The 53,946-nt window shown below is 67.2% G+C and carries 48 protein-coding genes, 1 other RNA gene and 2 pseudogenes (1 of these 51 running past the window's edge); 22 read left to right on the top strand and 29 right to left on the bottom strand.

Annotation, left to right across the window (positions count from 1 at the left end; all coding sequences use genetic code 11):
• Positions 1-119: 119 nt before the first annotated feature.
• Positions 120-767 (bottom strand): TetR/AcrR family transcriptional regulator, encoded by a 648-nt coding sequence (locus DIE08_RS17620; RefSeq protein ID WP_059608240.1) that lies wholly within the window; start codon positions 765-767, stop codon positions 120-122.
• Between the two features lie 265 nt (positions 768-1,032).
• Here DIE08_RS17620 and DIE08_RS17615 point away from each other — a divergent pair, with 265 nt between their 5' ends.
• Complete coding sequence (locus DIE08_RS17615) at positions 1,033-2,454, top strand: FAD-binding oxidoreductase (RefSeq protein ID WP_059608241.1); 1,422 nt, start codon at positions 1,033-1,035, stop codon at positions 2,452-2,454.
• Positions 2,455-2,530: 76 nt separating this feature from the next.
• Here the strand turns inward: DIE08_RS17615 and purB are convergent, their stop codons facing one another.
• Complete coding sequence (gene purB, locus DIE08_RS17610; protein ID WP_059608242.1) at positions 2,531-3,919, bottom strand: adenylosuccinate lyase; 1,389 nt, start codon at positions 3,917-3,919, stop codon at positions 2,531-2,533.
• Between the two features lie 265 nt (positions 3,920-4,184).
• On the opposite strand from purB, the gene DIE08_RS17605 reads away from it, so the two are divergent.
• The 6 genes from DIE08_RS17605 (at position 4,185) to DIE08_RS17580 (ending at position 10,014) form a co-directional block, all read left to right on the top strand.
• Positions 4,185-5,138, top strand: coding sequence for a LysR substrate-binding domain-containing protein (locus DIE08_RS17605; RefSeq protein ID WP_124902720.1), 954 nt, complete (start codon positions 4,185-4,187; stop codon positions 5,136-5,138).
• 220 nt (positions 5,139-5,358) lie between these two features.
• The gene (locus tag DIE08_RS17600) at positions 5,359-6,645 is read left to right on the top strand and encodes a Glu/Leu/Phe/Val dehydrogenase (RefSeq protein WP_124624846.1); all 1,287 of its coding nucleotides are present in this window, start codon (positions 5,359-5,361) and stop codon (positions 6,643-6,645) included.
• 251 nt (positions 6,646-6,896) lie between these two features.
• Entirely contained in the window at positions 6,897-7,790 is an 894-nt protein-coding gene (locus DIE08_RS17595) for a glutamate/aspartate ABC transporter substrate-binding protein (protein WP_174910524.1), read from the top strand.
• An 84-nt stretch (positions 7,791-7,874) separates the two neighbouring features.
• Positions 7,875-8,615: an amino acid ABC transporter permease gene (locus tag DIE08_RS17590; protein WP_124624852.1), complete on the top strand. Its 741-nt coding sequence runs from the start codon at positions 7,875-7,877 to the stop codon at positions 8,613-8,615.
• Complete coding sequence (gene gltK / locus DIE08_RS17585) at positions 8,615-9,292, top strand: glutamate/aspartate ABC transporter permease GltK (protein WP_059684027.1); 678 nt, start codon at positions 8,615-8,617, stop codon at positions 9,290-9,292. The genes DIE08_RS17590 and gltK overlap by 1 nt, the downstream gene beginning before the upstream one ends.
• A complete protein-coding gene (locus DIE08_RS17580; protein ID WP_124902718.1) occupies positions 9,289-10,014 on the top strand; it encodes an amino acid ABC transporter ATP-binding protein in 726 nt (241 codons plus the stop codon). The genes gltK and DIE08_RS17580 overlap by 4 nt, the downstream gene beginning before the upstream one ends.
• Before the next feature lie 111 nt (positions 10,015-10,125).
• On the opposite strand, the gene DIE08_RS17575 is transcribed toward DIE08_RS17580, so the two are convergent.
• The gene (locus tag DIE08_RS17575; protein ID WP_124902716.1) at positions 10,126-15,360 is read right to left on the bottom strand and encodes an autotransporter outer membrane beta-barrel domain-containing protein; all 5,235 of its coding nucleotides are present in this window, start codon (positions 15,358-15,360) and stop codon (positions 10,126-10,128) included.
• Positions 15,361-15,956: 596 nt separating this feature from the next.
• Positions 15,957-16,874: a class II glutamine amidotransferase gene (locus DIE08_RS17570; protein ID WP_124902714.1), complete on the bottom strand. Its 918-nt coding sequence runs from the start codon at positions 16,872-16,874 to the stop codon at positions 15,957-15,959.
• Positions 16,875-17,078: 204 nt separating this feature from the next.
• Between DIE08_RS17570 and pyrC the strand changes: the two genes are divergently transcribed.
• From pyrC to rnpB, 3 genes are all read left to right on the top strand, one after another.
• Positions 17,079-18,143, top strand: coding sequence for a dihydroorotase (gene pyrC / locus DIE08_RS17565; RefSeq protein ID WP_059608249.1), 1,065 nt, complete (start codon positions 17,079-17,081; stop codon positions 18,141-18,143).
• Positions 18,140-19,018 (top strand): DUF3025 domain-containing protein, encoded by an 879-nt coding sequence (locus DIE08_RS17560; RefSeq protein ID WP_124902712.1) that lies wholly within the window; start codon positions 18,140-18,142, stop codon positions 19,016-19,018. Before pyrC ends, DIE08_RS17560 begins: the two co-directional genes overlap by 4 nt.
• A 12-nt stretch (positions 19,019-19,030) precedes the next feature.
• Positions 19,031-19,442, top strand: an RNA gene (gene rnpB, locus DIE08_RS17555) — RNase P RNA component class A.
• A gap of 70 nt (positions 19,443-19,512) precedes the next feature.
• Here the strand turns inward: rnpB and DIE08_RS17550 are convergent.
• Both DIE08_RS17550 and DIE08_RS36235 read right to left on the bottom strand, forming a co-directional pair.
• The gene (locus tag DIE08_RS17550; protein ID WP_124902710.1) at positions 19,513-19,977 is read right to left on the bottom strand and encodes an OsmC family protein; all 465 of its coding nucleotides are present in this window, start codon (positions 19,975-19,977) and stop codon (positions 19,513-19,515) included.
• A 432-nt stretch (positions 19,978-20,409) separates the two neighbouring features.
• Positions 20,410-20,715: a DUF1090 family protein gene (locus DIE08_RS36235; protein ID WP_124902706.1), complete on the bottom strand. Its 306-nt coding sequence runs from the start codon at positions 20,713-20,715 to the stop codon at positions 20,410-20,412.
• 312 nt (positions 20,716-21,027) lie between these two features.
• On the opposite strand from DIE08_RS36235, the gene rplM reads away from it, so the two are divergent.
• The 3 genes from rplM (at position 21,028) to erpA (ending at position 22,438) form a co-directional block, all read left to right on the top strand.
• The gene (rplM, locus tag DIE08_RS17535; protein ID WP_009687896.1) at positions 21,028-21,456 is read left to right on the top strand and encodes a 50S ribosomal protein L13; all 429 of its coding nucleotides are present in this window, start codon (positions 21,028-21,030) and stop codon (positions 21,454-21,456) included.
• 11 nt (positions 21,457-21,467) lie between these two features.
• A complete protein-coding gene (gene rpsI, locus DIE08_RS17530; protein ID WP_011883283.1) occupies positions 21,468-21,860 on the top strand; it encodes a 30S ribosomal protein S9 in 393 nt (130 codons plus the stop codon).
• 206 nt (positions 21,861-22,066) lie between these two features.
• A complete protein-coding gene (gene erpA, locus DIE08_RS17525) occupies positions 22,067-22,438 on the top strand; it encodes an iron-sulfur cluster insertion protein ErpA (protein ID WP_006751888.1) in 372 nt (123 codons plus the stop codon).
• A gap of 128 nt (positions 22,439-22,566) precedes the next feature.
• On the opposite strand, the gene DIE08_RS17520 is transcribed toward erpA, so the two are convergent.
• The gene (locus tag DIE08_RS17520) at positions 22,567-23,715 is read right to left on the bottom strand and encodes an anhydro-N-acetylmuramic acid kinase (RefSeq protein WP_124902704.1); all 1,149 of its coding nucleotides are present in this window, start codon (positions 23,713-23,715) and stop codon (positions 22,567-22,569) included.
• Positions 23,716-23,857: 142 nt separating this feature from the next.
• Here DIE08_RS17520 and tyrS point away from each other — a divergent pair, with 142 nt between their 5' ends.
• From tyrS to DIE08_RS17505, 3 genes are read left to right on the top strand one after another with little or no spacing between them, the layout of a single operon-like run.
• Positions 23,858-25,099 carry a tyrosine--tRNA ligase gene (gene tyrS, locus DIE08_RS17515; protein ID WP_059608253.1) on the top strand — a complete coding sequence of 414 codons (1,242 nt, stop codon included), beginning with the start codon at positions 23,858-23,860 and terminating at the stop codon, positions 25,097-25,099.
• On the top strand, positions 25,096-25,554 hold the full coding sequence (gene dtd, locus DIE08_RS17510; protein ID WP_124902702.1) for a D-aminoacyl-tRNA deacylase: 459 nt from the start codon (positions 25,096-25,098) through the stop codon (positions 25,552-25,554). The genes tyrS and dtd overlap by 4 nt, the downstream gene beginning before the upstream one ends.
• Before the next feature lie 23 nt (positions 25,555-25,577).
• A complete protein-coding gene (locus DIE08_RS17505) occupies positions 25,578-26,240 on the top strand; it encodes a histidine phosphatase family protein (RefSeq protein WP_124902700.1) in 663 nt (220 codons plus the stop codon).
• 51 nt (positions 26,241-26,291) lie between these two features.
• Here the strand turns inward: DIE08_RS17505 and DIE08_RS17500 are convergent.
• The 10 genes and pseudogenes from DIE08_RS17500 to DIE08_RS17450 form a co-directional block, all read right to left on the bottom strand.
• Positions 26,292-26,435: pseudogene (locus tag DIE08_RS17500) on the bottom strand (chromosome partitioning protein ParB); the annotation flags it as partial.
• A 51-nt stretch (positions 26,436-26,486) separates the two neighbouring features.
• Positions 26,487-27,440, bottom strand: a complete 954-nt coding sequence (locus tag DIE08_RS17495; protein ID WP_124902698.1) for an oxygenase MpaB family protein — start codon at positions 27,438-27,440, stop codon at positions 26,487-26,489.
• Positions 27,441-27,464: 24 nt separating this feature from the next.
• Positions 27,465-28,532: a Holliday junction branch migration DNA helicase RuvB gene (gene ruvB, locus DIE08_RS17490; RefSeq protein ID WP_059608256.1), complete on the bottom strand. Its 1,068-nt coding sequence runs from the start codon at positions 28,530-28,532 to the stop codon at positions 27,465-27,467.
• Between the two features lie 108 nt (positions 28,533-28,640).
• Entirely contained in the window at positions 28,641-29,222 is a 582-nt protein-coding gene (gene ruvA, locus DIE08_RS17485; protein WP_059451998.1) for a Holliday junction branch migration protein RuvA, read from the bottom strand.
• Between the two features lie 167 nt (positions 29,223-29,389).
• The gene (gene ruvC, locus DIE08_RS17480; RefSeq protein ID WP_059465409.1) at positions 29,390-29,932 is read right to left on the bottom strand and encodes a crossover junction endodeoxyribonuclease RuvC; all 543 of its coding nucleotides are present in this window, start codon (positions 29,930-29,932) and stop codon (positions 29,390-29,392) included.
• A gap of 151 nt (positions 29,933-30,083) precedes the next feature.
• Positions 30,084-31,649, bottom strand: coding sequence for a bifunctional phosphoribosylaminoimidazolecarboxamide formyltransferase/IMP cyclohydrolase (purH, locus tag DIE08_RS17475; RefSeq protein WP_059608257.1), 1,566 nt, complete (start codon positions 31,647-31,649; stop codon positions 30,084-30,086).
• 44 nt (positions 31,650-31,693) lie between these two features.
• Positions 31,694-31,927 carry a Fis family transcriptional regulator gene (locus DIE08_RS17470; RefSeq protein WP_006476892.1) on the bottom strand — a complete coding sequence of 78 codons (234 nt, stop codon included), beginning with the start codon at positions 31,925-31,927 and terminating at the stop codon, positions 31,694-31,696.
• Positions 31,924-32,991, bottom strand: a complete 1,068-nt coding sequence (gene dusB / locus DIE08_RS17465) for a tRNA dihydrouridine synthase DusB (RefSeq protein WP_006497523.1) — start codon at positions 32,989-32,991, stop codon at positions 31,924-31,926. Before dusB ends, DIE08_RS17470 begins: the two co-directional genes overlap by 4 nt.
• Positions 32,992-33,138: 147 nt before the next feature.
• Positions 33,139-34,326: a UbiH/UbiF/VisC/COQ6 family ubiquinone biosynthesis hydroxylase gene (locus DIE08_RS17455; protein WP_124902696.1), complete on the bottom strand. Its 1,188-nt coding sequence runs from the start codon at positions 34,324-34,326 to the stop codon at positions 33,139-33,141.
• 113 nt (positions 34,327-34,439) lie between these two features.
• Positions 34,440-35,837, bottom strand: a complete 1,398-nt coding sequence (locus tag DIE08_RS17450; protein ID WP_124902694.1) for an aminopeptidase P N-terminal domain-containing protein — start codon at positions 35,835-35,837, stop codon at positions 34,440-34,442.
• 187 nt (positions 35,838-36,024) lie between these two features.
• On the opposite strand from DIE08_RS17450, the gene DIE08_RS17445 reads away from it, so the two are divergent.
• Positions 36,025-36,636, top strand: a complete 612-nt coding sequence (locus tag DIE08_RS17445; protein ID WP_059608346.1) for a glutathione S-transferase family protein — start codon at positions 36,025-36,027, stop codon at positions 36,634-36,636.
• A gap of 94 nt (positions 36,637-36,730) precedes the next feature.
• Here DIE08_RS17445 and DIE08_RS17440 read toward each other — a convergent pair whose 3' ends face one another.
• From DIE08_RS17440 to DIE08_RS17425, 4 genes are all read right to left on the bottom strand, one after another.
• Entirely contained in the window at positions 36,731-38,350 is a 1,620-nt protein-coding gene (locus tag DIE08_RS17440; RefSeq protein WP_124902692.1) for an FMN-binding glutamate synthase family protein, read from the bottom strand.
• A 121-nt stretch (positions 38,351-38,471) separates the two neighbouring features.
• Positions 38,472-39,665 (bottom strand): tRNA 2-thiouridine(34) synthase MnmA, encoded by a 1,194-nt coding sequence (mnmA, locus tag DIE08_RS17435; RefSeq protein WP_124902690.1) that lies wholly within the window; start codon positions 39,663-39,665, stop codon positions 38,472-38,474.
• Entirely contained in the window at positions 39,662-40,171 is a 510-nt protein-coding gene (locus DIE08_RS17430) for an NUDIX hydrolase (RefSeq protein WP_124624878.1), read from the bottom strand. Before DIE08_RS17430 ends, mnmA begins: the two co-directional genes overlap by 4 nt.
• 195 nt (positions 40,172-40,366) lie before the next feature.
• Positions 40,367-41,287 carry a LysR family transcriptional regulator gene (locus DIE08_RS17425; RefSeq protein ID WP_124902688.1) on the bottom strand — a complete coding sequence of 307 codons (921 nt, stop codon included), beginning with the start codon at positions 41,285-41,287 and terminating at the stop codon, positions 40,367-40,369.
• Positions 41,288-41,366: 79 nt separating this feature from the next.
• Between DIE08_RS17425 and DIE08_RS17420 the strand changes: the two are divergent.
• A pseudogene (locus DIE08_RS17420) lies at positions 41,367-42,289 on the top strand (carbon-nitrogen hydrolase family protein).
• Positions 42,290-42,341: 52 nt separating this feature from the next.
• Here DIE08_RS17420 and DIE08_RS17415 read toward each other — a convergent pair.
• The 8 genes from DIE08_RS17415 to DIE08_RS17375 form a co-directional block, all read right to left on the bottom strand.
• A complete protein-coding gene (locus DIE08_RS17415; protein WP_059535356.1) occupies positions 42,342-43,028 on the bottom strand; it encodes a YafY family protein in 687 nt (228 codons plus the stop codon).
• Positions 43,029-43,101: 73 nt separating this feature from the next.
• The gene (locus DIE08_RS17410) at positions 43,102-43,518 is read right to left on the bottom strand and encodes a VOC family protein (protein WP_124624883.1); all 417 of its coding nucleotides are present in this window, start codon (positions 43,516-43,518) and stop codon (positions 43,102-43,104) included.
• A gap of 291 nt (positions 43,519-43,809) precedes the next feature.
• The gene (locus DIE08_RS17405; RefSeq protein ID WP_124902686.1) at positions 43,810-45,108 is read right to left on the bottom strand and encodes a class I SAM-dependent RNA methyltransferase; all 1,299 of its coding nucleotides are present in this window, start codon (positions 45,106-45,108) and stop codon (positions 43,810-43,812) included.
• Between the two features lie 166 nt (positions 45,109-45,274).
• On the bottom strand, positions 45,275-47,398 hold the full coding sequence (locus DIE08_RS17400; protein WP_124902684.1) for a site-specific recombinase: 2,124 nt from the start codon (positions 47,396-47,398) through the stop codon (positions 45,275-45,277).
• A 505-nt stretch (positions 47,399-47,903) separates the two neighbouring features.
• Positions 47,904-48,641, bottom strand: a complete 738-nt coding sequence (locus DIE08_RS17390; RefSeq protein WP_124624893.1) for a membrane integrity-associated transporter subunit PqiC — start codon at positions 48,639-48,641, stop codon at positions 47,904-47,906.
• Positions 48,638-50,257: an intermembrane transport protein PqiB gene (locus DIE08_RS17385; protein ID WP_124902680.1), complete on the bottom strand. Its 1,620-nt coding sequence runs from the start codon at positions 50,255-50,257 to the stop codon at positions 48,638-48,640. Before DIE08_RS17385 ends, DIE08_RS17390 begins: the two co-directional genes overlap by 4 nt.
• On the bottom strand, positions 50,250-50,879 hold the full coding sequence (locus DIE08_RS17380) for a paraquat-inducible protein A (protein ID WP_059608272.1): 630 nt from the start codon (positions 50,877-50,879) through the stop codon (positions 50,250-50,252). Before DIE08_RS17380 ends, DIE08_RS17385 begins: the two co-directional genes overlap by 8 nt.
• Positions 50,876-51,541, bottom strand: a complete 666-nt coding sequence (locus DIE08_RS17375) for a paraquat-inducible protein A (RefSeq protein WP_059608273.1) — start codon at positions 51,539-51,541, stop codon at positions 50,876-50,878. Before DIE08_RS17375 ends, DIE08_RS17380 begins: the two co-directional genes overlap by 4 nt.
• A gap of 258 nt (positions 51,542-51,799) precedes the next feature.
• On the opposite strand from DIE08_RS17375, the gene DIE08_RS17370 reads away from it, so the two are divergent.
• From DIE08_RS17370 to DIE08_RS17350, 4 genes are all read left to right on the top strand, one after another.
• Complete coding sequence (locus DIE08_RS17370; RefSeq protein WP_124902678.1) at positions 51,800-52,360, top strand: cytochrome b; 561 nt, start codon at positions 51,800-51,802, stop codon at positions 52,358-52,360.
• Positions 52,361-52,368: 8 nt separating this feature from the next.
• Positions 52,369-52,929, top strand: coding sequence for a YceI family protein (locus tag DIE08_RS17365; RefSeq protein ID WP_124624904.1), 561 nt, complete (start codon positions 52,369-52,371; stop codon positions 52,927-52,929).
• A 66-nt stretch (positions 52,930-52,995) separates the two neighbouring features.
• Positions 52,996-53,577, top strand: a complete 582-nt coding sequence (locus DIE08_RS17360) for a YceI family protein (protein ID WP_059535372.1) — start codon at positions 52,996-52,998, stop codon at positions 53,575-53,577.
• Positions 53,578-53,752: 175 nt separating this feature from the next.
• Positions 53,753-53,946 carry the beginning of an MFS transporter gene (locus DIE08_RS17350; RefSeq protein WP_059608275.1) on the top strand. Its footprint extends 1,084 nt past the window's final position, so the window shows 194 of its 1,278 coding nt (coding positions 1-194); it begins with the start codon at positions 53,753-53,755; its stop codon lies off the right edge, out of view.

The raw sequence follows: 53,946 nt of genomic DNA, 5'->3' as shown, positions 1-53,946 counted from the left end.
GCGATCGGGCCGTCAAGTCCCGTCCTGCTCGTTATGCTGTCCGGTTCCTCAGAAAGAATCTTAACTGAACGGCATTAGCCCCTCGGGGCGCCTTTTTTCGTTGGCGGTGCGTGAGCCGCTCAGGTCGCACGGACGTGCTGCGCGATGCCGTCGAGCAGCACGTCCAGCATCGTGTCGTGCACGGCGGCCGGATCGAGTTGCGCATAGAGCGGGGCGGCCGATTTGACGAGCGGATGCGCGGTATCGGACAGCGCATGCATTTCCGCGAGCTCGACGTCGTTCGCGGGCCGCGTGAGGCCGCCGGCCTCGGCGGCGGCGAGGCCGATCACGCTCGCATACCAGCCGACGCACACGGTCGGCAGTGCGCTGCGCGGGATGCCGGCATCGGCCAGCGCACGATGCACGGTCTCGATGTGCGCGAGATCGGCCGGCCCGGTGCTCATATGACGCTGCAGCAGCGCGAACGCGGCGGGGTGGCGCAGCGCGAGCGCGCGGTACTGGCGGGCGAGATCGAGCAGCCGCTCGCGCCACGGCAGTGAAGGGTCGACCGGCGCGAGCGAGCGCGACAGCGCGTTCGCGATCGCACGGCTCAGGCCCTCTTTCGACTTGAAGTGATAGAGCACGCTCATCGGGTCGCAGCCGACCGACTGCGCGAGCTTGCGCACGCTGAACGCGGCTTCGCCGACCTCTTCGAGCAGCGCGAGCGCGGCCGCGACGATCGCATCCTTGTCGAGGCCGCGCGGGCCTTGGGCGGGTTTGTCTTTCATGGAAGCGGGATGGCTGCGGCTGTAATCTTGACGAAAGCATATTCTACGCTGTAGAATTATTTCTGCGGTGTAGAAATTGGGTGTCCCGGCACCTTTCAATGCGTGCTTTCGCACGGTCCGGGATCCTGGCAGGCACGAGCGTGCCTGCCGTCAACACGGGCCATCGCGCCCTTTATCTCGTTGACACCCAAGTGGAACCGGCTGCCCCACCCGCGAAGCCTGAACGGCACTTCGACAGGCGGCCCAAGACCATGCAAGTGCAATCATGACTTCCAATCACAAGCCCCTGATCCAGGGCGAATCGCGTTTCGACCAGACGCAACTGAACATCGAAAAGGACAACTGGAACTGGTGCGCGCCGTCCCGCTACGACGGCGAGCGCCCGGCCAACTGGTACGAGGCGTCGTTGTCGCGCCATGAAAACAGCGCGCCGCTCGCGCACGACATGGTGTGCGACGTGCTGGTGATCGGCGCGGGGCTGCTCGGTGCATCGGCCGCGCTGCATCTGGCGGAAGCGGGCGTCGACACGATTCTCGTCGACAAGCATCACGTCGGCTCCGCGGCGTCGGGCCGCAACGGCGGCCAGCTCACGCCGGGCCTCGCGCGCTGGGAAGCAGCCGACATGATCGACCATCTGTCGCACGACGACGCGAAGCGGCTGTGGCGCTTCGCGTCGGCCGAATCGATGGACCTGATCGACGCGATCGGCGCGCGTTACGCACTCGACCTCGACCGCAAGCGGGGCCACATCACGGCGGCGGTCCACCCGGGCCACATGAGCGCGCTGCTCGACGGCGCCGACGCACGCCGCCATCTCGGTGACGCCGGCGTGACGCTCGTCGGCCGCCATCAGCTGCACGACGAATACGTGCGCTCGGGGCTGTATCACGGCGCGGCGATCGACGCGACCGGTGGCCAGCTTCATCCGCTCGCGCTGGTGCGCGGTCTCGTGCACGGCTTCCGGCTGAACGGCGGTGCGTTGTACGAGGGCACCGAGGTGCTGGAGCTCGACGAAACGCCGGCGGGCGTCGTCGCGACGACGCCGGGCGGCACGATCACCGCGCGCCGTGGGGTCGTGCTCGCGCTGCACAACACGACGTTCCGTCTGCTGGACGACGGCACCGCCACCACCGTGCCGTTCTTCACGTATGTCAGCGTGACGGCGCCGCTCGACGTCGACGTCGCGACACTGATGCCGGCCGGCATGCCGGTGTACGACACGCAGTTCCAGATCGACTACTACCGGCCGGTGCGCGGCAACCGCCTGCTGTTCGGCGGGCAGGGCACCGGCACGTGCTGGGCACAGCCCGACGTCAACGCGTATCTGCTGACGCGGCTGAACACGGTGTTCCCGCAGGCCGATGGCCAGTTCGCACTGGACTACTGCTGGAGCGGCGTCAGCGACTTCACGCTGAACGGCGCGACCGACAGCCGCAAGACCGACGGCCGCGTGCCGATGTACATGGTGCAGGGCTGGAGCGGTCATGGCGTCGCGCAGACGGTGCGGATCGGCAAGGCGATCTGCGACGATTTCGTCGGTCGCAACGACGATTTCTCGATGCTGACCGGCATCGATCACCGCGCGATTCCGCTCGGCCGCCAGTTGTCGCCGATTGCGATTCCCGCTGCGAAGGCCGCGATGAGCGTGATGAGCGCACTCAACCCGGGGCGGATGATCTCGTTCTGATCGGCCGCGGCAGGCAATGAAAAAGCCCGATGCGATTGCTCGCATCGGGCTTTTTTACGTGCGGAGACGGCGACGCTTACGCGATCCGCTTCGCGAGTTCGACGGCCTTGCCGATGTACGACGCAGGCGTCATCGCGAGCAGGCGGTCCTTCGCATCTTGCGGGATCGCCAGCGTGCCGACGAATTCCTGCAGCGCTTCGCGCGTGATGCCCTTGCCGCGCGTCAGTTCCTTCAGCTGCTCGTACGGGTTCTCGATGCCGTAGCGGCGCATCACCGTCTGCACCGGCTCCGCGAGCACTTCCCAGCAGTTGTCGAGGTCTTCGTTCAGGCGCTGCGGGTTCACTTCGAGCTTGTCGAGGCCGCGGATCAGCGAGTCGTACGCGAGCAGCGAGTAGCCGAGTGCGACGCCCATGTTGCGCAGCACCGTCGAGTCGGTCAGGTCGCGCTGCCAGCGCGACACCGGCAGCTTGTCGGCGAGGTGGCGCAGCGTCGCGTTCGCGAGGCCGAGATTGCCTTCCGAGTTCTCGAAGTCGATCGGATTGACCTTGTGCGGCATCGTCGACGAGCCGATTTCGCCGGCCTTCGTCTTCTGCTTGAAGTAGCCGACCGAGATGTAGCCCCACACGTCGCGGTCGAGGTCGAGCAGGATCGTGTTCGCGCGCGCGACCGCATCGAACAGCTCCGCCATGTAGTCGTGCGGCTCGATCTGGATCGTGTACGGGTTGAAGGTGAGCTTCAGGCGGTTCTCGATCACGTCGCGCGAGAACGCTTCCCAGTCGAATTCCGGATACGCCGACAGGTGCGCGTTGAAGTTGCCGACCGCGCCGTTCATCTTGCCGAGGATCTCGACCTTCTCGATGCGCGTGATCGCGCGAGAGAGGCGGGCCGCGACGTTCGCGAGTTCCTTGCCGAGCGTCGTCGGGCTGGCCGGCTGGCCGTGCGTGCGCGACAGCATCGGCTGCTCGGCAAGCGCGTGCGACAGCGCGACGAGGCGCTGGTGGACCGTGCGCAGCGCCGGCACGATCACGTGCTCGCGCGCGCCGGCGAGCATCATCCCGTGCGACGTGTTGTTGATGTCTTCGGACGTACACGCGAAGTGGATGAATTCGCTGGCCTTTTCGAGTTCGGCCTGGCCCTTCACCGATTCCTTCAGCCAGTATTCGACGGCCTTCACGTCGTGGTTCGTCACGCGCTCGATGTCCTTGATGCGGGCGGCGTCGTGCGCGGTGAAGCGCTCGGCGAGTTGCAGCAGGAATTGTTCGGACGCGTCCGAGAAGCGCGGGACTTCCGCGAAGCCGGCGCGCGACAGCGCGATCAGCCAGTGCACCTCGACGGTGACGCGGTGGCGCATGAAGGCGGCTTCGGAGAGCCAGTCGCGCAGCGCTTCGGTCTTGCTGGCGTAGCGGCCGTCGATGGGCGAGAGCGCGGTGAGGGCGAAAAGCGTATCGGGACGAGTGTCGGACATGATCGGGCGTGGCCTTGGCGGCCGGTGCGAACGAGGGGAGGAGAATCCGGCATTTTACCATTGGCGCGGGGCGATCCCGGCCGAACCGGTCAGGTCGCCGCCGCCGTGGGCGATCGGCACGCATGCGGCGCCCGGGCGGCGCGCAAGCAGTCCGCCGGCTGGCGCCCGGGCCGGCTCGCTGGGCTGCCCGCCGCGCCGCCGGGCGGGCCCGCCCGCCGGTAGAATGCAGGCTTCTTCCCGACCGCCGCCCGCCGCGCCCGCCTGCATGGAACTGAAATGGCTCGAAGACTTCGTCTCGCTCGCGGAAACGCGCAGCTTTAGCCGGTCCGCCGAACTGCGGCACGTGTCGCAGCCCGCGTTCTCGCGGCGCATCCAGGCGCTCGAGGCATGGCTCGCGACCGAACTGATCGATCGTTCGGTTTATCCGACGCGGCTCACGCAGGCCGGCCAGATCTTCTACGAGCAGGCATTGACGATGCTGTCGCAGGCGCACGAGGCGCGCACGCTGCTGCGCGGCCATGTCGGCGCGCCGGTGCCGACCATCGAGTTCGCGGTGCCGCATACGCTGTCGCTCACGTATTTTCCGCGCTGGCTGCAGCGGATCGAGGCGAAGATGGGGCAGGTCCACACACGGTTGCGCGCGCTGAACGTGCACGACGCCGTGCTGTCGCTGGTCGAGGGCGGCTGCGATCTCGTGATGGGCTACCACCACCCGAGCCACCCCGTCGCGCTCGATCCGGCCCGCTACGACATGCTGGTCCTAGGCAGCGAGCCGATCAGCGCATTTTCGGCGCCGGGCCGCGCGGGCCGGCCGCGCTATACGTTGCCGGGCACGGCCGAGGCGCGCGTGCCGTACCTGTCTTATACGCCGAATGCGTATCTCGGCCGGATGACCGAAGTCATCGTTGCGAACGCCCCGACGCCGCTGTTCCTCGATCGCGTGTACGAAACCGACATGGCCGAAGGGCTGAAGGCAATGGCGCTCGCGGGCCACGGCGTCGCGTTTCTGCCGCACAGCGCCGTCGAGGATGCGGTGGCCAGCGGCCGCCTGATCCGGCTCGACCGGTCCGCGCGCGGCGGCACGCACCCGTTCACGCTGACGATGGAGATCCGCCTGTACTGCGACAAGCTCGCGCTGCAGGGCGACGACCCGCACCAGAAGCTCGTGCGCGCATTGTGGGAAGTCGTGCGCGACGAGCTGCGCGAAACCGCAGATTAACCATGAGCGGTTAACCGCGCCGGTCGAGCGCGCGCCGCTGCCGACGCGCTTGCCGCGCCTTTCGGACCGATGTCCGGCGGGCGTTCTTGCGCAAATCGACCGCGGATTTGCAAAAAATCACGATCATGCAAGAAACGCATAATCGAATAAGCAAACGGCATTGGATAAAAAAAACGGGTTTTTCGACAATGTGCGCAATCCGTTGAACGTTGGAGCGTCCATGTCTTCGCAACTGCAGTCCATCCCGTCCTACCTTCACGCCGACGATCTCGGCCCGTGGGGCAACTACCTTCAGCAGGTCGATCGCGTCGCGCCGTACCTCGGTTCGCTGTCGCGCTGGCTCGAAACGCTGAAGCGTCCGAAGCGCATCCTGATCGTCGATGTGCCCATCGAGCTCGACAACGGCACCGTCGCGCACTTCGAAGGCTATCGCGTGCAGCACAACGTGTCGCGTGGCCCGGGCAAGGGCGGCGTGCGCTACCACCAGGACGTGACGCTGTCGGAAGTGATGGCACTGTCGGCATGGATGTCGGTGAAGAACGCGGCCGTGAACGTGCCGTACGGCGGTGCGAAGGGCGGCATCCGCGTCGACCCGCGCAAGCTGTCGCGCGGTGAGCTCGAACGCGTGACGCGTCGCTACACCAGCGAAATCGGCATCATCATCGGCCCGAACACCGATATTCCGGCACCGGACGTCAACACCAACGAACAGGTGATGGCGTGGATGATGGACACGTTCTCGATGAACCAGGGCCAGACGTCGACCGGCGTCGTGACCGGCAAGCCGATCTCGCTTGGCGGTTCGCTCGGCCGCAAGGAAGCGACGGGCCGCGGCGTGTTCGTCGTCGGTTGCGAGGCGGCGAAGAAGAAGGGCCTCGAGATCGAAGGCGCGCGCATCGCGGTGCAGGGCTTCGGCAACGTCGGCGGCATCGCGGCGAAGCTGTTCCAGGAAGCGGGCGCGAAGGTGATCGCGGTGCAGGATCACACTGGCACGATCTACCGGCCGGCCGGCCTCGATTCGAACAAGCTGCTCGACCACGTCGCACGCACGGGCGGCGTCGCGGGCTTCGAAGGCGCCGAACCGATGCCGAACGACGAGTTCTGGACGGTCGAGACCGACATCCTGATCCCGGCGGCACTGGAAAACCAGATCACCGAGAAGAACGCATCGAAGATCCGCACGAAGATCATCGTCGAAGGCGCGAACGGCCCGACGACGACGGCGGCCGACGACATCCTGAGCGCGAACGGCGTGCTCGTGATCCCCGACGTGATCGCGAATGCGGGCGGCGTGACCGTGTCGTACTTCGAGTGGGTGCAGGACTTCTCGAGCTTCTTCTGGACGGAAGACGAGATCAACCACCGTCTCGAGCGCGTGATGCGCGAAGCGTTCGCCGGTGTGTGGGCGGTCGCGGAAGAGCACAAGGTGTCGGTGCGTACGGCGGCGTTCATCGTCGCGTGCAAGCGCATCCTGATGGCGCGCGAAATGCGCGGCCTGTATCCCTGATCGGTCATCGCCGATTCGATCGGACGACGATGACAAAAGCATGACGCAATCCACCCGATTGTGTGCATGAACCCTCGCGGGCGGTGCCGAATCCGGCACCGCCCGCGTTGTGCATTCAGGCGCCGCCAGGGGCGCCGGAAGCCGGGAGGACGGCTTCGTACAGGACGATTCGTAGTTCGGTAAACAACCAGTACTTTCAAAAATATTACTTTGATACACTGGCGCGGGTTTCAGCCAAGGAGATGACCAAAATGAAATACCAGAAGGCAGTCCTGATGGTCGCGGCGCTGTGCGCGTTCGCGAGCGGCGCGCATGCACAGGAGACCGGCACGCTGAAGAAGATCAAGGACACGGGCGTGATCGCGCTGGGCCACCGCGAATCGTCGATTCCGTTCTCCTACTATGACCAGAGCCAGCAGGTCGTCGGTTATTCGCGCGAATTCCAGATGAAAGTCGTGGACGCCGTGAAGAAGAAGCTGAACCTGCCGAACCTGCAGGTCAAGAACATCCCGGTGACGTCGCAGAACCGCATCCCGCTCGTGCAGAACGGCACGGTGGACATCGAGTGCGGCTCGACGACCAACAACACGGAGCGTCAGCAGCAGGCCGCATTCTCCGACACGATCTTCGTGATCGGCACGCGCCTGATGACGAAGAAGGATTCGGGCGTGAAGGACTTCGCGGACCTGAAGGGCAAGACGGTCGTGACCACCGCCGGCACGACGTCCGAGCGCCTGCTGCGCAAGATGAACAACGACAAGCAGCTGGGCATGAACATCATCAGCGCGAAGGACCACGGCGACTCGTTCAACACGCTCGAGTCGGGCCGCGCCGTCGCGTTCATGATGGACGACGCGCTGCTCGCGGGCGAACGCGCGAAGGCGAAGCAGCCGGGCGAGTGGGTGATCGTCGGCACGCCGCAGTCGGAAGAGGCGTACGGCTGCATGATGCGCAAGGGCGATGCGGACTTCAAGAAGGTCGTCGACGACGCGATCTCGCAAGTCGAGAAATCGGGCGAAGCCGCGAAGATCTACGCGAAGTGGTTCGAGAACCCGATTCCGCCGAAGGGGCTGAACCTGAACTTCCCGCTGTCCGATTCGATGAAGAAGCTGTACGCGAACCCGAACGACAAGGCGCTCGACTGACCACGCAGCCGTTGACGCAGAAATGACGCTACTGAAACGGAAGAGGCCTCGCTTCTTCCGTTTCTTTTTGCTGGAGTCTTGCCCATGTCTTACCACTGGAACTGGGGCATCTTCCTGAGCCCCGTCTCGACCGGCGAGCCGACGACTTACTTCGGATGGCTGATGTCCGGATTCTGGGTGACGATCGAGGTGTCGCTCGTCGCCTGGGTCGTCGCGCTGATCGTCGGTTCGCTGTTCGGCGTGCTGCGCACGGTGCCGAACAAATGGCTGTCCGCGATCGGCACCGTGTACGTGTCGATCTTCCGGAACATCCCGCTGATCGTGCAGTTCTTCGTCTGGTACCTCGTCGTGCCCGAACTGCTGCCCGCGTCGATCGGCACCTGGATCAAGCAGTTGCCGCCCGGCACGCAGTTCTTCACCGCGTCGATCGTCTGTCTGGGCCTGTTCACGGGCGCGCGCGTGTGCGAACAGGTGCGCTCGGGGATCAACGCGCTGCCGAAGGGCCAGCGCGCCGCCGGCCTCGCGATGGGCTTCACGCAATGGCAGACGTACCGCTACGTGCTGCTGCCCGTTGCGTACCGGATCATCGTGCCGCCGCTCACGTCCGAGTTCCTGAACATCTTCAAGAACTCCGCGGTCGCGTCGACGATCGGCCTGCTCGACTTGTCCGCGCAGGCCCGCCAGCTCGTCGACTACACCGCGCAGACCTACGAGTCGTTCATCGCGGTGACGCTTGCGTATGTGCTCATCAACCTCGTCGTGATGGCGTTCATGCGCTGGATCGAAGGCCGCACGCGGCTGCCCGGCTACATCGGAGGCAAGTGATGCATCAGTTCGACTGGAGTAGTATTCCCGGCGCGATACCGACGCTGTGGACGGGGGCGATCGTCACGTTCAAGATCACGCTGATCGCGATCGTCATCGGCATCGTCTGGGGCACGCTGCTGGCGCTGATGCGGCTGTCCGGCGTGAAGCCGCTTGAGTGGTTCGCAAAGGCATACGTGACGGTGTTCCGCTCCATCCCGCTCGTGATGGTGCTGCTGTGGTTCTTCCTGATCGTGCCGCAGGTGCTGCAGGGCGTGCTCGGGCTGTCGCCGACGATCGACATCCGGCTCGCGTCGGCGATGGTCGCGTTCTCGCTGTTCGAAGCCGCGTATTATTCCGAGATCATCCGCGCCGGCATCCAGTCGGTGCCGCGCGGGCAGGTGAACGCCGCGTTCGCGCTCGGCATGAACTACGCGCAGGCCATGCGCCTCGTGATCCTGCCGCAGGCGTTCCGCGCGATGGTGCCGCTGCTGCTCACGCAGGCGATCGTCCTGTTCCAGGATACGTCGCTCGTGTACGTGATCAGTCTCGCGGACTTCTTCCGCACGGCCGCCAACATCGGCGACCGCGACGGCACGACCGTCGAGATGGTCCTGTTCGCCGGCGCATGCTATTTCGTGATTTGCTCGTTGGCGTCTGTTCTCGTCAAGGGTCTCCAGAAAAAGGTCACACGATGATTTCCATCAAGAACGTTTCCAAGTGGTACGGCCAGTTTCAGGTTCTCACCGACTGCACGACCGAGGTCAAGAAAGGCGAAGTGGTCGTCGTGTGCGGCCCGTCGGGCTCCGGCAAGTCGACGCTGATCAAGACCGTCAACGGCCTCGAGCCGTTCCAGCAGGGCGAGATCCTCGTGAACGGCCAGTCGGTCGGCGACAAGAAGACGAACCTGTCGAAGCTGCGCTCGAAGGTCGGGATGGTGTTCCAGCATTTCGAGCTGTTCCCGCACCTGTCGATCACCGAGAACCTGACGCTCGCGCAGGTCAAGGTGCTCGGCCGCGGCAAGGACGAAGCGGCCGACAAGGGCATGAAGCTGCTCGATCGCGTCGGCCTGAAGGCGCATGCGCACAAGTTTCCGGGCCAGCTGTCCGGTGGCCAGCAGCAGCGGGTCGCGATCGCGCGCGCGCTGTCGATGGACCCGATCGCGATGCTGTTCGACGAGCCGACGTCCGCGCTCGATCCCGAGATGATCAACGAGGTGCTCGACGTGATGGTCGAGCTCGCGCAGGAAGGGATGACGATGATGGTCGTGACGCACGAGATGGGCTTCGCGAAGAAGGTCGCCCATCGCGTGATCTTCATGGACAAAGGCGCGATCGTCGAGGACGACCGCAAGGACGATTTCTTCTCGAATCCGAAGTCGGATCGCGCGAAGGACTTCCTCGCGAAAATCCTGCACTGAGCGCTCGTGCGCGCGGAATGCGCAAACCGCCCGGCCGAACGCCGGGCGGTTTTTTTTTCGCCTGCCGTCCGTCGCGCGCCGCTGGCGACGAACGGATTCCGGCGCGCGGCGTTACCAGCTGTAGCGGTAGCCAACCTGCCCGGTGACGCCGCGCCGGTAATCGCCGCCGATGTTGCGCGCATATTTCACGTTCGCGTACAACTCGCCCGACTTGCCGAAGCCCGCGGTCACGCCAAGGCCGAGCTCGTACCACGTGCGGCCCAGGTGCGTCGCGAACGGCGTGCCGCCGACGACGGTCTGGCCCGGCGACAGGAAGTCGTGCAGCACGTCGGCGGTGAAGTACGGCGTCGCGGCGCCGCCACCCGCGTTCGCGTCGAGGTTCGGCCGGAAGATGCGCACGCCGACGCGTCCGCGCAACGCATTGGTCGTCGTGGCCGACACGGCCGACACATTGTCGTCGAACCCGTTCAGCTTCAGGTACTGATACATCAGCTGCGCCTGCGGCTCGACCGCGATCGGCGTGCCGCCGATCCCGAACGGCTTGCCGACCTCCTGCGACAGTGCGATGCCGAAGCCGTTCTGCGATGCGTCGTTGCCGTAGCTGTCGCGATAGCGGTTGCCGTAGTGCGTGACCTGGCCGACGCTGTCGAAGTAGGTGCCGTCGGACAGGTAGCGCGTCCAGTAGCCGCCGACGCTCTGCGCGTGCATCTCGACCGAGCCCGTCGACGTCGACAGGCCCGCTGCGTCGGCGCGTGCCATGTCGCTGAAGCTCGCGTTCGCGACGCCGATGCTCGCCGTCACGCCCGCATGCGTGCTGCCGCCGCCGGGCGCCTGGTCGAGCGTCCAGTCCTTGCCGAACTGCGCGAAGAACGTGCGCTCGTCGGCCGCGAAGCGTCCCGCGTTCGCATCGAGGCTCTGTCCGCCGATGCGGCCCCACACACCGTCGCGGTTGCCCGACGCCTGCCTCTCGAGGTTGTAGATGTCGCCGACGCGCTCGTGCAGCTTGCCGAGCGTCGAGAAGCCGTAGTCCGCGTTCAGCAGCGGCGTCATCGCATAGCCTGCGACGCCCGGACGGTACGCGAGATTGCCGCCGCCTTTGATGACGTTCGGGCCGACCGGATCGCCCGGGTCCGTCGGGTCGAGTTGCGAGCGCAGATACCAGCCGTTCGCATCGCTCTGTCCGCCGCGGTAGAGCCGGTATTCGTATGCGCCGGCCTGCACCGGGCCCGCGAGATGGAACGCCGATGCGGAGGTCGTGCCGCCGTTGGCCGTGACGACCACCGGAATCCCTTCGCCCGCCGTCTGCGCGCCGGTGCCGCCCGTGTTCGCGATCTTCAGCCCCGTCGTGCCGGTCGCGGCACCGTCGTTCACGATCAGCCGGTCGGTCGGCGACGCATCGGCGCCGAGATAGGTGTTCAGCGCGATCGTGCCGCCGTTGCCGACGTAACTGCCGGTCGTCAGCGTCCGGTAGCTGCCTGCCGCCGTCGGCGCGCCGGACGGCGCGGCGAATGCAACCAGACCCGCGTTGTTCAGGCTGCTCAGCACGGAGCTGCCGGTCATGTGCCACGTGCTCGTGCCGTCCACGGTGAGCGCGACCGGATCGATCTTGCCGGTGAGGGTCGTGCCGTTCGTCAGGAACACGTTGCCGGTGCTCGACGCGTCCGACACGATGTCGCCGGCGAGATTCACGGCCGATGCGTTGAAGGTCGCGGTGCTCCCGTTCGCGAGGTCCAGCAGTGTGCCGTTGCCGGCCGTCACGACGGTGCCGTTGCGCACCGCGATATCGACCGTGCCGCCGCGCGCCGCGAACGCCGGCCCGGCGACGGGCGCGACGCTGCCGCCGTCGACGAGCACTGCGCTCGTCGCGCCGGTCGCAAGCGTGTCGGTGCTCAGCACGCCGGCCGTCGCGCCCTTGAGCGTCGTGCCGGTCAGCGCGAGCACGCCGCCGCCGTCGACCGTCGCGCCGTTGCCGGCCGCGCTCGCGATCGACGAACCCGTGTCGCCGATGCGGCCGCCGTTCCGTACGACGAGGCCGTCGGCTGCCGTGCCCGCCGTGGAGACCTTCGCGCCCGACAGCAGTGCGATCGCGCCGCTGCCCGCGACGATCGCGTGCGCGCCGGCACCCGTCGTCGTGACGGTCGTGCCGTCGGCCGCGAGCATCGAATCCGCGCCCGTCACGAAGAGGCCGCGCGCGTCGTCGCCGGCGGTGCGCACGACGGTCGCCGCATCGGTCGCGATGCGCGCGCCGGCGCCCGTCGACGACAGTCCGTCGGCGCCGGCGCCGGTCGTGCCGATCTGCGTGCCTGACAGCACGATCGTCGTGTTCGAACCGAGGTTGTCGATGCCCTTGCCCACGCCGCCCACCGCGATCGACGTCGCGCCGGCTGCGATCCCGCCGCCCGACACGGTCGAGTCGATCAGCACGCCGTCGGCGCTGCCGTTCGCGACGATGGTGCCCGCGCCCGACAGGGCGACCGACGCGCCGGTACCCGTCAGGTGAACGCCGGCGATGCCGTCGTCCGCCTCGATCGTGCCCGCGTTGGCGAGCGTTGCCGACGCGCCCTGCACGAGCGCGCCGGTGCCGTTCGATACGCGGATCGCCGACGCGTTGTTCACCGTGCCGAGCGTGCCGACGACAACCCCCGTCGAGCCGGGGCCGGTCAGCAGCACCGTATTGCGGTTCTCGAGCGTGCCGAGGTTTTGCGCGACGAAGCCGGTCACGCCGGCCGTCGACGACGCGACCGCCGCGTTGTTGGTCAGCGTCGTCGCGACTGGCGTTCCGGCGTTCGCTCCGGTAAGGGCGTGTGCCTGGCCGTCGACGGTGCCCGCGATCGCGCCGGCCGCATTCAGGTCGATGGTCGCGCCCGAGTCGATCGTGCCCGTCGCGCCGCCTTCGACTGCGACCGCGATGCCGTCCGCGCCGTTGACGTTGTAGGTGGCGTGGCCCGTGGACAGCGTCGTGCCGGCACCCGTGGCAAGCACGCCGCGCGCGCGCTGGCCGTTCACGTCGGTCGTCAGCGTGCCGGCCGCCGACGCGCCCGTATAGGCCGCGCCGCCCGCGATGCGGAACAGCGTCGAATCGTCGGTATCGACGCTCAGGTGCTGCGCGGCGACGTTGATCTTCGAGCCAGCGCCGTATGCGTAGAAACCGATCTGGTTCGTGCCCGACATGAAGGCGGGCACGGCGTTGGCGTCGACGTTGATCGTCGCGCCCGAGCGCGCGTGGACGCCGATCGCGCCGTTGCCGGTCAGGTTGAGCGCGCCGTCGACCGTGGCCTTCGCGCGCGGCCCTTCGGCCCACACGCCATAGTTGCGCGTGTCCGACGCCGGATCGAGCCCGCCGGCCACGTTGATCGTGCCGGTCGACGTCGCGGCCGTCGCGGTCGAACCGGTGCCGACCACCATGATGCCGATGCCGTTCACGCCGTTCAGCGTGATCGTGCCCGTGTTGGTCACGGTCGCGGCCGTATTGGCCGCGAGCATGCCGACGTTGGCGAACGGCGTGCCGGGTGCCGCACCGTTCACGATGATCGTGCCCGCGTTGCGCAGCGTGCCGGACGACGAACCGATGCTCGCCATCCCGGCGCCGTTTTGCGTCTGCGAGCCGATCACGATCGAGCCGAGGTTGCTGGCGGTGCCCGATGCGCCGAGCAGGATCCCGTAGGAATGCGCGGACAGCGCGACGTCGTTCGCCGCTGCCCCCGGTCCGTATTGGGCCGCGCGGCCGAGATAGATCGTGCCGCCGGCCGCGTTCGTGAAGGCGCCGCCGGCCGCGAAGCCGCCGATCACCTGGCTGTCGAGCGTCGTCGCGTTGACGCCGACGTTGATCGTGCCGGCGTTCGACGCGTTCGCACCGTTCGTCACGGCCACCGCGTAGTTCTGCAGGTCGGGGCGGTTGCCGTCGAGCGTCCATGCGCCGACGTTCATCACGCCATTGTTGACGAACGAGGTACCCGTGCCGCTTGCGTACACGCCGTTGCCCTCGGTGTACGCGTGGAAGCCGAAGTTGTCGGGCGGCGCGCTGCTGCTCGTGTCGAAATTGTCGCCGGACGCGTAGCCGGACGAGATCGTGCCGTTGTTGACGCCGCTTGCGCCGCTCAGCAGGCGCACCAGCGTGAAGTCGCCCGATAGGCGGCCGTCGTTGACGAAGTGCGCGCCGTTTTCCGCGAGGACGGCCGAGCTCGAAGCGATCGTGTTGGTGCCGCGGAAGTCGATCTGGCCGTCCTTGCCGATCTGCAGCGTTGCATTCGCGCCGGTGCCGTGCATTGCCGACAGGTGATCGATCGGCAGCGTGTTCTTGTCGCCCGACGATACGTTGTTCTGATACTGGAAGGTTTGCTGCGAGAACGTGACGGCCTGGCCGAACGCGCTGTCGTAGGCGGCCTGCGAGCCGAGCGCGCCGCTTTGTACCGAACGCACGAGAAAGTCGTTGTACGCGGCGAGCGACGCGGCGTCGGTGACGGTCCACGTGCTGCCGTCGAATGCGGTGAAGGTGCCCGCGTAGGCCGGGACGTCGAGCTGGAGATTGCCAACGGCACCGCCGCTCGCGAGATAGTCGCCGGTGCCGAGCCAGACCTGGTTGCGCGAATTCCAGTTGACGACGCTTTTTGCCGTGCCGGTGCCGTCCGCGAAGGTCAGGTCGGTCTGCTTCGGCGCGATCGAGATCGCGTTGCCGGCCGCGTCTGGCGCGTTCGCGGGATTGCCGATCGACACGTTCAACGTGCCGCCGGTGTTGTCGACGGTGCCGATCCGCAGGTTCACGTACTGGTTCCCGTTCACGTCATGGTAGACGGGCACCTCGGTCGAGCCGGCCGTCGACGCGGCGAATGCGGACGAGTTGTACGTGGCGATCGACGTATGGGTGCCCGTAATCGTGTCGGGCGTGCTGACGCTCTGCGTCTTGCCGCCGAGCGACAGCAGCGGCTGGTTCGGGTTGCCCGACACGATGGACGTATTGCCGATCGGCGTGAGCGTATAGCCGGGGTCGCCGGCGGCACCCGTCCATGCACCCGTCACGCCGACCGTGTCGCCGCCCGACACGGTCGTGGCGCTGGCCAGGTTGTCGTTGACGGTCGGGCTGACGCTGCCGAGCGCGCAAGTGCCGCCGCTTGCGACCGCCGAACCGTTACCGCAGCTCGATGCGTACGCGGAGCCGGCCGACAGCGCGGCCAGCGCCGCACCGAGCGCGGCGACGCGTAGCGGCGAGCGGCGGATCGCCGTGCGGCCGTCACGGCGGCTTGCGGCCGATTGGCTGCCCGAACGCTTACCGCGCGCCCGGGCCGTTTCCGCAACCGCGACCCAGCAGCCGGCGGCTTCGCTCCATATCGATCGAAATGAGTGATTCACGACAAGCCCCTCTTTCTTCTTTTGAAGTGGTATTCGCCGTATGCGGCGAATGCGCATTCCACGGTGATGTGTGTTTCGAATGGACGTGCGGCAGCCGTGGCTGCGTCGAGTGCCAATCAGGATTCGTTACACCGAAGATGGAGCGAGTCTACTAATCGACGGGGTGGTCGATTTTCAAAAAATCAAGATATGTGAGGATGGTAACGGTATGGGGTGGTATTTCTGGATTGTGTGGTTAATCGAACTGAAAGCCTTGGTGGGGAAGGGTTTGGTGGACCTTCCTATGGGCCGGGCGGAATCGCCAGGTCGGTGGGATAGCGCACGATCAGTGTTGGGTTCGTGCTTTAAACTGCGGCTTCCGGATTATCTGTTTTAGACCGCTTTTATCTTGTTTTTTGTTGGTTAATTATTTTCTCTCGAAAATTAATAAAATAAAAGCGGATGTTGTATGGCGATGATCGCGTGCATCCAATGGCGATCTGAATGAAACGCGAAACGTCGCCGGGCGGAGACTTTCACTGCCGGTGATCGCCGGGTCGTGACGCGCGCGCACAAGCGGAAGGCGGGATGGGCGGGCGCCCGACGGCGCGGCGCGCTCAGTAGTCGATCGGGTCGTCGGCGTCGTCCGTGGTGCCGGCCGCCAGCGCCTCGCGCTGCACACCGCCGCACGGGGCGGACGCCGATGCGTCGAGCGCCGGGTTGCGCAGCTTCTCGAGCACGCGCTCGGGCACCGGAATCTGCATCCGCGCGGTGACGTCGCCGCACTGGAACATGATCAGCTCGCCCGGTTCGAACGAGGTCCAGATTTCGTTGTCGGTCAGCGGCTGCGTGGCGATCACCGCGACGCGATCCTCGGGCGTCGTGTATTTCGCAAAGTCGATTGACAGGTCTTCGTCGACCAGATGCGCGGTCGAGAACGGCCAGCGCCGCACGAGGTAGTGCAGCCGCGTCGAGCAGTGTGCGAAGAGCGCCTGGCCGTTCGACATCAGGAAGTTGAACACGCCGTGATCGGTGATGCCGCGCGTCAGCTCGCCGACGCGCTCGAACAGCTCCGGCAACGGCGGCTGCGCGCCGGGGAACGCTTCGCGCAGCCCCTGCATCAGCACGCAGAACGCCTTCTCGCTGTCGGTCGTGCCGACCGGATGGTAGACGCTGCCGTCGAGATCGGGTTCGTAGTCCTGCAGATCGCCGTTATGCGCGAAGATCCAGTGCCGCCCCCACAGCTCGCGCATGAACGGGTGGCTGTTCTCGAGCAGGATGTGACCCTGTGTGGCCTTGCGGATGTGCGCAATCGTGTTCTTGGACTTGATCGGGTAGCGCTTCACCATTTCGGCGATCGGCGACGTGGCCGACGCCTGCTGGTCGATGAACAGGCGACACGCCTTGTCCTCGAAGAACGCGATCCCCCAGCCGTCGGCATGGTGATCGGTGAGGCCGCCCCGGGCCGCGAAACCTGTGAAGGAGAATGTGACGTCCGTCGGCGCGGCGCAGTTCATTCCTAGGAGTTGGCACATTTTACTTGGGGCGGGGGCGGAAGCTGGGTAACCAACCGGGTGAACCCCGGTACAATGTGGCTTCTAGCATATCACCGAGCCTTGAGCGGTAAAAAGCGGATTCCGCCAGCCGAAGGCCTCGTGTTGCGGTTTGCCGTCAGTCGTCGGCCCGCGCACGCGCGTTCCGGCCCCGCAGATCGCCAGCCCGTTCCTACAACGCCTCCTATGACTGCCTCGAACGCTTCCTCTCCGGCGACGCTCACGCTCGCCCGTCCCGACGACCTGCACCTGCACCTGCGCGACGGCGACATGCTGGCCGCGGTGCTGCCGCATACGGCGCGCCAGTTCGCCCGCGCGATCGTCATGCCGAACCTGAAGCCGCCCGTCACGACCACCGCGCAGGCGCAGGCGTATCGCGAGCGAATCCTGGCCGCGCTGCCGGCGGGCATGGCGTTCGAGCCGCTGATGACGCTGTACCTGACCGACAACACGGCGCCCGACGAAATCAACCGCGCGCGCGACAGCGGCTTCGTGCATGGCGTGAAGCTGTATCCGGCCGGCGCGACGACGAACTCCGACCATGGCGTCAGCGATCTCGCGAAGTGCGCGAAGACGCTCGAGGTCATGCAGGAAACCGGCATGCCGCTGCTCGTGCACGGCGAGGTGACCGATCCGGCGATCGACATGTTCGATCGCGAGAAGGTGTTCATCGACCGCGTGATGACGCCGCTGCGGCGCGATTTCCCCGGCCTGAAGGTCGTGTTCGAGCACATCACGACGAAGGACGCGGCCGACTACGTGCGCGACGCCGACGCTGCGCCGGGCCTGCTCGGCGCGACGATCACGCCGCAGCACATGCTGTACAGCCGCAACGCGCTGTTCGTCGGCGGGATTCGCCCGCATTACTACTGCCTGCCGGTGCTGAAGCGCGAAACGCACCGCGTCGCGCTCGTCGAAGCCGCGACGTCGGGCAACCCGCGCTTCTTCCTCGGCACCGACAGCGCGCCGCACGCGCGCGACGCGAAGGAAACCGCATGCGGGTGCGCGGGCTGCTACACGGCACTGCACGCGCTCGAGCTGTATGCGGAAGCGTTCGACCAGGCCGGCGCGCTCGACAAGCTGGAGAATTTCGCGAGCCGCTTCGGCGCCGATTTCTACGGGCTGCCGCACAGCACCGAGACGATCACGCTGCGCCGCGAGACCTGGGAACTGCCGCGCGAGGTCTTCGCGGGCGATACGCCGGTCGTGCCGCTGCGCGCCGGCGAAACGATCGGCTGGAAGTTCGCGTGACCGGCACGCCGCCGCGCGGGGCCGGCCTGACGGCCGGCGGCGAGGCGGCGGTATTCGCGCAGATCGACTGGTCAGCGCCGTGGCTCGCGCCTTACGCGGCGCCCGGTCGTGCGCTGCAGGCGGCTGCGCTCACGGGCGAGACCGCGCTGCTCGATGCGTTGAACGGTGCGCTGCGCGGCGGTACGCGGGCGAGCGGCCGCGGCCGGCCGCTGCGCTTCGTGGCGCAGGCGGAGCTGCCGCCAGGCATCGCATACGAAACGCATATCGCCGACACGGGCGGCGTCCCGACCCGTCACAATCTTCATGACTTCTTCAATGCGCTCGTCTGGTTCGCGTATCCGCGCACCAAGGCCGCGCTGAACGCACGCCAGGCCGCGGCGATCGACGCCGCGGGCGGCGTCGGCCCCGTGCGCGGCACGCTGCGCGATGCGCTCACGCTGTTCGACGAGAACGCCGCGCTGTTCGTGACGTCCGACCGTGCGCTCGCCGACGCGCTGCGCGGCTTCAACTGGCAGCTGCTGCTGGTGGCGGCGCGCGACGAGTGGGGCACGCGCTGCGAGGCGCGGCTCGTCGGCCATGCGCTGCTCGAGAAGCTCGTCACGCCGTACAAGTCCTGCACCGCGCACACTTGGATCGTCGAAGTGAGCGACGACTATTTCTCGTGGCCCGACGCGCAGCGTGCCGCGCATGTCGATGAGCGGATCGCCGGCGAATTCGCGACCCGCGACCTGACGAGCCGTGACTTCGCGCCGCTCCCGGTGCTTGGCGTGCCGGGCTGGTGTGACGCGAATGCCGCACCTGCGTTCTACGACGACCCGGCGGTTTTCCGCAGCGGCCGCCGTTCGCGCGCTGCCGGCGGCGGCGCGCAGTGCTAGAATGCGCGTCGCAAAGCAGGCCAGGCAGTCGCGGCCTCGCCGCCTTCGGGCAGGCGAGGGCGAGGAAAGTCCGGACTCCACAGGGCAGGGTGATGGCTAACGGCCATCCGTGGCGACACGCGGAACAGGGCAACAGAAAGCAAACCGCCGATGGCCCGGCGCAAGCCGGGATCAGGTAAGGGTGAAACGGTGCGGTAAGAGCGCACCGCGGCGACGGCGACGTCCGCTGGCACGGTAACCTCCACCCGGAGCAATTCCAAGTAGGCAGGCGCGCATTTTCGGATGCAGGACGGGGCCCCCGTCTCGTCTGCGGGTAGGAAGCTTGAGCGCGTCAGCAATGGCGCGTCTAGAGGAATGGCTGCCACGCGCCGTGCGCTTCGGCGTACAGCGTGCACAGAATCCGGCTTATCGGCCTGCTTTGCCGCTCGAATGCGAAAGGGCCGGCGCTCCGTCAGGAGCGCCGGCCCTTTTTTTCATGCGTGGCTGCCGGGCGTTCAGGCCGCGACGATGTCGAACGAATGCGTGAGCTCGGCCGTCTTCGCGATCATGATCGACGCGGAGCAGTACTTGTCGTGTGACAGGTTGATCGCGCGCTCGACCGTCGCCGGGTTCAGGTTGCGGCCCGTGACGGTGAAGTGGAAGTGGACCTTCGTGAACACCTTCGGATCTTCGCTCGCGCGCTCGGCCTTCAGCGTGACCGAGCAGCCGGTGACTTCCTGGCGGCTCTTCTTCAGGATCAGCACGACGTCGTACGCGGTGCAGCCGCCGGTGCCGAGCAGCACCATTTCCATCGGGCGCGGCGCGAGATTATGGCCGCCACCTTCCGGTGCGCCGTCCATCGCGACGAGGTGCCCGCTTCCGGTCTGGGCGGAAAACGCCATGCCGTCCTGACCCATCCAGCTTACTTTGCATTCCATGCTTGCACTCCAGCGTTGCCTGATTCGGATTCGATCGCGCATTGTAGCCCGCGGTGCAATAGTCGGCTGATGCGCTGCACGACGCGCAACGTCGCGCCGCCGCACGCGGCGCCTGGCGGGGCGCCGAACGCCGATTTCCCGGCTGGTTTTAGGGGTATTACTCTAGATGCGCCGGATTTCCGGTTGCGTTATTTTTCCCAATCGATTGATTTTTAAAGAGAAAGCGCGCTCTGCCCTGAAATTCGCCATATTTCGCATCATGGTGCGAGATTTCGTAATGCAAATTTTCTTGTGATGTCGGCGGTGCGTTCGTATAATGAGCCTCATTGGTTGTCGCGCTGCGGCAACCTCCGCATGTCTCCTCCACCCTCCTCCTAAGGTGGATTAAGCCCGAACCAGCCGTTCGGGCTTTTTTTCGTTCCGTGCAAGCATCGGCGCGCAGTTTGCGCGCTCCGATGCCTGTCGTTGACGCCGTTACGCGGGCCGCCGTGCGACTGCCTGCGATGCCGCGCCGGTTGGCGTGTCGGTCGAACCGGCGGCAGGCGGCGGGGCCTGCGCGGCCGATGCGTGTCCATGACCGCGCGCGCAGAAGTGGCGTACGCGTTCGCGTACCGCGCGCAGGCGGGCGATGCGATCTTCGGCATGGGCGCCGCGAGCGTCGGCGATACGGGCGTCGAGTGCGTCGAGCTTGGCCTCGCAGCCGGCCCTGGCGGCGACGGCGGGCGCGGCGGCGGCCAGCAGCGCGGCCGCGAAAAGGGGCGTAAGTCGTTGTTTCATCATGCTTGTTTGTTGTTTTTCCGTTGTCGGCCGGTCTGGCGCGGCAAGGTCAGGTACCGCGCGTCGATGGGTGCCTCCCCGGGCGCTCGGTTCGCCTGGTATATCGGGGCACGACCGGATTTTGGCCCATTTCGGGCGCCGCCGGCACGGGACGCGGATTCTTTTTGACCGCGCTGCCGCATTTCCTTTATAATTCAGGGCTTTTCCGCATTCATGCCCACGGAAAAAGAACAGGGAGAGCCTGCACCGCGCCTCGAAGCGCACACAGACAAGCAGGAAGAACACATCGGGCAAAGCATTTTTTTTGGATCGATCATGAAGACGTTTTCCGCAAAAGCCCATGAGGTGACGCGTGAATGGTACGTGATTGACGCGACGGATAAGGTTCTCGGCCGTGTTGCCAGCGAAGTGGCACGCCGTCTGCGCGGCAAGCACAAGCCTGAGTTCACCCCGCACGTCGACACTGGTGATTTCATCATCATCATCAACGCAAGCAAGTTGAAGGTCACGGGCAACAAGACTCTGGACAAGAAGTACTACCGTCACTCGGGCTACCCGGGCGGTATCTATGAAACGACGTTCGGCAAGATGCAAGAACGCTTCCCGGGCCGTGCGCTCGAGAAGGCGGTCAAGGGCATGCTGCCGAAGGGCCCGCTCGGCTACGCGATGATCAAGAAGCTGAAGGTCTACGCTGAAGCGACGCATCCGCACTCGGCTCAACAGCCGAAAGCGCTCGAGATCTAAGGGGAGCCCACATGATCGGTAACTGGAACTACGGTACGGGCCGCCGCAAGAGCGCAGTCGCACGTGTCTTCATCAAGGCTGGCAAGGGCGACATCATCGTCAACGGCAAGCCCATCGCTGACTACTTCTCGCGCGAAACGTCGCTGATGATCGTGCGTCAACCGCTGGAACTCACGAACCACGGCCAGACGTTCGACATCAAGGTGAACGTGAACGGCGGCGGCGAAACGGGTCAGGCAGGCGCAGTGCGCCACGGCATCACCCGCGCGCTGATCGACTACGATGCGACGCTGAAGCCGTCGCTGTCGAACGCAGGCTTCGTCACGCGCGATGCACGTGAAGTCGAGCGTAAGAAGGTTGGTCTGCGCAAGGCACGCCGCGCAAAGCAGTTCTCGAAGCGTTAATTCCGCTTCATGGCCGCGCCGCTTCCGGGCGCGTCCGCCGGAAAAACCGCCAGTTTTCGCGCTGGCGGTTTTTTTATGCCCGCGCGGCGGTGCCCCGCGGGCGGTTTCCTTTACGGAAATCAACAAGAACCTATTGATTTCATGGACATCAGCACGATCTTCTGATCGGCCCTACAATAGCGGCTAAAGCTTTTTGGAGAGTTCGCATGAACGCTGTTACCGAATCCGCAGCAACGACCGCCGAAATGCCGGTACCGTTCGTCTTCACCGACGCCGCGGCCGACAAGGTCAAGCAACTGATCGACGAAGAGGGCAATCCCGACCTGAAGCTGCGCGTATTCGTGCAGGGCGGCGGCTGCTCGGGCTTTCAGTATGGCTTCACGTTCGACGAGGAAGTCAACGAGGACGACACCGTGATGAACAAGAACGGCGTCCAGCTCCTGATCGACTCAATGAGCTACCAGTACCTGGTCGGCGCCGAGATCGACTACAAGGACGACCTCAACGGCGCCCAGTTCGTGATCAAGAACCCGAACGCCACGACCACCTGCGGGTGCGGCTCGTCGTTCTCGGTCTGAGCGCACGACGGAACCTGTCCGGATCGCCGGAATGAAAAACGGGGCTTCATGCCCCGTTTTTTGTGCCCATGCGCGGTGCGAACCGCCGAACCGAGCGGCCTGCGGGTCGTCGCATCCCGGGCCTTCCATCAGCGCGGATAAAGCGCGCCTAGTACGCGCGCGTCCGCGGCACCCGTCACGCTCGCGAGGTTGCCGGGCTGGCGCGCGGTGAAGCGATACGCGAGCCAGGCGAACGCGAGCGCTTCGACCTGTTGCGGCGGCACGCCGAGCGCAGCTGTCGTATCCACCGTTGCCGGCACGCCAGCCTCGCGCAGTGCATCCGCGAGCGCGGCGAGCAGCACCGGATTGCGGGCGCCGCCGCCGCAGACGAACATGGCCCTGCAATCCGTCGCATGCTGCGCGACTTCGCGGGCGACCGAGACGGCGGTGAGCGCCGTCAGCGTCGCCTGCACGTGTTCCGGCGCAACCTGCGCGAACGCGGCGAGCTTCGCGTCGAGCCACGCGGAATTGAACAGGTCGCGGCCGGTGCTTTTCGGCGGCAGCGCGGCGAAGTAAGGCTCGTCGAGCAGCGCGTCGAGCAGCGGTGCGTGCACGGTGCCGCGCGCGGCGAACTTGCCGCCGTCGTCGTACGGCTTGCCGAGGTGGCGCGTCGCCCATGCGTCGAGCAGCGCGTTCGCGGGCCCGCAGTCGAAGCCGCGCACGTCGCCGCCATCACCGGGCAGGATCGTGATGTTGCTGATGCCGCCGAGGTTGCAGACGACCCGCGTCTCGCCCGGCGCGCCGAACATCGTCGCATGGAACGCAGGCGCGAGCGGTGCACCGTGGCCGCCGGCCGCGACGTCGCGGCTCCGGAAATCGGCGATCACGTCGATATGGGCAAGCTCCGCGAGCAGCGCCGGATTGTTGAGCTGGCGCGTGTAGCCGCGCTCGGGACGGTGCCGGACCGTCTGGCCATGCACGCCGATCGCGCGGATCTCGTCGCGCGACAGGCCGGCGGTGCGCTGCAACTCGTGACAGCACACCGCGTAGCGCGCGACGAGCGCGTTCGCCGCGACCGATTCGCGGTCGATCTCGTTGTCGCCGGGCTGCTGCAGCGCGAACAGCGCGTCGCGCAGCGATTGCGCGAAGCCGACGAACGCTTCCGCGAGCACGACCGGCGCGCGGCCGGTCTCGAAACGCACGGCGACGCCGTCGACGCCGTCCATGCTGGTTCCCGACATCAGTCCGAAGTAGATGCCGTCGGCCGGATGGGCGGGTTGCGGATGTCGTTGCGGCACGTTGGATTCTCCTGGATCGAGCGACGCGGGCCTGTGCCACGCGCCTTGCGCCCGATTATCCGCGCAACCTGACGCATCGTTAAGCGATGCACGCGCAAGTTATGGGAAAATCCCTGTCTTTGCGACATTCTTCCTGGCACCGATGAGCACCGAACCCAGTTCCAAGCCTGTTTTCCCGATTACCGACGAAGTCCGCCATGCGCTCGCCGTCACGAAGCGCGGCGTCGACGAACTGCTGATCGAGGAAGAGTTCGCGCAGAAGCTCGCGCGCAGCGCGGCTACCGGCACGCCGCTGCGCATCAAGCTCGGCCTTGATCCGACGGCGCCCGACATCCACATCGGCCATACGGTCGTGCTGAACAAGATGCGTCAGCTGCAGGATCTCGGCCACACCGTGATCTTCCTGATCGGTGATTTCACGTCGCTGATCGGCGACCCGTCGGGCCGCAATGCGACGCGTCCGCCGCTCACGCGCGAACAGATCGAGTCGAACGCGAAGACCTACTTCGAACAGGCCGCGCTCGTGCTCGACCGCGAAAAGACCGAAATTCGCTACAACAGCGAATGGTCGATGCCGCTCGGCGCGGACGGGATGATCAAGCTCGCGTCGCGCTACACGGTCGCGCGGATCCTCGAGCGCGAGGATTTCACGAAGCGCTTCCAGAGCGGCGTGCCGATCTCGATCCACGAATTCCTGTACCCGCTGATGCAGGGTTACGACTCGGTCGCGCTGAACGCCGACCTCGAGCTCGGCGGCACCGACCAGAAGTTCAACCTGCTCGTCGGCCGCGAACTGCAGAAGCAGTACGGCCAGGAACAGCAGTGCATCCTGACGATGCCGCTGCTCGAAGGCCTCGACGGTGTCGAGAAGATGTCGAAGTCGAAGGGCAACTACGTTGGCATCAGCGAGAAGCCGACCGACATGTTCGGCAAGCTGATGAGCATCTCGGACACGCTGATGTGGCGTTACTTCGAACTGCTGTCGTTCCGCAGCCTCGACGAAATCGCCGGTTTCAAGCGCGACGCCGAAGGCGGCCGCAATCCGCGCGACTTCAAGGTGCTGCTCGCGCAGGAGATCGTCGCGCGCTTCCACTCGCAGGCCGACGCCGAGCGTGCGCTCGAAGATTTCAATCACCGCGCGAAGGGCGGCGTGCCGGACGACATCCCGTCGGTCACGCTCGCGGGCGCGCCGCTCGCGATCGGTCAGCTGCTGAAGCAGGCGGGCCTCGTGCCGTCGACGAGCGAAGCGCTGCGCAACATCGAGCAAGGCGGCGTGAAGATCGACGGTGCGACGGTGTCCGACAAGGGCCTGAAGGTCGAGGCCGGCGAGTTCGTCGTCCAGGTCGGCAAGCGCCGCTTCGCGCGCGTCACGCTGACAGCATGATCGCGCTGATCCAGCGCGTGAAGCGCGCCGACGTGCGCGTCGGCGACCGCACGACGGGCGAGATCGGCGCAGGGCTGCTCGCGCTCGTCTGCGCGGAGCGCGGCGACACCGAGGCCGCCGCTGACAAGCTGCTCGCGAAGCTGCTCGGCTATCGCGTATTCAGCGATGCGGCCGGCAAGATGAACCTGCCGGTGTCGAACATCGATGGCGCGGGCAGCGCCGGCGGCCTGCTGCTCGTGTCGCAGTTCACGCTCGCCGCCGATACCAATAGCGGGCTGCGGCCGAGCTTCACGCCGGCCGCGCCGCCCGACGAAGGCGCGCGCCTGTTCGACTATTTCGTCGCGGCCGCGCGCGAGCGTCATCCGGTCGTCGAGACGGGCGAATTCGGCGCCGACATGCAGGTGTCGCTCGTCAACGACGGTCCCGTGACGTTCTGGCTGCAAGTGCGGCCCTGATTCCTTCCCCGAGACGCGCCGCGATGACCACCACGCAGATCCTCTTCATTCGCCATGGCGAGACGGCCTGGAACCGCATCAAGCGCATTCAGGGCCATATCGATATCCCGCTCGCCGACACGGGGCTTGCGCAGGCGCAGCGGCTGGCCGTCCGGCTCGCGCGGGAAGCGCATGAAGGGCAGCGGATCGACGCGATCTATTCGAGCGACCTGATGCGCGCGCAGCAGACCGCGCAACCCTTTGCCGATGCGCTTGGGCTGTCGCTGCGGTTGCGCGAAGGGCTGCGCGAACGTGCGTACGGCGTGTTCCAGGGGCATGACAGCACCGAGATCGAGACGCTGTTTCCGGATGCCTACGCCGCGTGGCAGACGCGCGACCCGGGATTCGCGCCGGACGGCGGCGAGTCGCAGCGCGCGTTCTATCATCGCGTGCTGCATGCGCTCGAGCCGATCGTCGCCGCGCATCAGGGCGAGCGCATCGCATGCGTCGCGCACGGCGGCGTGCTTGATTGCGTGTATCGCTTTGCAAACGGTCTCGACCTGTCGGCGCCGCGCAGCTATCAGTTGCTCAACACCAGCATCAACGTCGTCGATTACGTCGATGGCCGTGCGCAAGTCGTGCAATGGGCCGACGTCTCGCATCTGGATACCGCAAGCGACGACGACGGGTATCGCAAGGTACTTTGATGCAGTCACGCCGGCCACGCCGGTGTGACCGGCCGGGCGCCGCCTTCCACGTCAGGCTTGGTGCGGCGGTGCTTGGCGCATCCTGTAGTCGAGCGTGTACGCGGTCCTGCCGGGCTTGTCGGCCGTGATCGGCTGGCGCAGCTTGTCGAATTCCCCTTTCGTGTGCTTCTTCCCGCCATGGATCGCATCGGCGCGGCGGTCACGGGAATTTGCCGGCAAATTGAAATGATCCGAAGAAACGGATCGTCAGGCGTGTGGGGTACCGTCGGGCGGTGTCGCGGTTGCGCGGCGGCGTGCGCGTTTCGACGCGCCGTTGACGAGCGCCCAGCGCAGCACGGGGGCGACCGCCCTGACACCGGGCCGGACCACCGCGCGTCGCAGCGGCGCGAACGTCGACACGCCGAGCATGCGCTGCGCCCAGTTCGGCAGCAGGTCTATGCCCGCATGCATGATCAGTGACGCAGCCGGGCGCAGCGCGGGCGTAGAGACCGGCACATTCAGCAGGAGGTGCATGACGTCGAAGGTGCGTGGCCCGGCTTCGAGTTCGGGCAGCAGGCGCGTGAAATAGGCCGCGACTTCCGCACGCGAACGGGGAACGTCCCGGGCGCCGAGCAGCTCGGCGATCAACGCCGTCTCAGCGTAGTAGCCGTCCTGCTGCTCGCCCGACAGCGACGGATTCACATAGCGCAAATGTGCGGCGAGGAAGCTCGATACTTCCGCGACGTGCACCCAGGTCAGTAACGCCGGATCGTCGGCTCGGTACGGCCTGCCGTCGGGCGCGGTACCCGATACGCGCGCGTGAATCGTTTTTACGCGCTCGATCAGCGTGAGTGCGTCCGCGCGGCTGCCGAACGTCGTGCCCGTGATGAACGTGGCGGTGCGCCGCAAGCGGCCGAGGATGTCGGTGCGAAACGACGAGTGATCCCAGACGCCCGCGAGCGCGAGCGGATGGAGCGCCTGCAGCAGCAGCGCGGCAATGCCGCCCGTCATCATCGACGTGAAATCGGCATGCACGCGCCAGCAGATGGCGTCGGGGCCGAACAGCCCCGGGTCTCCGGGAGGTGACGACAGATCGATCGACGGACCGCCGCCACCTGTCGTCAGGTGCGTGACGCCGGCCACGAGCCGCTTGCGGATCGGTTCGATCCAACGCGGGCCCGGCGTCGGCGTGGCGGGGTGCGGGCTGGGCGGCGTGGTCATGGCAGGCGCGGTGCGGGCGGCGGGTTACTTCCCGTCGGCGGTATCCCACATCCCGCGTTCGGTCTTGCCGGCATCGGGCGCGGAGAGCCCGAAGTGGCGGTACGTGAGCAGCGTCGCGACGCGCCCGCGCGGCGTGCGCTGAAGGAAGCCCTGCTGGATCAGGTACGGCTCGAGCACGTCCTCGATCGTGTCGCGCTCCTCGCCGATCGCCGCCGCGAGGTTGTCGATACCGACCGGGCCGCCGTCGAACTTGTGCAGGATCGCCTCGAGCAGCTTGCGGTCCATCAGGTCGAAGCCTACCGGATCGACGTCGAGCATCGCGAGCGCGGCGTCGGCCACGGCCGCGGTGATCTGGCCGTCGGCCTTCACTTCCGCATAGTCGCGCACGCGGCGCAGCAGCCGGTTCGCGATCCGCGGCGTGCCGCGCGAGCGCTTCGCGATTTCCAGCGCGCCGTTCGGATCGATCTGCGCGTTCAGCAGCGACGCCGAGCGCCGCACGATGCGCGACAGTTGCTCGGCATTGTAGAACTCGAGGCGCGCAACGATCCCGAAGCGATCGCGCAGCGGGTTGGTCAGCATGCCCGCGCGGGTGGTTGCGCCGACCAGCGTGAACGGCTGCAGGTCGAGCTTCACGCTGCGTGCGGCCGGTCCTTCGCCGATCATGATGTCGATCTGGTAATCCTCGAGTGCCGGATACAGGATTTCCTCGACGACCGGCGACAGCCGGTGGATTTCGTCGATGAACAGGACGTCGTTCGCCTCGAGGTTGGTCAGCAGCGCGGCGAGATCGCCCGCGCGCTCGAGCACGGGGCCCGACGTCTGGCGCAGGTTCACGCCCATCTCGCGCGCGATGATGTGCGCGAGGGTGGTCTTGCCGAGGCCTGGCGGCCCGAACAGCAGCACGTGATCGAGCGGCTCGGAGCGGCGCTTCGCGGCCTCGATGAAGATCTCGAGCTGGCCGCGCACCTTTTCCTGGCCGACGTAGTCGTCGAGCTGGCGCGGCCGCAGCGCGCGTTCGAACACCTCCTCGTGCGACGAGGCGGGCGTGGCGGCGATGATCCGCTCGGCGGCGAGTTTGTCGGTTTCAATCATGCGGCCATTGTACCGCGCGCGGTCACGCGGTCGAACTGGCCGAACGGCCGACTGGCGCGCGCCGCACGGCGGCGCGACACTGGCTGCGACAGCCGGTTCGGGCGGGTGTTACGCCTTCGACAATGCCTTGAGCGCGAGCTTGATGCCCTCGGACACGCCGGTGCCGGCCGGCACGTTCTTGATCGCGGCGAGGCCTTCCTTTTCCGAGTAGCCGAGCGCGAGCAGCGCGTTGAGGATGTCGGTCGCGTGATCGGACTGGGATGCGGCACCGGCGAGCGCACCGAGATCCGCGCCGAGCTTGCCCTTTAGCTCGAGCAGCAGGCGCTCTGCGGTCTTCTTGCCGATGCCGGGCAGGCGCGTGAGACGTGCGGCGTCCTGCATCGTCACTGCCTGCGCGAGCTCTTGCACGCTCATGCCGGACAGCACGGCCAGCGCCATGCGCGCGCCGATACCGGTGATCTTCAGCAGTTCGCGGAAGGTCGTGCGCTCCTGCGGCGTCAGGAAGCCGTACAGCAGGTGCGCGTCCTCGCGCACGATCTGCTGCGTGAGCAGCACGACGCGCTCGCCCGTCTGCGGCAGGTTGTAGAAGGTGCTCATCGGCACGTCGATCTCGTAGCCGACGCCGTTGCAGTCGACGAGCAGGTGGGGCGGGTTCTTTTCGAGCAGGATGCCGGCGATGCGACCGATCATGGATGGCGTGAAGCGAGGAAGAAAGCGCGAGTGTAGCGCAGGTGCGGCGCGATGCCGATGAGTTGGCCGTCAGGTTGGGGTGGCGATCAGGCGATCAGGCCGGCAGGCGGGTAGAGCGGTTGCAGGCGCAATGCGTGCATTGCGCCTTGGATGTGCGTGTCGTTGCGTCAGCCGACGAGCCGTCCGCGCCGCACCCGCAGTCCCTTTTTCGCGAGCGCTGGCGCGAGGCCGCTGATCGTGCCGAGCGTATTACCGCTGTGCGCATGGCAGATCGCCATCCCAAGCGCATCGGCCGCGTCGCTGCCGGGCTGGCCCGTGAGGTTGAGCAGCCGCGTGACCATCTCCTGCATCTGCGACTTGGTCGCGCGGCCGTAACCGACGACGGCCTGCTTCAGTTGCAGCGCGGTGTATTCGGCCACCGGCAAGCCGCCGGCGACGAGCCCGCAGATTGCGGCGCCGCGTGCCTGGCCGAGCAGCAGTGTCGACTGCGGGTTCACGTTGACGAACACCTGTTCGATCGCGGCCTGGTCGGGCGCGTGTTCGCGCACGAGCGTCGATACGCCCTGGAAGATCGTGCCGAGTCGGGTGGCCAGGTCGGCCGTTGGCGTGCGGATCACGCCGCTTGCGACATAGGCGAGCCGGTGGCCGCTGACGTCGATGATGCCGAAGCCGGTCACACGCAGGCCAGGGTCGATGCCGAGAATTCGCATGAGTGAGGAGAAAAACCTGATGCAGCGATACTACAACGAATGGTGTGCGGTGCCGGCCGCACGGTCGTGTACGTCGGCGCCGCGCAATAAAAAACCCGGCGGGTACGATGCCGCCGGGTTTGCATGCAGCGGCCGCGCGGGCCGCATGCGATCAGTGACGGAAGTGACGCACGCCCGTCAGGATCATCGCAATGCCGTGCTCGTCGGCCGCCGCGATCACTTCGTCGTCGCGCATCGAGCCGCCCGGCTGGATCACGCAGGTCGCGCCTGCCGCCACGACGACGTCGAGACCGTCGCGGAACGGGAAGAACGCATCCGACGCGACGGCCGAGCCGGCCAGCGTAAGGCCCGCGTTCTGTGCCTTGATGCTCGCGATGCGCGCGGAATCGACGCGGCTCATCTGGCCGGCGCCGACGCCGAGCGTCATGCCGTTGCCGCAGAACACGATCGCGTTCGACTTCACGTACTTCGCGACGCGCCATGCGAACAGCAGGTCGTCCATTTCCTTCGCGGTCGGTTGACGTTTCGTGACGACGCGCAGCTCGCTCGGCTGCACGTTCTTCGAATCGAGCGACTGCACGAGCAGGCCGCCGCCCACGCGTTTCAGGTCGAACGCGTTATGACCGTCGCCGAGCGCGATTTCGAGCAGGCGCACGTTCTGCTTCGCGGCGAACACCTGCTTCGCGGCGTCGGAGAACGACGGTGCGATCAGCACTTCGACGAACTGCTTCGCAACCGCCTGGGCAGCCGCTTCGTCGACTTCGCGGTTGAACGCGATGATGCCGCCGAAGGCCGAGGTCGGGTCGGTCTGGAATGCCTTCGCGTATGCGTCGGCCGAATCGTTGCCAACTGCGACGCCGCACGGGTTCGCATGCTTGATGATCACGCAGGCCGGTGCGTCGAACGTCTTCACGCATTCCCACGCTGCGTCCGAATCCGCAATGTTGTTGTACGAGAGTTCCTTGCCCTGCAGCTGGCGGTAGTTCGCGAGCGCGCCGGCCGGCGTCGCGAGATCGCGGTAGAACGCCGCGCTCTGGTGCGGGTTCTCGCCGTAGCGCAGGTCCTGGACCTTGTTGAACGCCATGTTCAGTGTTGCCGGGTACGCGCTGCGCGATGCGTGCTTCAGCTCGTCGGTCAGGCTCGTCAGGTAGTTCGTGATCGCGCCGTCGTATTGCGCGGTGTGCGCGAACACCTTCGTCGCGAGGCGGAAGTTGGTCGCGTAGCCGACCGCGTTGCCGTTCGCCTTCATTTCGTCGAGCACGACCGAGTAATCGGCCGGATCGACGACGACCGTCACGTCGCGGTGGTTCTTCGCGGCGGAGCGCAGCATCGTCGGGCCGCCGATGTCGATGTTCTCGATCGCGTCGGCGAGCGTGCAGTCGTCCTTCGCGATGGTCGCGACGAACGGGTACAGGTTCACGACGAGCAGGTCGATCGTCGGGATGCCGTGCTGTTCCAGCGCCTGCATGTGCTCGGGCAGGTCGCGGCGGGCCAGGATGCCGCCGTGCACCTTCGGGTGGAGCGTCTTCACGCGCCCATCGAGCATTTCCGGGAAGCCCGTGTAATCAGCCACTTCGGTAACGGGCAGGCCCGCGTCGGCGAGCAGTTTCGCGGTGCCGCCGGTCGACAGCAGCTTGACGCCGAGGTCGGACAGCGACTTCGCGAAGTCGACGATGCCGGTCTTGTCGGAAACGGAAATGAGCGCTTGCTTGATCATGATGGAACCACCAATAGCCAGGGAAACGGGGACGGGACGGCCGCCTACAGCAGGCCGTGCTGCTGCAGCTTCTTGCGCAGCGTATTGCGATTGATGCCGAGGTACTCCGCGGCGAGCGACTGGTTGCCGCCTGCCTGTACGAGCACGACCTCGAGCATCGGCTTTTCGACGCAGGACATCACCATTTCATAGACGTCGTGCGGATTGGAGCCGTCTAGATCCCGGAAATACACGTCCAGGCTCTCGCGGACACATTGTTCGATGTTGTGCTTGCTCATGCTGCTAACTGGTTATGGTCGTCCGACTCGCCCTGGCCGTTTTCCTCTTCGTCATCGACGTAGACGAGGTGGTCCGACAGCGCTTTTTGCGCCTCGAAGAATGCATTGACGGCGGCGAGCTGCTCGCGGGTGGAATCGAGCGTGTTCATCCTGTGCCGGAACCCGTTGGCACCGGAAAGGCCGCGAGTGTACCAGCCGATGTGCTTGCGCGCAGTACGGACGCCCGTGAATTCACCATAGAACGCGTAGTGGTCTTCCAGGTGTTCGTTCATCACGTGCTGGATCTCGTCGATCCGCGGCGGGGGCAGCAACTCGCCGGTTTGCAGGAAATGATCGATTTCACGGAACAGCCATGGCCGGCCTTGCGCGGCACGACCGATCATCAGTGCGTCGGCGCCGGTTGCGTCGAGCACGGCCTTCGCTTTCGCCGGCGACGTGATGTCGCCGTTCGCGACGACCGGGATGCGCACGGCCGCCTTCACGGCCGCGATGGTGTCGTACTCCGCGTCGCCGCGGTAGAGGTCGGCGCGCGTGCGGCCGTGCACGGTCAGCATCGAGATGCCGGCCGCCTCGGCGAGGCGCGCGACCGTGATCGCGTTCTTGTGCTCGCGATCCCAGCCGGTGCGGATCTTCAGCGTGACGGGCACCGCATCCGGCCCCGTGCCGACCGCCGCGACGACGGCCTCGACGATCCGCTGCACGAGCGGTTCGTTCTGCAGCAGCGCGGAGCCGGCCGCGACGTTGCAGACCTTCTTCGCCGGGCAGCCCATGTTGATGTCGATGATCTGCGCGCCGTTGTCGACGTTGTAGCGGGCGGCTTCGGCCATCATCGCCGGATCGGCGCCGGCGATCTGCACCGCGATCGGCTCGACTTCGCCTTCGTGGTTCGCCCGCCGCATCGTCTTCGCGCTCTTCCACAGCTGCGCATTGGACGCGACCATCTCGGACACGGCGTATCCGGCCCCCAGCCGCTTGCACAGCTGGCGGAACGGGCGATCCGTCACCCCGGCCATCGGGGCGACGAACAGGTTGTTACGCAATACGTGAGGGCCGATAACGGGCATCGCAATGGCACCGCCCGCGAGCGCCAGGCGTCGCGGGCAAAAAAGGGCGGAGGGAAAACGCGCATTTTACCGTATTCCCATGCCCGGCCGATTTGACCCGGTTTGCACGGCGCTGATGGCGCGCAACGCGTGCCGCGCCGCCGCGCGTCAGTTGCGCTGGCCGAACATCATCTGGCGCGCGATCGCCTTCTTGAGCGGCGGTACGAATTCGAGCGCGGTGAGGGCCGCGCCGCGCAACAGCGGAATGGGGCCGCTGTCGACCGTGAACAGCCGTGCGAGCGTGTCGGTCGCGCCGATCGTGAAGCGCCGGTCGAGCGCACGCCGCGCGTTGAAGGTTGCGAGCGCGGTCGCTTCGAAGCCTTGCGTGGACAGCGCGTCGACGAGCGTATGCGCGTCGCGCAGCCCGAGGTTGAGCCCCTGGCCGGCGACCGGATGCAGCGTTTGCGCGGCGTTGCCGACGATCGCGATGCGCCCGTTGACGAGCGTTTGTGCCGCGTTCAGCCCGAGCGGGAACGATGCGCGCCCCGCGATCGCGACGAACTGCCCCATCCGCTCGCCGAAGGCAGCGCCGAGTTCGCGCAGGAACGCGTCGTCGGGAAGGGCGGCACGGCGGGCCGCTTCGTCGGGCGTGCAGCACCACACGAGCGAATACTCGGCCTGGCGCGGGCCGCCGAGCGGCAGCAGCGCGAGCGGGCCTTCGTGCGTGAAGCGTTCCCATGCGACGTTCGGGCGCGGTGCCGAGACCGTGACCGTGCCGACGATCGCGGTCTGACCGTAGTCGCGGCGATGCTTGCCCGTATCGGCCTGCTGTTCGTGGAACAGCCCGCCTTCGGCGTTGACGACGATGCGCGCGCGCAGCGTGCGCTCGCCTTGCGGGCCGTCGAGTGTCAGCGTGACGCCGTCGGCGTCCTGTCGCGGCGTGCGTGCGGTGGTCGACGTGAGCCAGTCGACGCGCGTGCCGCGCACGGCCTGCGCGAGCGCCTGCACGATCGAGCCGTAGCGCACTACATAGCCGAGCGCGGCGAGGTCGTGCTCGTCGCGGTCGATCAGCGTGCGGCCGAAATGGCCGCGCTGCGACACGTGGATGTGTTCGATCGGCGTCGCGTCGCCCGGCCATCCGAGCGTGTCGAGCAGCACGCGGCTGCCGTGCGATACGGCGATCGCGCGCGGGTCGTTCGCGCTCGCTGCCGGCTCGCGAGCGTCGATCAGCGCGATCGACGCGTGCTGCGTCGCGCTGCGTCGGCCGAGCCAGCCGGCGAGCGCGAGCCCGACGGGGCCCGCGCCGACGATGGCGAGATCGTAGTCCGGCGTGGCCGGGGAGGAAGCGGTCGTCATCAGTGTTCGTGAAACGGGGTAACGGTCAACAGCGGGTCAACAGCGGGTCAACGGCGGGTCAACAGCGAGTCGACGGTGGCTCGACAGCGGGGCGATGGCAACCTGCGGCACGCTCACGCGCCGTGCGCCGCGCCCGCGCGCATCAGCGCCTCGATCTCGGCAGCCGCCACCGGCACGTCGCGTGTGATCAGCTCGCAACCGTGCTCGCGCACGATCGCGTCGTCCTCGATGCGGATGCCGATGTTCCAGTATTCGGACGGTACGTCATCGGCTGCCCGCACGTACAGGCCCGGCTCGACGGTAAGCGTCATGCCGGGTTTCAGCGTGCGCCACGGCAACGCGCCGTCGGCGTCGCGCGCGGCGAGCCGCTCGCGGTAGTCGCCGCAATCGTGCACGTCCATGCCGATCCAGTGGCCAGTGCGGTGCATGTAGAAGCGTGCGTATGCGCGCTCGGCGATCACGTCGTCGACGTTCGAGAAGCGCGTCTTCGGGATGATGCCCGTGTCGAGCAGCCCTTGCGCCAGCACGCGCACGGCCGCGTCGTGCGGTGCCTCGAACGGTACACCCGCGCGCGTCGCATCGATCGCAGCCTGCTGCGCGCCGAGCACGATGTCGTACAGCGTGCGCTGCGCGGGCGAGAAGCGCCCGTTGGCCGGAAACGTGCGCGTGATGTCCGACGCGTAGCCGTCGAGTTCGCACGCGGCATCGATCAGGATCAGATCGCCGTCCCGCGCGGTCGCGTTGCCGGCGGGGTAGTGCAGCACGCATGCGTTCGCGCCGGCCGCGACGATCGAGCCGTACGCGGGCGCCTGCGCGCCATGCCTGCGGAACGTGTACAGCAGCTCGGCCTCGAGTTCGTATTCGCGGATCCCCGGGCGGCACACCTGCATCGCGCGACGGTGCGCGAGCGCGGAGATGTGCGCGGCACGCATCATGATCGCGAGCTCGTGTTCGTCCTTCACGAGCCGCATGTCGTCGACGAGCGGCGTGAGGTCGAGCAGCGCGTCCGGCGCGGCGACACCCGTGCGCGCTTGCGCGCGCACCGCATCGATCCAGCCGGCGAGCTGGCGGTCGAACTCGGCCGAGGCACCGAACCGGTAGTGCACGGTGCCCGCATCGGCGAGCAGGCGCGGCATTTCGGTGTCGATCACGTCGACCGCGTAGGCCGCGTCGAAGCCGAATGCATCGCGCGCGGCCTCGGGCCCGTAATGGAAACCTTCCCAGATCTCGCGATCGGCATTCTTCGCGCGGCAGAACAGGACCGATTCCGGCGCGCCGTGCGACCCGGCCGCGTTCAGCACGAGCATGGCATCCGGCTCGGTGAAGCCCGTCAGGTAGTAAAAGTAGCTGTCATGTCGGTACGGGAAGGCCGTATCGCGGTTGCGCAGCATTTCCGGCGCGGTGGGAACGATGGCGACGCCGCCGCCCGCTGCGCGCAGTGCGGCAAGCACGCGTTCACGGCGCTGGCGGTAGACGTCGACGGCGATGGCGGTATCGAGGGGCGCATTCATCGTGCGATTGTAGCGCCGCCGGACGCGGCGTGTGAGAGGCGCGGCGGCAAGCCGCGCCGGGCGGGGCTCGGCGACGGTTGTTGCAAACCATCCACAGGCTGGACGGGCGATTTTCTGCCCGGCCACGCCGGCCGGTTATGATCGGCGACAACGTATACTCTCGGCGGTTCCCTTAAAAAGGCAGATGATGAAATTAATCGGTTCGCTCAGCAGCCCGTACGTCCGAAAGGCGCGAATCGTGCTTGCTGAAAAGAAGATCGACTACAAGCTGGAGCTCGAGAACGTGTGGGCGCCGGAGACGGACATTCATGCATCGAATCCGCTCGGCAAGGTCCCGTGTCTCGTGATGGAGGATGGTGCCGCGGTGTTCGATTCCCGCGTGATCTGCGAATACGTCGATACGCTGTCGCCGGTCGGCAAGCTGATTCCGCCGTCGGGGCGTGAGCGTGTCGAAGTGCGTTGCTGGGAAGCGCTGGGTGACGGCGTGCTCGACGCGGCTGTGGCGATTCGTCTCGAACACACGCTGCGTGACGAAGCGCAGCGCAGCGCGAGCTGGATCGCGCGCCAACAGCGCAAGATCGACGACGCGCTCGTCGCGATGTCGCAGGGCCTCGGCGGCAAGACGTGGTGCGTCGGCAATCATTACACGCTCGCCGACATCGCACTCGGCTGCGCGCTCGGCTACCTCGACTTCCGGATGCCCGAACTCGACTGGCGCGATCGCCATCCGAACCTCGACAAGCATTTCGTGAAGCTGTCGCAGCGGCAGACGTTCGTCGACACGCTGCCGCAAGGCTGACCGGCCGCCGGCGGCGAATCGGACAGACAAACGAAAGCGCCCCGCGGGGCGCTTTCCTTTTGGCGAGCCGCCTCCGGCGGCGGGCGATCGCGCGTTACTCGATCGACGTGTAAACGGTTTCGCCGAGCACGAACGAATCGCTGCGCGCGATCGGCCACCACTTGTCGTACAGCGTATAGCCGCAGGTCTGGCCGTCGAGTAGCGCGCCGGGCTTCAGGTATTTCAGCAACTGCGACATCAGCCGCACCTCGTGCGGCGCGACGCGCTGCACGATGTGATGCGCGCGCAGCTCGGACGGATGGCCCAGGCCGGCCGCCTGCACGAGTTCCTGCAGTGCATGCAGCGTATTGCGATGGAAGTTGTACACGCGCTCGGCCTTGTCGGGCACGACGATGGCGCGCTGGCGCACCGGGTCCTGCGTGGCGACGCCGGTCGGGCAGCGGTCGGTGTGGCAGTGCTGCGCCTGGATGCAGCCGACCGCGAACATGAAGCCACGCGCCGAATTCACCCAGTCCGCGCCGATCGCGAGCGTGCGCGCGATGTCGAACGCGGTGATGATCTTGCCGCTCGCGCCGATCTTCACGCGGTCGCGCACGCCGATCCCGACGAGCGTGTTGTGCACCAGCAGCAGCCCTTCCTGCAGCGGCACGCCGACATGGTCGGTGAATTCGAGCGGCGCCGCGCCGGTGCCGCCTTCCGCGCCGTCGACGACGATGAAGTCGGGCACGATGCCCGTCTCGATCATCGCCTTCGCGATCCCGAAGAATTCCCACGGATGGCCGATGCACAGCTTGAAGCCGGTCGGCTTGCCGCCCGACAGCGTGCGCAGCCGCTCGACGAATTCGAGCAGACCGCGCGGCGTCGAGAATTCCGAGTGCGTCGCGGGCGAGATGCAGTCCTTGCCCATCGGCACGCCGCGCGTCTCGGCGATCTCGGGCGTGATCTTCGCGGCCGGCAGCACGCCGCCGTGGCCCGGCTTCGCGCCTTGCGACAGCTTGATCTCGATCATCTTCACCTGCGGATCGGCGGCCTGCTTCGCGAACTTGTCCGGGTTGAACGTGCCGTCTTCGTTGCGGCAGCCGAAGTAGCCGGATGCGATTTCCCAGATGATGTCGCCGCCGTGCTCACGGTGGTACTTCGACAGCGAGCCTTCGCCGGTGTCGTGCGCGAATCCGCCTTTCTTCGCGCCGAGGTTCAGCGAGCGGATCGCGTTCGCGGACAGCGAGCCGAAGCTCATCGCCGAGATGTTGAAGATCGAGATGTCGTACGGCTGCGCGCGGTTCGCGCCGACCCGGATGCGGAAGTCATGGTTCGGAAGCTTCGTCGGCGCGAGCGAGTGGCTGATCCATTCGTGCGCGACGGCCTTCACGTTCAGCTCGGTGCCGTACGGGCGATTGTCGGCGACGTTCTTCGCGCGCTGATAGACGAGGCTGCGCTGCGCGCGGGAGAACGGCTTCTCGTCGGTGTCGTCCTCGACGAAATACTGGCGGATCTCGGGGCGGATGAACTCGAACAGGAAGCGGAAATGACCCCAGAGCGGGTAATTGCGCAGGATCGCGTGACGGTCCTGGTTCAGGTCGTACAGGCCGAGGGCGACGAGGGCGACGGGGATGATGATCCACAGCCAGGAAAGCACGTGAATCGACGCGAGTGCGGCCACGGCAACGAGCAGCAGCACGGCGCACCACATTGCGAGGTAGCGTCTGGAAAGCATGGGGGGGGCTCCGCAAGAATCTTGAAATGCCGCCATGCGTACGCTGCGCGGCGGCGCACCGGCCGCGACGGAATCGTATTCCGCCGGGCGCGGCGTGCCGCAAGTCTAAACCGAATGGATGTCAGCGTGCTTCGGCGAGCGCGCCCGCGTGGGCTGCCGCCGGGACGGCCTGGCCGGGCTGGCCGGTGGCCGCGAACTCGATGATGCCGCCGCCGAGGCAGATCTCGCCGTCGTACAGCACGGCCGACTGGCCGGGCGTCACCGCCCATTGCGCGTCGTCGAACGCGAGCGAGAAGCGCTCGCCGTCGGCCCCGCCGAGCGCGGCCCGGCCGAGCGCGGCCCGGCCGAGCGCGGCCCGGCCGAACCTGCAGGCCGCATCGGCCTGACGATAGCGCGTCTTCGCCCCGCACGAAAAGCCTTCGGCCGGCGGCTCGCCCGCGACCCAGCTCACGTTGCCGGCGACGAGCTCGCGCGACAGCAGCCACGGGTGGTCGTGGCCCTGCACGACGTACAGCGTGTTCGCCGCGATGTCCTTCGCCGCGACGAACCACGGTTCGCCGCTGCCGTCCTTGCTGCCGCCCAGGCCGATGCCCTTGCGCTGGCCGAACGTGTAGAACGCGAGGCCGATGTGCTCGCCGACCACCTTGCCGTCGGGCGTCTTCATCGGGCCGGGTTTCGTCGGAAGATAGCGATTCAGGAAGTCGCGGAACGGCCGTTCGCCGATGAAGCAGATGCCTGTCGAGTCCTTTTTCTTCGCGTTCGGCAGGCCGATCTGCGCGGCGATCTCGCGCACCTTCGTCTTCGGGATCTCGCCGAGCGGGAACATCGTCTTCGACAGCTGCGCCTGGTTCAGCCGGTGCAGGAAGTACGACTGGTCTTTCGTATGATCGAAGGCCTTCAGCAGTTCGAAGCGACCGTCGCGCTCGCGCACGCGCGCGTAATGGCCCGTCGCGATCATTTCCGCGTCGAGCGACATCGCGTGGTCGAGGAACGCCTTGAACTTGATCTCTGCGTTGCACAGCACGTCCGGGTTCGGCGTGCGGCCGGCCGAGTATTCGCGCAGGAATTCGGCGAACACGCGGTCCTTGTATTCGGCCGCGAAGTTCACGGCTTCCACGTCGATGCCGATCAGATCGGCCACCGACACCACGTCGATCCAGTCCTGGCGCGTCGAGCAGTATTCGCCGTCGTCGTCGTCTTCCCAGTTCTTCATGAACAGGCCGACCACGTCGTACCCCTGTTCCTTCAGCAGCCACGCGGTCACCGACGAATCGACGCCGCCCGACATGCCCACTACTACACGGCGCTTGCTCATTTGTTTACCGCCTGACGGTCGAATGCTTCCGGGCGCGGCGCGACCGAATGCGTGTGCACGAAATCGAGCGGAATGCGCCGCCCGGCGAGATAGTCGTCGACGCAGCGCATCACCGCCGGCGAGCGATGGCGCTCGCTGCACGCGCGCAGTTCGTCGGCGCTCATCCACAGCGTACGGACGATGCCGTCGTCGAGCATGTGGCCCGGCACCGGCTCGCCGGCCGTGCCGCAGAACGTGAAGCGCAGATAGGTCGCGCCGGCGCTGCCGGGGCGGTCGTAGTGCGCGAGATAGACGCCGACGAGCGCGTCGGGTACGAACGGATGCGCGGTTTCCTCGAGCGTTTCGCGGATCACGGCGTCGGCGAGAGTCTCGCCGGCTTCGAGATGGCCGGCCGGCTGGTTGATGCGCAGGCCCGTCGAGGTTTCTTCCTCGATCACGAGAAAGCGACCGGCGCGCTCGACGAGCGCCGCGACGGTCACATGCGGGGTCCAGATTTCGGGTTTCATGGTTCGGCATTTTACCGGTTGCGCCCGGACGCTGCCGGCCGTCTGGTTAGACGAATCCGACCCCGGTCGTTCTTTGCGGCGGCAACGGGTCTTCCCGATTGCCGTGACGCGCATGGGCGCCGCCCGCCTCGGCTGGAGGCCAGCCGGGGGGGGGCGGAAGGTCCGATCGTCACGAGTCGAATCGCGCCCCGTTTTTCACGGGGCGACGATCGTCGCGACGCAGGCGGCGATCGTATCCCGCACGCGCACGATCGCCGGGTCGCGCTGCGTGCTCGTGCGCCAGCCGATTTCCACCGGGTAGCCCGGCAGCTCGACCGGGCACGCGAGCGCGCGCAGCGACGTCGACTGCGCGATCGCGCGAGCCGCATGCGCCGGTATCGTGGCCACCGCGTCGGAGCCGGCGAGCAGGTACGGCAGCGCCGCGAAATGCGTGGTTGACGCCGCGACGCGCCGTTTGTGGCCGAGCGCGGCCAGGGCTTCGTCGACGATCCCGATCACGCCGCCCGACGACACGAGCAGGTGATCGCGCTGCACGAAATCGGCGAGCACGAGCGTGCGCGGCGCGTGCGCGCGGCCGGCCGGATCGATGAGGCATGCGTAGCCGCCCGTCGCGACCGCGCGCCGGCTCAGCCCGTTCGCCGAGAACCCGCCCGACGCGATCGCGAGATCGACGCCGTGCCGCAGCAGCGCGTCGCCCGCGATACCGCTGTGCGTCTGCCGAAAGATCAGCCGGATGCCCGGGGCTTCGCTTGCGACTGCGTCGATCAGCGCGCGGCCGAGCGCGATCTCGAAGTCGTCCGACAGGCCGATCGAGATCGTACGGCCGACCCGTTCGCCGCCGTCGGCCGCGATCGCGAGGCTTGCGCGGCAGCGGTCGAGCGCATCGGAGAGGATCGGCTTCAGTTCGTCCGCGCGCGGCGTCGGCGCGAGCCCGCGGCCGGTGCGCACGAACAGCGGATCGGCGTAGATCACGCGTAGCCGCGCGAGCGCCGCACTTACCGCCGATTGCGTGAGGCCGAGCCGCAGCGCCGCGCGGCTCGCGCCGCCTTCCTCGTACAGCGCCTCGAACACCTTCAGCAGGTTCAGGTCGAGCCCGACGATATCATCCGTATTCATGTCAGTTATCGTTTTATCGATTTGATCGATGAAATGATATCGATAAAGATGGCGTCACTCAGTCACCGGAGACGCTTTCATGTCCACCTCAGTTATCGCCGCGCTGCAGATCGGCGCATCGCCCGCCGGCACGCGCGCCACGCTCGACACGATCCTCGGCTACGAAGCCGCGATCCGCGACAGCGGCGCGTCGCTCGTCGTGCTGCCAGAGGCCGTGCTCGGCGGCTATCCGAAGGGCGAGATCTTCGGCACGCGGCTCGGCTACCGGCTGCCCGAGGGCCGCGACGCGTATGCGCGCTATGCCGCGCAGGCGATCGACGTGCCGGGCCCCGAAACCGACGAACTGGCCGCGCTGTCGCAGCGCACGGGCGCGAGCCTGGTGATCGGCGTGATCGAGCGCGGCGGCAGCACGTTGTACTGCACGGCGCTGTTCTTCGATCCGCGCGACGGGCTCGTCGCGAAGCACCGCAAGCTGATGCCGACCGGCACCGAGCGGCTGATTTGGGGCAGGGCGATGGCTCGACACTGCCGGTGGTCGACACGGCCGCGGGCCGTGCGGGCGCCGCGATCTGCTGGGAGAACCACATGCCGCTCCTGCGCTGCGCGATGTATGCGAAAGGCGTGCAGATCTGGTGCGCGCCGACCGTCGACGAGCGCGACCTGTGGCAAAGCTCGATGCGGCACATCGCGCACGAAGGGCGCTGCTTCGTCGTGAGCGCCTGCCAGGTGCAGCCGTCGCCGTGTGCGCTCGGCATCGACGTGCCGGGTTGGGATCCCGAGCGGCCGCTGATCCGCGGCGGCAGCGTGATCGTCGGGCCGCTCGGCGACCTGCTGACGGAGCCGCTGATCGGCGAGGCCGGGCTCGTGACCGCGCGCATCGATACGGACGAGCTCGTGCGTGCGCGTTACGACTTCGACGTGGTCGGACACTATGCGCGCCCCGACGTGTTTTCGCTGCACGTCGACGAGCGGCCGAAGCGGTCAGTCGTGTTCGGGGAATGACGGGCGTTGCCGGGGCGCGGCCGCCCCGGCATGCGAATGGCGGCGGCGCGCGTCAGCGCATCGGCGCTTCCGCGATCCGCATGTAGTCGGCGATGCGCCGGCCTTCCATGTCCGGAAACTGCTCGTGCACGGTGATGTCGCCCATCCGCGCGATGTCGAAGGTGCGGAAGTCGTCGCGCAGCTCGCACCACGCGCCGATCGTCCAGCGTCCGCCCCAGTAGACGAGCCCGAGCGGCCACACGCGGCGCTTCGTGTGCGCGCCGAGCCGGTCGCGGTAGTCGAAGCTGACGATGTGATGCGTGTCGACCGCCTGGTGGATCGCGTCGACCTTCGCGCAGAATGTCTCGTCGATGTGGAACGAGGGCGCGAACACCGGCAGGCGATCGAGCGCGGTGCGCTTGTCGGCCGGCATCGCCGACGCGATCTTCGCGAGCGCCGAACGCGCGCCGCCCGCGAAGCGCGCGCCGCCCCAGGTCTCGAGCATCCGCGCGCCGGCCGCGAGTGCCGCGAGCTCCTCGGCGGTGAACGTGAGCGGCGGCAGGCTCGCGTTGCGGTTCAGCCGGTAGCCGATGCCGGCTTCGCCTTCGATCGGCACCCCTGACAGTTGCAGGTCGCGCACGTCGCGATAGACCGTGCGCGGCGACACCGACAGCCAGTCGGCGAGCTGCTGCGCGGTCGTGAGACGACGCCCGCGCAGCAGCTCGGCGATCTGGAACAGGCGGTCGGCACGGCGCGTCATGGCTGAACCTCGACTCCAACGGCTACGGGGACTTCGCGATGATAGCGCCGCGCCGGCCGGATCGTAGACGCGCTCAGTGGCATTTCGGTGCGTGCAGGCCGACGCGGTTGCCTTCGGTATCGATCAGGTAGCCGATGTAGCCGTAGTTGTTCGGCAACTCGACGACCGAGCCTTGCACGACGCCGCCCGCGCGTTTCGCGCGTTCGAGCGCCGCGACGACCGATTCGCCGGCGTTCAGGTACACGAGCACGCCGTTGGCGCTCGGCTTCATCTGCTGCGGATCGAACACGATGCTGCCGCCCGTGCTCGACGCTTCGTGATCGAACACGGCCATCGGCACGCCGCCGATGACTTCGCGTTGCAGCGTCGTCTGCAGCACGGTTTCGTAGAAACGGATCGCCCGGTCGAAATCGAGGGACGGGATGTCGAACCACGCGATCGCGCGTTCCAGGGTTGCGGTTTCGGTTGCTGCTGCAGTTGCGGACGTCATGACGAGCTCCTTGTTGTTCGGGTTCTTGATGGAAACCAGCCTTGCATTGCGCCGGGATTGCAGTGTGATCGGGTGCTGCTGACAGCGTGCTGTCAGTAGTCGTGGCGGTGCTGACAAAAGGGGGGCCTGACGGCTTTGGCGGGTAAGGGCGGTGCGGGAACCGCATCGGCGCGCGGGTGGCGGCGCGGCACGCGGGCACCGCCCGCGTGGGGGCGGTGGAAAGAAAAACGCCCGGCTCAGGCCGGGCGTCGTGTGGGTGTCAGCAGGCGGCCGCGGCGGCCGTCTCGCGTGTCAGGCGTCGCCTTCCGGCGCGGCGGGGCGTGCCTTCACGCTGCCGGCGATCAGGTCGAAGCGGAACAACCGGCATTCGAGCGCGCCGTTGAACAGCGGCGTCTTCGCCGATTCGCGCAGGCGCAGCAGGCCCGGCAGCGACCGGTCCGACGTCAGCAGGAACGCCTGCCAGCCCGTGAAGCGCTGCTTGAGCGCATCGCCGAGCGCGTTGAAGAATTCGCTGTCCGGTGCGTCGGTGTGCGTGCGGCGGAATGCGTCGTCGTTGCCGCGGTTGCGGCCCGTCTCGCGCACCTCGCCGCGCGCGCTGCGGCCGCGCACCTCGATCCGCTCGCCGTACGGCGGGTTCGCGAGAATGATGCCCGGGCCGTCGCACGGCGGCGTCATCCCGCGCGCGTCGACCTGCTTGAGCCATACCGACGGCACGCCCGCACGTTCGAGGTTTGCGCGCGCCTTCTCGAGCATGTCGCCCGAGATGTCGCTGCCGTACACGCCGAGCGAATCGCGCTTGCCGCGCGCCGCGCGCTTCGCGTCGAGCGCCGCGACCTTCAGGCCCTGCCATGCGGTGATGTCGTACTGCTTGAGCTTTTCGAAGCCGAACCGGCGCTCGACGCCCGGTGCGACGCCGAGCGCGATCTGGGCGGCTTCCGCGAGGAAGGTGCCGCTGCCGCACATCGGGTCATACAGCGGCGTGCCGGGCGTCCAGCCCGTCAGGCGCAAGATGCCGGCCGCGAGGTTCTCGCGCAGCGGCGCCGCGCCCTTGTCGAGGCGCCAGCCGCGCTTGAACAGCGGCTCGCCCGACGTATCGAGGTACAGCGTGCAATCGGTGGCCGTCAGGAACGCGAACACGCGCACGTCCGGCGCGCCGGTGTCGATGCTCGGGCGTGCGCCGGTCTTGTCGCGCATCCGGTCGCAGATCGCGTCCTTCACGCGCAGCGTCGCGAATTCGAGGCTCTTCAGCGGCGACTTGATCGCGGTGATGTCGACGCGCAGCGTCTGCGTCGATGCGAACCAGCGCTCCCATGGCTGCTCGAGCGCGAGTGCGTAGACGTCCTGTTCGTTGCGGTACGGGCGGTGCGCGATCTTCAGCAGGATCCGGCTCGCGATTCGCGAATGGAGGTTCGCGGCCATGCCGCCGGTCCAGCCGCCGCGGAAATGAACGCCGCCCGGCACCTGCGCGCCCGCGGTGAACGGCGCGCCGTCCAGATGTCGGCCGGCGATTTCGGCCAGCTCGGCGGCAAGCGCCGCTTCGAGGCCGCGCGGGCAGGGAGCGAAGAATTCGTACAGGGTGGGCGAGGACATAAGGCGGGTGAGGACGTGCAAAAGTCCACTATTGTACGCGGCGCGGGCGGCCGGAGCCGGCGTTGCATCCGATTCGGCGCGCCGGTGCCGGTGCGCCGGGCCCGACGGCGAGCCGGCAGGCCCGCGCGGCGACGCCCGCCTCGGGCTGCGCGCCGCCGTCGGACGGTCAGTGAGCGCCTGGCTGGCCGGCCCGCGCGGCCGGTGCACCGGCCGGCCAGAACAGCGCGGACGGCTTGGACAGCACCGTGCGGACGATCGCGCCGACCAGCGCGCGCACCTTGGTGCGGCGCAGGCTGCGCGAGCGCACGGCCATCGTGAATGCGAGCGCGAAGCTCACGAGCACGTTGAGGATCGCCATGCTCAGGACGCCGGCGCAGGCCCACCACAGCTCGGGCGTGCCGAGCGCGCCCTTGCCGAGCACGCCGAGCGCGATCCCGATCGACCCGGCCGACAGCGTCACGTGGCGCACCTCGAACGGGAACAGGAACACGGTGACGATCGCCGGGATCAGGCCGAGCATCAGGCCGAGACCCACGTTGGCGACGACGCCCGCGACGTTCGAGCGACAGAAGTGCGCGAGTTTCGCGGCACCCGACGCGCCGAGCGTGAGCCGCAGCCGCCGGTTGTACGTGAGCGCGTCGCCGACCCGATGCAGCACGAACCAGTTGTCGGCCCAGCCCGCGAGCAGGCTCGACGCCCACAGCAGCACGCCCGTGAGCGCCGCATAGAATGGCGTCGGGCCCAGCAGCGAGAACGAGTGCAGCGTCGCGTGCGCCTTCTCCGGCGAGATCAGGTTCGCGTGCAGCAGGTTGCCGGCGAACAGCTGCACGAGCAGGCACACGGGCAGCACGACGAGCACGTTGCCGGAAATCGCCGCGGCCTGCGTGCGGATCAGCGCGATCACCGACGCGACGAACGTCTTCACGCCTTCCTCGTGGCCGGTGTCGTCGAGCTCGCGCGCGAGCGTCGGCGCGGTCATCGCGGGCTGCTTGGTCGCGAGCGTGAAATGCAGGAAGTGCATCAGCATGAAGCTCGCCGCGTAGTTGACGCCCGCGAGCAACCCTTCGAGCATCGACTGCAGGTGCGCGCCGGTGATCGCGAACTTCACGCACACGGTCACGACGGTGACGAGCCCGCCGCCCGCGGCCATCCGCAGCATCTTCAGGTACTCGGCGCGGCCGCGCGAGATGTAGTGCTCGCCGGTGTCCGCGTTGGTCTCGACGAGCTTGCGCGCGAACAGCGAGAAGTTGCTGCGCATGAGGTGCGACACGCTCTGGCTGTTCTGGTTCGCGTCGACGAGTTCGGCCGTCAGGCGCGCCATCCCGCGCAGGTCGTCGCGTGCCATCCACGCGTTGAGCAGCATTTCCGCGCGCAGGATGCGCATGCGCATCCGTTCGACCTGGAACACGATGTCGACCGACACGCCGTTGCGGTACAGGTGCGCGAACACATCGTCGACGGCGATCCGGCATTCGTCGAGCAGCACGCGCAGGTAGTTCACCTCATGAAGCAGCTTGCTCGGGTCACCGCCGTCCTCGACGGCCGCGTGCGCGGTCTCGACCGCGAGCATCGCGCGCGTGAGCCGATAGAACGGCTGCGTTTCGAGCGGCTTGTGCGCGTCGTCGTCGGACAGGCGGCTGCGCACCGTCTGCGACAGGCCGGTCGAGCTGATCTGGCAGGTCAGGTTGTGCAGCGCGGCCAGCAGGTCGCGCGAGAACGAGCCGGGCTCGTGGCGCTCTTCGTCGGTGACGTCGAACGAGAACAGCTCGGCGAGGCGCGCGAGCAGGTCATCGGGCAGCGCGTCGATCCATTGCGCGTCCCCGGGTGCCGGGAACATCAGCGTGAACAGCGCCGTCAGTTCGCGGCGGTTCGGCGCGGGCGGGATCAGCGACGCGTCGATGCGCTCGAACAGCGCGCCGAAGAAGCCGGAATGTACGGGCATCCCCGCGTCGCACAGCAGCGAGATGCCGTCGCATTCGCGCAGAATCCCGCGCAGGATGCGCGCGGCGTGCGATTTCCATGCGGGATTGCGGTCGAGCACGTGGAACAGGTAGCGCAGCCGCGCGTGCGCCGGATACGCGCGCGCGTCGGCGTCGCGTTCGGCCGGCGTGTCGTGCGCGACCTGCATCGCGCCGTTGCGGCGCAGCCAGTGCGCGAGCTCGATCAGCCATTCGCTGCGTTCGGCGTACGACGCCTCCGCGTCGGCATGCGCAAGCAGCGCATCGAGCTGGTGGCCCGCATTGCGCGACGCGCGCCACTTCTTGATCAGGGTCGTCAGGGAACGAAACATAAACGGAATAGCGAAAGCCCTGGACGGGCGGGTTCGGGATGCCGGCCGGAACACGGCGCGGCGCCGGGGAGAACGGTGAGGCTGGTCGGGGGGCGCAGACGATGCGCGGCGACCCGCGATGCGGCTGCCCCGGTGCGGACCACGCGGATCGCACGCGCGCCCCGGCAGACGCGGCGATCGGACCGGATACGACTGGCGGATCGCCGCCGGCGTGCGCGCGCGACGAGCGGCGCGAGCCGGAAAGTGCGTAGGATCGTCAATCGGGCGCGAAAACGCAAGCCGACCGCGTTGCATGGTGCCGGTTCCGGCGGATTTTGACAAACAATGCAAAGCCGCCGTTCGGCCGATGGATGCCGAGCAGCGCAGGCAGTGGCGGCGAGGGCGGCAGGTTCGCGTGCGCGGTTGCATGCGCACGCGGATCGATGCCGACGATGACTATCGGGCGGCGTGTGCCGAGTGCAGCCGTACCGCGCGCATGCATCGGCCGCCGGCCCGCGCGTCGCGCTTACGCGCCGGACTTGCCCGTCGCACCCGCATCGTTGCCGGGCATCGGACTGGCCGGGCAAGGCACGGCGGGCGCGGCGGCCGTTGCCTTGCCGGACGCGGTCGTCGAGGTGACCGACGCAGCCGCGGCTCCGCGCCGCGCGGCCATCGCGCGCACGCCGGACGCGGCCTGCGATGCGATCACGTCGAGCGCGCGCCGGTGGCCCGCGACGAGCGCGTCGTAGCCGTCGGCGACCGGTTCCGCGACGCTCGTGCGACACGTCATCACGGCCTGCGTGCCGAGCGCGCGCACGCTCCATACCGCATCGATCGCCGCGCGTTTGCCGGGCCACGACTCGAAGCGCTGCACGTTCACGCTGATCCGATAGACGGGCACGCCGGCCGGATACGCGGAATTCGCGACGTCGATCGTGCCGAGTTGCGCGGCGAGGTCGTCGGACAACGCGCGGCGGATTTCATCGGCGGGCGGCGCGGCCCAGCGCTCCTGTTCGAGCACGTCGACCTGCGCGGCGTTCTTCTGTACGACGAGCTGGTTCTTCGCGACCTGCTCGGGCACGCCGACGGACGGCACCTCGATCAGGAACGACGGGTTGGCGGGCGCGGTACGCACGGGCGCGGCCGCGTCGGCCGGGCTCAGCGTATAGAACCGCGCGGGCGGCGAGCTGCACGCGGCGAGCGCAAGCGCGGCGAAGACTGCCGCCGCGCCGCTCGCGACGATGTTCGCGCGTGTCGTCGTCATTGTTGATCTCCTGGCTTGCCCTTGAGCAGCGATTCGGGATGGCGCTCCAGATAGTCGGCGAGCGCGTTCAGCGATTGCAGCGTGCGCGTGAGTTCCTTCAGTGCGCCGCGCACGTCGGACTGCAGCGGCGAATCCTGCTGCAGCGTCGCCTCGGCGGTCGAGAAGGTCTGCTTCGCGGCCGACAGCGTGTCGCGCGCTTCCGGCGCGACCTGCGTGTCGAGCTGCTTGAAGAGCTTGTCGGCGTTCGACAGCGCGCTGTTCAGGTTCGCGCCGATCTGGTCGAACGGCACCTTGTCGAGCTTCTTCGCGATGTCGGCGACCTGCAGCTGCAGTTCGTCGAGCGTGTTCGGCACGGTCGGCAGCTCGAGCGGCTGGCGTGCCGCGTCGATCTTCACGACCGGTGCCTTCGGGAAGAAGTCGAGCGCGACATAAAGCTGGCTCGTCAGCAGGTTGCCGGTGCGCAGCTGGCCGCGCAGCCCGTGCCTGACGAGGCGCTCGACGATCTCGCGGCGGGCCGGTTCGCCCTTGCTCTCGATCGTTTCGCGGAAGCGCGGGCCGAGCCGCTCCGGATACACGTTCATCGTCACCGGCATCAGGAAGTTCTTGGTCTTCGGATCGAAGTCGATGCCGATGTTCGTCACTTCGCCGAGCACGATGCCGCGGAAGTCGACCGGCGCGCCTACCGCGAGCCCGCGCAGCGACTGATTGAAGTTCATCACGACCTGCAGCGGCTGGCCGTCCGGATCGCGCATCGCGTCCGTCTCGTCGGAGCCGAGGCGGAAGGTCGTGTTGTTCGGCGCCGTCGCGCCGCTGTCCTGGTTCGGCGGCGTCTGGAACGCGATGCCGCCGAGGATTACCGTCGCGAGCGACTGCGTGTTCAGCTTCAGGCCGCTCGAATCGAGCCGCAGGTCGACGCCGCTTGCCTGCCACCAGCGCGAGTTCACGCCGACGTACTGGTCGTACGGTGCGTTGACGAACACGTTGAACGTGACGCCCGTGCCGTCCTTGTCGAGCGAGAAGCCGACCACCTGGCCGACCTGCACGCGGCGGTAGTAGACGGGCGAGCCGATGTCGACCGAGCCGAGGGAATCGCCGCGCAGCACGTATTGCGTGCCCTTCTGGTCGCCGGTCACGGCCGGCGGCGTCTCGAGGCCGGTGAAGTCGGTCTGCGTGTCCTGCCCGTGGCCGGCATCGACGCCGATGTATGCGCCCGACAGCAGCGTGCCGAGCCCCGACACGCCGGTCGCGCCGACGCGCGGACGCACGATCCAGAAGCGCGAACCCTTGACCGCGAAGTCCTCGGCTTCCTTCTTCAGCTGCACCTGGACGAGCACGCGCGACAGGTCCTTCGACAGCTTGATCGTCTTGACCATGCCGATCTCGACGTCCTTGAACTTGACCTGCGTCTTGCCCGGCTCGAGCCCTTCCGCGCTGTGGAAGCTGATCGAGATTTCCGGGCCGCGTTCGCGCACGGACTTGATCACGAGGCCGATACCGATCAGCGCGGCGATCAGCGGCACGAGCCAGACGAGCGACGGCAGCCAGCCGCTTTTCGTCGAGATCGCCGGATCGGGCGGCCGGGACGCGTCTTGCTGCGGGCCTTGCGGACTATTCATGGTGTTTCCCTGAGGTTTCGACTGGATCCCAGATCAGGCGGGGATCGAACTGCATCGACGCGAGCATCGTCAGGATCACGACCGAGCCGAACGCGAGCGCGCCGGGGCCGGCCGTGATGACGGCGAGCGAACGGAAATGGACGAGCGCGACGGTGAGCGTCACGACGAAGATGTCGAGCATCGACCAGCGGCCGATCCGCTCGACGATCCGGTACAGGCGCGTGCGCTGCAGCGGCCGCCACACGGTGCGCCGCTGCGCGGTGCCGACGAGGATCGTCAGCACGCCGAGCTTGAGCATCGGCACGAGGATACTGGCGACGAATACGACGACCGCGAGCGGCCAGTCGCCGGACGTCCAGAAATAGATGACGCCGCTCATGATCGTGTCCTCCTGCGAGCCGACGATCGACGACGTGCGCATGATCGGCAGCAGGTTCGCCGGAATATAGAGGATCGCGGCCGCGATCAGCAGCGCCCAGGTGCGCGTGATGCTGTTCGGCGTGCGGAAGTGAAGCGTGCTGCCGCAGCGCGCGCAATGCGCGTGCGGATGGTCGATCGTCTGCACGAGCCCGCATGCGTGGCAGCTGGCGTAGCCCTCGCGGGCGGCGGTCGGCATCGTCATTGGCGGGGCGCTTGCGGCGGCGAAGCGGTGCCGTCGGGCGTGGCGGGCGTGCGCCCGGCGCGCAGGTCGTCGGCGATGTCCCACAGCGTGCGTGGATCGAACATCAGCACGACGGCGGTCATCAGCGTGAGCGCGCCGAACGCGAACAGCGCCGCGTCGGGCACGACGCGCGCGAGGCTCACCATCTTCACGATCGTCACGACGATCCCGAGCATGAACACCTCGATCATCCCCCACGGCCGCACGAGCTGGATCGTGCGCAGCACGAAATTGAGGCCCGGCGGCACGACGCCACGCCGGATCGGCAGCAGCACGTAAAGCAGTGCGGCCATCTCGACGAGCGGGAACAGCACGGTCGAGCAGAACACCATCACGCCGACGATCTCCATGTCCTGATGCCACAGCGCGTCGATCGCGCCGATCAGTGTCGTCTGCACGCGGGTGCCGTTCAGGTCCATTTCGAGGATCGGGAACGCCTGCGCGATGACGAACGTGACGAGTGCCGCGACCGCAAGCGCGCTGATGCGCTCGATCTGCGTGGTGCTGTTGCGATAGAGCAGTGCGTCGCAGCGCGGGCAGCGCGCGATTTCGCGACCGCTCAGGCGCGGTTTATGCAACAGTGCGTCGCATTCGTGGCAGGCAATCAGGTCGTGTCGTTGCATGGAAAAGGCAGTTGTGCGACGGGTGGGGAACGCGTCGACAGGGCCGGAACCCGCGCCAATCTTACCAAAACGGCTTTTTCGGCGTGTCAACGCCCCGTCACGGGGTGACCGGCCGGTAACATGGCGCAAACCTGTCAGCAGGCTGACGCGCCTGTCCTCGGAGTCCGCGCGAGACAAAAGGTTGCGGTAGCATGGCGCCCGTGACAAGCGTCGGACGAATTTACCGGCGCAGCCGTTCGCTTAACTGAGGAATCCATGATGGCATCGAAATCGCCGCCGGCCTCGCCGGCACGCTACGCGCACACCGCGATCGCGCTGCACTGGCTGATCGCGCTGCTGATCGTCTGCGGCTTCGCACTCGGCTGGGTGATGACCGACATCCCCGGCTTCACGCCAACGAAGCTCAAGTACTTCTCGTGGCACAAGTGGATCGGCGTGACGGTGTTCGCGCTCGCCGTCGTGCGCGTGCTGTGGCGCGCGACCCACCTGCCGCCGCCGCTGCCGGGCGGCACGCCGGCGTGGCAGCGTGCGGTGTCGCACGGCGTGCACATGCTGCTTTACGTGCTGATGATCGTGATTCCGGTTACGGGCTACCTGTACAGCTCCGCGTCGAACATCCCGGTCGTCTATCTCGGCATCGTGCCGCTGCCGCGCCTGATCGATCCCGATCCTGCGCTGAAGGAAACCTTCAAGACGCTGCACGTGTCTTTGAATTACATTCTGCTTTCGCTCGTCGCCATGCATGTGCTCGCGGCGCTCAAGCACCAGTTGTTGGACCGCGACGGCCTGCTGTCGCGGATGCTTCCCTCCGCCAAATGAAGGATCCCATGAAAGTGTCTTTCTCCCGCTCCATGCTGACCGCGTTCGCCGCGGTGTCACTTGTCGCGTCGGCCGCGGCGCACGCCGACGTCGATCTCGCGAAGAGCAAGGTGTCCGCCGTGTCGAAGCAGATGAACGTGCCGACCGAAGGCGCATTCAGGAAGTTCTCCGCGCAGGTGAAGTTCGACCCGGCCAAGGCCGCGCAGGGCAGCGCGCAAATGACGATCGACATCGCGAGCTTCGACCTCGGCGACAAGATGTACAACGACCAGGTCGCGGGCAAGGACTGGTTCGACGCAAAGGCGTATCCGCAGGCGACCTTCGCGTCGTCGGCGATCGCGCCGGCGGGCGGCAACAAGTACAACGTGACCGGCAAGCTGACGATCAAGGGCAAGTCCGAGACCATCACGGTGCCCGTCACGGTCACGCAGAGCGGCCCGACGCAGACCTTCGACGGCGTGCTGCCGATCAAGCGTTCGGCGTTCAACGTCGGCACCGGCGAGTGGAAGGACACGTCGATCGTCGCCGACGAAGTGCAGATCAAGTTTCATCTCGTCGCCACGAAGTAAGCGGCGGGTTGTCGCATCACCCCGAATGCCGCGCGAGGGCGCGGCGCCGTTCCAAGGAGAAAGCATTTGAAAAAGCATCTGATCATCGCCGCGGGCGCGCTGGCCGCTTCGCTGTCGTTCTCGGCATTCGCTGACAGCGCGACGTACCAGTTCGACCCGAGCCATACGTACCCGAGCTTCGAGGCCGACCACTTCGGCGGCCTGTCGGTCTGGCGCGGCAAGTTCGACAAGTCGAGCGGCACCGTGACGCTCGACCGCGCGGCGAAGACCGGTACGGTCGACGTGACGACCGACATCGCGTCGATCCACACGGGCAGCGCGAAGCTCGACGAGCACCTGCAGACGGCTGAGTTCTTCGACGTCTCCAAGTTCCCGCAGGCGAACTACAAGGGCGCCATCAAGTTCGACGGCGACAAGCCGGTGTCGGTGGTCGGTAACCTGACGCTGCACGGCGTCACGAAGCCGGTCACGCTGAAGATCGATTCGTTCAAGTGCATGCCGCATCCGATGCTCAAGCGCGAAGTGTGCGGCGTTGACGCCGTCGGCGAATTCAGCCGCGACGATTTCGGCCTCGACTACGGCAAGCAGTACGGCTTCAAGATGAAGACGAAGCTGCTGATCACGGCCGAAGCCGTCAAGCAGCAGTAACGCGCGCGGCCGGGCTGGCCGCCGCGTCACGCCGCCGGCCCGTCGCGAGCCAGCCGCCGCGCTCCCGTTTTCAGGGGGCGCGGCGGTTTTTTTTGCGCGCCTATAATCGTCGGCGCAGCGCGCGGCGCGAGAATCGGCGCGCCCGACACAACGTACAACGACAAGGAGATCGCCGATGCACGCCGTCACGCAGTCCAGCTCCATTGCCTCGTCGCCGCGCGTGTGGCGCGCGGTGGTCGCCGCGTCGATCGGTAACGCGCTCGAGTGGTTCGACCTCGTCGTCTACGGCTTCTTCGCGGTGACGATCTCGAAGCTGTTCTTTCCGGCCGGCAACGATACCGTGTCGCTGTTGCTCACGCTCGGCACGTT

The sequence above is a fragment of the Burkholderia sp. Bp9004 genome (assembly GCF_003858025.1).
In the GTDB taxonomy this organism is placed as follows: Bacteria; Pseudomonadota; Gammaproteobacteria; order Burkholderiales; family Burkholderiaceae; genus Burkholderia; species Burkholderia diffusa.
The sequence above is the reverse complement of the archived record's forward strand: the minus strand, read 5'-3'. Positions and strand labels throughout refer to the sequence as shown.

Excerpts from the sequence above, each read along its gene's own strand:
- DIE08_RS17620 (WP_059608240.1), bottom strand. The coding sequence starts at position 767 with ATGAAAGACAAACCCGCCCAAGGCCCGCGCGGCCTCGACAAGGATGCG.
- DIE08_RS17615 (WP_059608241.1), top strand. The coding sequence starts at position 1,033 with ATGACTTCCAATCACAAGCCCCTGATCCAGGGCGAATCGCGTTTCGAC.
- purB (WP_059608242.1), bottom strand. The coding sequence starts at position 3,919 with ATGTCCGACACTCGTCCCGATACGCTTTTCGCCCTCACCGCGCTCTCG.
- DIE08_RS17605 (WP_124902720.1), top strand. The coding sequence starts at position 4,185 with ATGGAACTGAAATGGCTCGAAGACTTCGTCTCGCTCGCGGAAACGCGC.
- DIE08_RS17600 (WP_124624846.1), top strand. The coding sequence starts at position 5,359 with ATGTCTTCGCAACTGCAGTCCATCCCGTCCTACCTTCACGCCGACGAT.
- DIE08_RS17595 (WP_174910524.1), top strand. The coding sequence starts at position 6,897 with ATGAAATACCAGAAGGCAGTCCTGATGGTCGCGGCGCTGTGCGCGTTC.
- DIE08_RS17590 (WP_124624852.1), top strand. The coding sequence starts at position 7,875 with ATGTCTTACCACTGGAACTGGGGCATCTTCCTGAGCCCCGTCTCGACC.
- gltK (WP_059684027.1), top strand. The coding sequence starts at position 8,615 with ATGCATCAGTTCGACTGGAGTAGTATTCCCGGCGCGATACCGACGCTG.
- DIE08_RS17580 (WP_124902718.1), top strand. The coding sequence starts at position 9,289 with ATGATTTCCATCAAGAACGTTTCCAAGTGGTACGGCCAGTTTCAGGTT.
- DIE08_RS17570 (WP_124902714.1), bottom strand. The coding sequence starts at position 16,874 with ATGTGCCAACTCCTAGGAATGAACTGCGCCGCGCCGACGGACGTCACA.
- pyrC (WP_059608249.1), top strand. The coding sequence starts at position 17,079 with ATGACTGCCTCGAACGCTTCCTCTCCGGCGACGCTCACGCTCGCCCGT.
- DIE08_RS17550 (WP_124902710.1), bottom strand. The coding sequence starts at position 19,977 with ATGCGCGATCGAATCCGAATCAGGCAACGCTGGAGTGCAAGCATGGAA.
- DIE08_RS36235 (WP_124902706.1), bottom strand. The coding sequence starts at position 20,715 with ATGATGAAACAACGACTTACGCCCCTTTTCGCGGCCGCGCTGCTGGCC.
- rplM (WP_009687896.1), top strand. The coding sequence starts at position 21,028 with ATGAAGACGTTTTCCGCAAAAGCCCATGAGGTGACGCGTGAATGGTAC.
- rpsI (WP_011883283.1), top strand. The coding sequence starts at position 21,468 with ATGATCGGTAACTGGAACTACGGTACGGGCCGCCGCAAGAGCGCAGTC.
- erpA (WP_006751888.1), top strand. The coding sequence starts at position 22,067 with ATGAACGCTGTTACCGAATCCGCAGCAACGACCGCCGAAATGCCGGTA.
- tyrS (WP_059608253.1), top strand. The coding sequence starts at position 23,858 with ATGAGCACCGAACCCAGTTCCAAGCCTGTTTTCCCGATTACCGACGAA.
- dtd (WP_124902702.1), top strand. The coding sequence starts at position 25,096 with ATGATCGCGCTGATCCAGCGCGTGAAGCGCGCCGACGTGCGCGTCGGC.
- DIE08_RS17505 (WP_124902700.1), top strand. The coding sequence starts at position 25,578 with ATGACCACCACGCAGATCCTCTTCATTCGCCATGGCGAGACGGCCTGG.
- DIE08_RS17495 (WP_124902698.1), bottom strand. The coding sequence starts at position 27,440 with ATGACCACGCCGCCCAGCCCGCACCCCGCCACGCCGACGCCGGGCCCG.
- ruvB (WP_059608256.1), bottom strand. The coding sequence starts at position 28,532 with ATGATTGAAACCGACAAACTCGCCGCCGAGCGGATCATCGCCGCCACG.
- ruvA (WP_059451998.1), bottom strand. The coding sequence starts at position 29,222 with ATGATCGGTCGCATCGCCGGCATCCTGCTCGAAAAGAACCCGCCCCAC.
- ruvC (WP_059465409.1), bottom strand. The coding sequence starts at position 29,932 with ATGCGAATTCTCGGCATCGACCCTGGCCTGCGTGTGACCGGCTTCGGC.
- purH (WP_059608257.1), bottom strand. The coding sequence starts at position 31,649 with ATGATCAAGCAAGCGCTCATTTCCGTTTCCGACAAGACCGGCATCGTC.
- DIE08_RS17470 (WP_006476892.1), bottom strand. The coding sequence starts at position 31,927 with ATGAGCAAGCACAACATCGAACAATGTGTCCGCGAGAGCCTGGACGTG.
- dusB (WP_006497523.1), bottom strand. The coding sequence starts at position 32,991 with ATGCCCGTTATCGGCCCTCACGTATTGCGTAACAACCTGTTCGTCGCC.
- DIE08_RS17455 (WP_124902696.1), bottom strand. The coding sequence starts at position 34,326 with ATGACGACCGCTTCCTCCCCGGCCACGCCGGACTACGATCTCGCCATC.
- DIE08_RS17450 (WP_124902694.1), bottom strand. The coding sequence starts at position 35,837 with ATGAATGCGCCCCTCGATACCGCCATCGCCGTCGACGTCTACCGCCAG.
- DIE08_RS17445 (WP_059608346.1), top strand. The coding sequence starts at position 36,025 with ATGAAATTAATCGGTTCGCTCAGCAGCCCGTACGTCCGAAAGGCGCGA.
- DIE08_RS17440 (WP_124902692.1), bottom strand. The coding sequence starts at position 38,350 with ATGCTTTCCAGACGCTACCTCGCAATGTGGTGCGCCGTGCTGCTGCTC.
- mnmA (WP_124902690.1), bottom strand. The coding sequence starts at position 39,665 with ATGAGCAAGCGCCGTGTAGTAGTGGGCATGTCGGGCGGCGTCGATTCG.
- DIE08_RS17430 (WP_124624878.1), bottom strand. The coding sequence starts at position 40,171 with ATGAAACCCGAAATCTGGACCCCGCATGTGACCGTCGCGGCGCTCGTC.
- DIE08_RS17425 (WP_124902688.1), bottom strand. The coding sequence starts at position 41,287 with ATGAATACGGATGATATCGTCGGGCTCGACCTGAACCTGCTGAAGGTG.
- DIE08_RS17415 (WP_059535356.1), bottom strand. The coding sequence starts at position 43,028 with ATGACGCGCCGTGCCGACCGCCTGTTCCAGATCGCCGAGCTGCTGCGC.
- DIE08_RS17410 (WP_124624883.1), bottom strand. The coding sequence starts at position 43,518 with ATGACGTCCGCAACTGCAGCAGCAACCGAAACCGCAACCCTGGAACGC.
- DIE08_RS17405 (WP_124902686.1), bottom strand. The coding sequence starts at position 45,108 with ATGTCCTCGCCCACCCTGTACGAATTCTTCGCTCCCTGCCCGCGCGGC.
- DIE08_RS17400 (WP_124902684.1), bottom strand. The coding sequence starts at position 47,398 with ATGTTTCGTTCCCTGACGACCCTGATCAAGAAGTGGCGCGCGTCGCGC.
- DIE08_RS17390 (WP_124624893.1), bottom strand. The coding sequence starts at position 48,641 with ATGACGACGACACGCGCGAACATCGTCGCGAGCGGCGCGGCGGCAGTC.
- DIE08_RS17385 (WP_124902680.1), bottom strand. The coding sequence starts at position 50,257 with ATGAATAGTCCGCAAGGCCCGCAGCAAGACGCGTCCCGGCCGCCCGAT.
- DIE08_RS17380 (WP_059608272.1), bottom strand. The coding sequence starts at position 50,879 with ATGACGATGCCGACCGCCGCCCGCGAGGGCTACGCCAGCTGCCACGCA.
- DIE08_RS17375 (WP_059608273.1), bottom strand. The coding sequence starts at position 51,541 with ATGCAACGACACGACCTGATTGCCTGCCACGAATGCGACGCACTGTTG.
- DIE08_RS17370 (WP_124902678.1), top strand. The coding sequence starts at position 51,800 with ATGGCATCGAAATCGCCGCCGGCCTCGCCGGCACGCTACGCGCACACC.
- DIE08_RS17365 (WP_124624904.1), top strand. The coding sequence starts at position 52,369 with ATGAAAGTGTCTTTCTCCCGCTCCATGCTGACCGCGTTCGCCGCGGTG.